This window comes from Marivita lacus (genome assembly GCF_014637725.1).
Lineage (GTDB): Bacteria > Pseudomonadota > Alphaproteobacteria > Rhodobacterales > Rhodobacteraceae > Marivita > Marivita lacus.
In genome coordinates this window covers 1-55,841 of record NZ_BMFC01000006.1, presented here as the reverse complement: position 1 = coordinate 55,841, position 55,841 = coordinate 1, and the positions used below count along the sequence as shown (strand labels likewise).

Below are 55,841 nucleotides of genomic sequence, written 5' to 3'. Positions count from 1 at the left end.
GTGGCGATCTGGCGGTGGATGGATTGGTCGTGGACGACGCCGCGCTTGACCAAGCCATCACGGCGCGCCTTGTCACAACATCCGACACGCTGGTCCGGATCAACGCGCATCGCGACACGGAACTGCGCCACGTGCTGCCGCTCGTGAGCCGGATCGAGACGCTGGGTGCGCGGGATGTCGTGCTGGTCGTCACGCCCGAAACCGCACCGCCCGCCCGATGATACGCCCGGCGCTGACATGGGCCCTCGCCCTTGGCGCGTCGGTCAGCGCACATGGTGCCGGGGCCGTTGCGATCTACCTCGCCACCCGTCCAGGTGACATTCCCGACCAGCCCGTTCCCGAAACCCGGCTTGAACTGACCGCCTATCAGGTCGACCGCAGCACGGCGCGGGAAACGGCGCCCGAGCCAGATCAGGCCTTGGCCGGAGACACAAGCGGCTCGGCACTGGGTCAGGGCCAGATCGCCACGTCCCGCGCCACAGCCCTCCGGACCGACGGCATCGATACCTCGACGCGTGCGCCAGAAGGCGAGAGCATCGCGGCCGCGTCACCGCAAGGGTCAGAGGCTACGCTCGTCACGGAGAGCGCAGACGCGCTGCAAGCCGTCACCGCGCCGCAGAGCAGCGCCGCAGTCGCACAACCCGTGGCCGACGCCGCACCGCAAGCGGCGATTGCGGCGCAACCCATCGCAGCGGCATCCCTGCTTGCGGAAGTAACCCAGGCCCGGATCGCTCTGCCAACCACGGCGCTCGGGATCGCCCCGACCGACCAGATCACCACGGTCACCCCTGCCGCTCTGCCCATATCGACCACGCTCGACGCGGAACAACCGACCATGCTGCGCCAGACCGAGACCCGGCCCGCAACACCAACAGCGCAAACACTTGCACCGATGAGCGACGTGGCATCCCCGACAACCCCCGAGACCCTGAGCATCGCCCAGAGGCCGCTCGGCACGGAAACGACACCCCCCCTTCAGCCCAAGGCAGACCGCGCCAAGGCCGCGCTCGCTTTCGAAGGATCGGGCGACGGGTCCATCGACCCGGTATCGCTGTCCGCCTTTCAAAGCTTCATGGAACCGGGCGACCTTGGCGGCGCGGCGGCAGACGTGCGCGATGGCATCACCGGCGCCCTCAGCGCCATTCCCTGCGCGCGCCTGCAGGTTGCGTTCGACCCGACCGACAACACTCTGCAGGTCTCCGGCCACGTGCCGGAACCCGAACTGCGCGCTGATGTCGTTGCGGCCATGCAGGCAAAGATGGGCGCGGATATCCTGGTCCGCGACACCCTTCTGATCCTGCCACGCCCGCAATGCGGCGCGCTGACCGGCATCGCCAATGTCGGCCTGCCGCAATCGACGGACCAGATCACCAATCCTCTGCTCTTGGGCGAAAGCACCCATGCGCGCGAGTTTCGGTACACTGCGGGAAACCCGCTGGTCATGGAGCTGCAAGGCGCGGATTACGACGCCTATGTCTATGTCGATTACTTCGATGCGGACGGCAATGTGGTGCACCTCTTGCCCAACGAATTCACGCCCCTGACGCTGACACCTGCCGAATCTGCGCTGCAGATCGGCTCTGAAACGGCACTGCCTGCGGGCGAGCCCGGCCTTTATATCGAGATCGGGCCGCCGTTCGGTCAGGAGATCGCGGTTGCCTTTGCGTCCTCTGTGCCGCTCTATGACGGTGTGCGCCCCTTGGTCGAACCCGCCGGTCCCTACCTCGACTGGCTGCGGGACCGGGTCAGTGACGCCCGCGCCCGTGATCCCGCATTCAAAGGCGAATGGGTCTACTTCTTCGTGACGACAGCCGCCGAGTGACGCCACGCAGAGCGACCCTCCAAAGCCAAACTTGCTTTGCGACCGATCCCGTCTTACCGTTGCGTCACGTACGATGCCGGGTGCAGGTCGCATATCGAACGGAGACTGCATCCCTGTTTTTCGCCGTTGTTCGAGTTGTCTCAGTATTTTTTCACAGCCCGTTTCCACCAAACCGAAAGTCAGGATCATGATTTCAAGCAAACCCGCCGCCCAGATTATCGGTCTTCCCGTGCTTCTCGGATTGTTGTCGACCCCGATCCACGCCTCGACGCCGGATGTCGGGAGCGCAGACCTCAACACGAACATGACGGTCCGCTCCGTCGAACTGATCTTTCCCCAATATGCTCAGGTCGGCGGGGACAATATCAGCGGCGGGGACAATGAATCATCGGACAGCAATCGCGTGTCGGGAATACCAAGTGGTCCGCCGGTTGCCGCATCAACGCAGCAGACGAACCTGTTCGTGCGCCGTTTGAACGAGAGCGAACAGATCTGCGACGTCATGGACGAGGAATACCGGATTGCCTGTTTTGCCGTCACCTACCGCGAACTGGCCAAAGAGATGCCGGCGAACGGAGATTACGAAGAGGCGCGCGACGTGCTTCTGGATACGGCGCGCAAGCTCGATGATATCGTGCGCAGCAATATCGACCGCCAGAAACCTGCCCTGACCGCCCGGATCAGAAACAACACCGGACAGTCCCAACCGACGCCGCCCATGCGCGCCGTTCAGGCCCCCCGCGTCGCCGAGTTGAACCGTCAAGCCAGTGATGTCCTTGCCGAGGCCGAAACCGTTTTGTTGCGCTCGGCCAGTTCCGACGCGACACGGGCAATCCACTACCAGCGCATCGCCGCCGCTGTCGGATCGAACAAGGTTCTGCTCCGGTCGGCCTGAGCGTTATTCCAGACCATAGGCGGCCCGGATACCCCGCTTGGTACCGGGGCCGATATCACCGTCGATGGACCCGTCGTAGAAGTTGAAGGCCTGCAACTGCGCCTGCAATTCGCGGCGGGTTTCCTCGGCGAACATGGTCGGCCTTTCCAGCAGCAGGTTCAGCACATCCTGGCTGCCGCTGCGCAAGGCCGCGTAGAGATACGACGCCGCATCCTTGGGCCCCTTGTCGGGGATCAGCCCGTCGTCGATCAGGGCGGCAAAGTTGAACTGCGCTTCGGGATGGCGCAGGTCTGCCGCCTGCTCGAACAGCTCCAGCGCCTTTTCGGGATTGGGCCGAAGACCCAGACCGCCCTGGTAGTGCAGGAAGCCCAGATCGTTGATCGCATCCGCGAACCCCTGATCTGCCGCCGCCTGGTACAGCTCGAGAGCACGGGCCTCGTTGACGTCCACGCCGATGCCCTGCTCGTAAAGCTTGGCCAATTCCATCTGCGCTTCGGGTGATCCGCGTTCGACGGCACGTTCCAGAAAGCTGACCGCCTGTGCGGGATCAAAGCGGCTGTCCTCGGGGTTCAGGCGGATATAGGCAAGGCCAAGCATCGACCGCGTGTCGCCCAGATTGGCCAGCGCCAGAAGTTGCGATTCCTGATCGGGGCGCAGCTTCGACCAAGACTTCGTTGGTTCCGACACATCGGCCTCTGCGACACCTTCGGGTGGCCCGGACAGGTAGAACGGCTGGCCGGTCAGGGACCCATAGGTATAAGGCTCCTGCAGGTTCTGCGTTTCGGCCAGAACTGCGTCGCGCACCTGCCGGAACATCAGACTGATCTCGAGCCCGGGCTTGGACATCTTGTCCATCAACGCCCGCGCATAGGGGCTGTTGCCCCGCGTCCCGTCCAGCGCCACCTGCCCGTCCTTGGCGGCAAAGGCCACAAGCGTGCCGCGATCCGGATTGGCCGGCGCAAGACCACCTACCCCGCGCGTCGCCTGATCCGTTGCCTCCAGCGCCGATTGCACCACGGCGTTCGTGTCGATGCTGCCACCCAGCGGATTGTCCCGGCAACTGTCCAGAATGACGATCCGCATGACGCGCGCTTTTTCCACCACGGCCAGCAATTCCTTGAGCGACACCGACTGGTTCTGCACATCGACATTCGACCGCGGCCGCGCGTCCACCGGCAGGAGAAAGTTCTCGCCCTGCACTTCGATCCCGTGACCGGCAAAGTAGATCAGCGCGAGATCCGCCGTTTCCGACCGGAAGGAAAAATCCTTCATGACCGCCCGCAACTCGGCAAGGCTCACGTCGATGACGCGGGTCACGTCGAAGCCGATTTCGGTCAGCGTCTCCGCCAGCGCCTCGGCATCGTTGCGGGTGTTGGTCAGGGGCGTTACGGCCTCGTACTCCGCCATTCCGATGACCAGCGCCACCCGGTCGGGGCTGGCCATGGCAAATGTGACGGTGGACAAGACCAGAAAGACCGGCAGGACAAACAGTCGGACGAGGCAGCTCATGGCTTGGATCCTTTCGCTGAAATTTGCGAGGCTTGCCCCAGCATAGGATCTATAGGCCCGGATTTCACTCAAATCTTTGCGAACTCTGCTGTGTCAGGGTGAGAGCCTACCGCAACGGCAGCACACGGAAACGCTGCGATTAAATGCATCGCATCCCGTCGCGCCTTTGGCTTTGTTCGTTCAGGTCATGCCATGCTTGACTTAAGGTAAGTTTGGGCCGAACACTGACGTATCAGGATGGGCATCATTGCTCCATCGCCGCAAGTCTTGGATCGAGTTTTTAGGCAGTGTGGGGTCTTCTAGTTCTGCTGAGCTTTTTCAGGTCCCGCCCTTCGTTTTCAATCGGCTTTTCAACAGCCTGAATTTTAGCAGACGGATGAAGCGACCATGGAAGAAGATCCAGATTATGCCGGTTTTTTCGAGCCCGGCGCGAATTACGGCGACGCCACTGCGGGAATTCCGTCTCTGGGCGGCTTGGGTTCCTTTGGCGACGATATAGACTGGTTTCAAGTCAACCTTATCGCCGGACATCAGTACGAAATTCAGCTTCGTGGTTCGGAAACTGGCGATGGGACGCTCTTCGATCCTCTGTTTAGAGGTGTCTACGACGACGAAGGCATTTTGTATGAAGGGAGCGGTGATGACGATGGCGGGCAAGGCCTCAATAGTCAGGCGCTTTTTACTGCCGAGTACACTGGCGTTCATTACTTCTCAGTAGGCGACGCGTTTAGTCAGAGTTCCGGCGGTGGTACCTATACGCTTGAATACTTTGACCTCAGCCTACCCGAGGTTTTGAACGAAGGCGACGACATCACGCTGTCGATCTCCACAGAGATTCCTCCAGAAATCTCCAGTATACTGAGCGAGTTGGGTTCAATCGACGATTACACCCTAACCCCGCAGATTTCCGTCTTGGTGACCTCGCAGAATGCCATCGAGGGTGAGGACTTCACGGTCTCTTATTCCTTTGGCGCGACACAATCGTTGAATTTCGCCGCTTTGCTGGATGAGCTTGTCGAAGACGACGAGTCCGTTTCGGTCAACATCCAAGGCACCGTCACTTGGAGCGGCCCGGGCTTGGAAGAGCCGCTGATAGATCCGATCAACTTCACCCGAAACTTCACCATCAACTCAGCCCCTTTCGGTGTTCCCGACCCGATCATCGACTACACGTTCACCGGCCCGGAAATCATCGGCAATGTCCTGACGAACTTCGCAGATGGCAGCGAAGAGACGTTCACCGCGATCCCGTTTTCCTTTGAAAGCCCGACCGTCATCGGCGAATTGCTTGAAAACGGCGACATCTCGATCACGGATTCGACCGCGACTCCGGGTCAGACCGTCATCGTCCGGTTCAGCGTCATCGACGAACGCGGCGCGACCACCGCTTCGGAACAGGAAATCCGGTTCGGCGCACTCGCCGACGACTACCTGCCGGGCGAAACCGCGCTGGAACTTGGCAGCATCTCCATCGGCTTTCCGGAAATCGGCAGCGTCGAACGGGCCGAGGACCGCGACCGGTTTCTTGTCACGCTCGAGGCGGGACAGTTGTATTCGATCGGACTGGCCTCGGCATCGAATGCCAGCGGCACTCTGGCCGATCCCGAGATTTTCGGGATTTACGACAGCCTCAACGTCGCCTTGCCCGGGTCATCCGACAACGACAGCGGGACCGGACGCAATGCCCTGATCGATCCCTTCCTTGTCGAGACAAGCGGCGTATACGAGATCGAGGTCGGCAGCCACACGCCCTTTGGAACCGGAGGCTACGAACTGAGCGTGCTGTCTCTCGGGGCAGCGGATGACTTCTTGCCTGGGCCGTTTGCCGATGACTTCGGCGCAGCCGTCGTGGATGTACCCGCTCTCGGCAGCATCGAACGCGCGGGCGACCGGGACCGTTTCGACATCACGCTGCTGGCCGGGGCGGAATACGACATCTCGCTCGAGGGGCTTCCGACCGGTGGCGGGTCCAACCCGAACCCGGAGATCATCGGTGTCTTCTCAAGCGCCGGGATACTGGTCCCCGGCAGCGCGGACAACAACAGCGGTCTCGACACCAACGCTCTGGTCACGGGCCTGACCGTTCCGACCGATGGCATCTACCAGATCGAAGTTGCAGGCGCGCAGGATCTGAGCATTGGCGATTACACCCTGACCGCGACGTTCACCGGTTTCGTCGATGATTTCCTGCCGGGCATCGCCGCAGGCGTCGGCAACGTGTCCGTTGGCGGTCGAACACCTGGCGAGATCGAAACCATCGGCGACATCGATGCGTTCCGCGTGTCGCTGCAGTCGAACACCACCTACCAGATCAACATCCTCGGGCAGGCGTCGAACAATGGCACGCTCCTTGATCCATCGCTGCTCGGCGTCTTTTCCTCCAGCGCCCTGACCGGCGCGCCGATCAGCTCGGTCCAGACGCTGAACACCCAGTTGATCCAGGATGACAGCATTTCCTATTTCACCCCGCAATCTGCGGGCGACTTCTTCATCGCGGTGCAGGACGGGTTCGACGGCCTTGGCACCTACGCGGTCGAGGTCATCGACATCGGGATACGGGACGATTTTGCGTCCGACATCGACACCACCGGCACCATCGCGCCCGGAAGTACCGCGACGGGCCGTATTGACTTTGCGCAGGATCAGGATTGGTTCGAGGTCAGCCTCGCCGCCAACCGGCTTTACGAAATCAGCCTGGTGCCAGTGGACGGTGACAACGCCTTGGCCGATCCGTTTTTCAACGGGGTCTACGATGCCAACGGCGTGTTGATCCAGAACACCGCGAATGACGATGGCGGACCCGGCACCAGCAGCGCATTGCAATTCGTCACCGACGTTGGCGGCACCTTCTACCTGTCGGCTGGCGGCTTTGCCAACGCCACGGGTCAGTACCGGGTTGAACTGAACGATCTGGGGCCGCTTGATGACGGCCGGTTCGACATCACCGTCGAGTTCACCTCCGACGATATCCCGAACGCCTATGTGTCCGCTTTCGAGGACGCGGTCGAACGCTGGGAAGAGATCATCACCGGCGATCTGCCCTATGCCTTTGTCGAAGGCTACGGCTATGTCGATGACATCCTGATCGAGGTGTCCGTGCAGGACATCGATCTGAGCTTTGAAGGCGTGGAACAGACGATCCTCGCAATCTCCAGCGTTCTCGATCAGCGCGATGGCGCGTCTGCGCTGCCGAGCTATTCGCGCATCGTGATCAATTCCGAAGAGGTCGGTACCCTTCTCAACCTCGATGAATTCGTGGCCAACACCATCGGGCGCGCCCTGGGCTTCGGCGCGCTTTGGGAAGAGTTCGGACTGGTTCGCCTGATCGACGGGGTCGCGACCTATACGGGGCCGAACGGTCTGCGGGAAATCGAGGAGCTCTCGGACGATCTGAACGGTGTGAACGTGCTCGAGACCGGTGCTGACGGCGGTCTTGCCGCCCAATACTGGAGCGAAGCCGTCCTCGACGAGGAACTCATGACATCGCGCGTCGAATTGCGCAGGCTCGAAGCCGGACCACCCAATTTCGGCGTTCCCGACAACCCGATCAGCGCGCTGACCATCGCGGCAATGCAGGACCTTGGGTACCAGGTGGACTATGATGCCGCCGATGGTTTCCGGCTCGACCCGGGTGCATTGTCGCGGCACACAAGCAACCCTGCCGAAAACGGACCCGCCCCGGTTCTTGCGCAAAGCACCGCGCAGAACCGTCTGCTGGTTGACCTGGCCGATACGAGCGGTATCCCCGGCGGCGCGGCCTATATCTACACACGCCCGAATATCCTGTCCGAAAACCCCGGCAGCTTTGCCCTCAATGACGCGAATACCGAACTTGTCGTTATCGCCAACGGTACAAACGTTGTCCTTCTTGAAGGCGTCACCGGGACCAATCTGAACATCGAGCTTACCGGAACCTTCGCGAAGAACGCACCAACCGAGATTTCCCAATTGTCCGGCACGGTCGACGCCATGGAAGTATCGTCACTGGACGGGCAATTGCTGTTCAGCGTCGACTACACGCAGGAGCCAGCCACAATTGCCGAGATCGCGGCGCAATGGCCGAATTACCCGATCGATGGCGAGAACATCATCATCATCGATACGCTGCCGGACACGGTTGCGCGGGTGAACCCGAATGGCGGCGGAGCCACGGACAGCCGTATTTTCACCGGGGCGAGCGACGATTTCGTGCGCGGCGGCGATCAGGCGGAACTGATCAACGGTGGGGCGGACAATGACACGCTCCAAGGTCAGGGCGGCAACGACTCGCTTGTCGGTGAAGGCGGCAATGACGTTCTCGAAGGTGGACGCGGCAACGACCTCGTGAATGGCGGGGCCGGCATCGACACGGCGGTCTACTCGGGGGCGCAAAGCGCCTACACGCTGACTCTGTCCGCAGGTTCCACCGTGATCGAGGATCGGCGCGCCGACGGCAATGGTCTGGACACGCTGATCGGGATCGAACTGCTTGATTTCGATACGGACTTCTTTGAGGGAACCCCGTTCAACCTCCAGCAATTCGGCGGGCCGACCGGTCTGTCGGCATCCGATTTCGAAAGCTTCATCGAGCTTTACATCGCCTATTTCAACCGGGCACCGGACGCGGTGGGCCTCAATTTCTGGGGTACCGCTTTTGCGAATGGCGTGAGCCTTGCGGATTCGGCCAGACTGTTCGTCGATCAGGTTGAAACACGTGCCACATACCCTTCCGACCTCAGTAATTCGGAATTGGTGGCGACGATTTACGACAACGTTCTGGGTCGCATTCCCGATCAGGCCGGGTTCGATTTCTGGGTCAACGCGTTGGACACGGGCGGTATCGGCAGGGACATTGCGATCCTCGGCATACTGGGTGGCGCCAAGGCGGACCCGCCTGCAGATGCGACTCAGGACTTCATCGACCAGCAATTGGCCGACCGTGCCTACCTTGCCACCAAGACCGATATCGGGGCCTATTTCGCGGTTCACAAGGGCATGTCCGATGTCGACAACGCAGCAAATGCGATGGCAGTTTTCAATGGTTCTGCCGAAAGCGTGACGGCCGCCCTCGCGCAAATCGACAGCTTCTACGACGCCGCCTTGAACCCCACATCCGGAGAGTTCCTGATGCCACTTGTCGGGGTGCTGGACGATCCGTTTGCCTGAAATCGGCATCGCACAAAGCGAAAAGGGCACCTGTTTCGCAGGTGCCCTTTATGTTTGTCTGAACGATCCGGCTTTCGCCGACCGGCCTATTCCACCAGCACGGTAAATTCGATCCGGCGGTTGCGCGCGCGGTTCTCCGGCGTATCGTTGTCCACGATCGGCCGCGCCTCGCCATATCCCACCGAAGTCAGGCGATCGCGCGGAATGCCCTTGTCAGTGAGCCAGCTGACCACCGACGCCGCGCGGCGTTCACTGATGCTCTGGTTCTGCTGATCACTGCCGATGGAATCCGTGTGGCCCGCGATTTCAAGACGGAAAGACGGGCAGCGATTCACGATGTCGTAGATGTTTTCCAGAAGCGGCAGGCTCTGGTCGTCCAGCCGCGTGCTGCCGGACGGAAAGAAGATATTGCCGGTCTTGGACAGGATCTCGAAACGACCCAGACAGGCTTCTTCGGTCATGATGCCCTTGTCCTCGAGCGCCACGGCCGCCGGTGTGAACACGGCCTCAGGTAAATCCGGCGGTGTTCCCTGCTGCGCCCGGTCAAACACGAAGTTGAAGCTGACGATACCGACGGGCGTGATGTCGACATTGGCCGCCTCTTCGAGCTTCTTGCGCCCCTCTTCGAGATCAAGCTCTTCGAGCGTAAAGGCAATCGGCGTGATCGACGACACGACCACGCGGTCGTTGTCGATCAGTGTCACCGACACATCGGTCGACCGTTCCAGCGTCACACCGCGCAGGGTGAAGGTGTAGGGCAGGTCGATTTCCTTGCGGCGGGTCAGATGCAGATCGGTCAGCAGTTCCGGCGACAGTTCGGTCGTGATCACCGCTTCGGGGAACCGAAAGGTTTCGAAAAACAGAAAGCGCATCCGCACGTTGCGCAGATCGACCTTTGTATCGACCGAGTCCAGAAGCACCCGCACCTGCGCCTGACCGTCTTCGGTGATCAGGCCGGAAAGCGTTGCAAAAGAGCTTGTTTCGGCAATCTTTGACTTCTTGACTGACAAAAACCTCAATTCGGACGCGTCAGCATCCAGATTCCAACCATACTCGAACGGGTCGGAGCTTTGGGCGGATGCCATCCCGATGGGCAAAAGAACCACAAGGGCGACGGCATGGAATAAATGTTTAAGAATTGGTCTCATGATGGCCTCGCAGATGAATTGCGTACACAGGTGAAGAGATTCAAACTTTATAAAAAGAGAGTTTAGCATAAACCTTGCATGCTTGCCTAGGACACGCGATACATTGTGGACATTGAGCTCAGAAAAACCATTTCAGATTGTACCGACCGGCTACGGCAGGAGGAAACTTTGACCGACTGGCTAAGACGACTGGGAAAATTCCTTGCACATTCAACATTTGCCGCGCTTGTTCTGGCGGCTGGCAGCGTGCCTGCGATGGCACAGGACCGCATCGCGCTGGTGATCGGCAATTCCACCTACGAGACCGTGTCCGCCCTCGACAATCCGACCCGCGACGCGGAACTGATCGCGGCGACGCTGGAACAGATCGATTTTCAGGTCACTCTTCTCATCGACGCCACGCAGACCGAGATGAAGCAGGCGCTGTCGGATTTCGGTCGCAACCTGCGCGATGGCGGGGCTGACACGACGGGTCTCTTCTACTATGCGGGCCACGGCGTTCAAAGCTTCGGCAACAACTACCTTCTGCCCGTCGACGTGGCTCTGAATGACGCGGCCGACCTGGACCTGGAAGGCGTCGAGGCGCAGTCGGTGCTTCGCCAGATGGCATCAGCGCGCAATCGGACGAATTTCGTGATTCTCGATGCCTGCCGCAACAACCCGTTCGAAAGCATGGCCGAATTCGACTCGCCCGGTCTGGCCGAGATGAAGGCGCCCACCGGCACCTTCCTGTCCTACGCCACCTCTCCGGGGGCCGTCGCGCTGGACGGTATTGGACAGAACAGCCCCTTCACCACCGCGCTGGCCCGCGAAATGACGAAACCCGGCGTTCCGGTAGAACAGATGTTCAAGCAGGTCCGCGTGTCGGTGCTCGAAAAGACAAACGGCCAGCAGACCCCTTGGGACACGTCCTCGCTGACCAATGATTTCACCTTCGTGACTGCGCCGATTGAAGACCCCGAAGACCTTGCTGCCCGCCAATTGTGGGAGTCGGTGCAGGCCACCAAGGACCCGGTGCAGATCATGCTCTTCCTGCGCGGCTATCCTGACAGCGCCTATGCTGACGAGGCCCGCGCCCTGCTGTCCGCAGCGATCGAGGCGGAACTGACAAACGGCACGGTTGCGGTCGAACGTCCTGCCCCTGCCGGGCCTTCAGCAGACGAACAGGCGATGTTCGAGGCGGCGCAAGCCAACCCCACCATTGACGCCTATCGCCAATATCTTGACGCCTTCCCGGATGGCACCTTCTCCGAATTCGCCCGCGGCGAGATTGAGGCGCTTCAGGCAGATGCCAGCGTCGATCCTGTCGGTGAAGGCGTGACACAAGTGACCGAAGAGACCGAACTGGCACTGGCCGCCATCGAACAGGAACGATCGAGCGTTCCCAATGTGGTCAAGTTCGATCTGCCACTGGTCGCGCCGGGTTCGGTGATCGACGGGATTGTGCTGTCCGAGATCACGAACCTTTCGCCGCTTTTTCCACCCGTCGAAGGGCTGCCAGACGAGTTCTGGAAAGCAGAGACCTGCACCAACTGCCACGAGTGGAACAAGGAACGGCTTTGCGATCAGGCCAATGTATACCTGACGCTCAGTGGTCAGAAATCACTGGAAAAACCGCATCCGTTCGGTGGCATCTTCAAACGCAACCTGCGTCAATGGGCGGTCGGCGGCTGCGAATGACGCAGACGGAAGACTAGCTCCGCGCCAGCATCTCCAGCCGTCCCGCGGCTTCCTGCACCTGCGGCACCATCGCGATGAGGCTGTCCAGATCATAGCGCTGGCGTGGCGCATGGATCGACAAGGTGGTCAACAGGCGTCCCTCACTGTCCCGAATGGGCACGGCAACCGCCACCATGTTTTCCATGAATTCGCCGTTGTCGGTGGAAAACCCGCGGTTCCGCGTGATCGCAAGTTCCTCAAGCAATTCCGCGACCCCCGTGATGGACCTTTCGGTACTGGGCTCCAGTTCAAGCCATGTCAGCACCCGCTTGAGCTTGTCGATACGGAGCGAAGACAGGTACATCTTGCCGCTTGCCGTGCAATGGAACGGCACCTGCGTTCCCACCGGCAGCTGGATGCGCAGCGGCCAATGCGTTTCGACCCGGTCGAGGTACACCATCCCGTGACGCCCCGGCGCAGCAAGGTTGCAGGTCTCGCCCACCTCGCTTTCGAGGGCCTGCATGATGGTCAACCGTTCGGTGCGCAGCCGTTGCGAGGACAGGGCATTGCCCGCCAGTTTGCGCAGCCGCCTGCCCGGTCCATAGGACCGCCCGTCGATATCGCGCTGCAGAAACCCCTCTTCCTCGGCGGTGGCCAGCAGGCGGTGGATGGTCGGTTTCGGCAGACCCAGCGCATCGGCCAAGGTGGACGGGGCAACCGGCACCCCTGCCCGTGCGACTTCTTCCAGGATCAGAAGAAGCCGCAGATTTGTCGGGATCTGCCCTTTGGTCTCAGAAGCAGAAGCGTCGGGCATGCATTGATCTCACCTGTTCGGCAGTAGGGACAACGCCAGCTGAGGCGTTAGGGCGACAAGAACCCAAACACTGATCAAAGCGACAAGATAGGGCACCGTGTACTTGAGCAGACGGAAATACGGAACACCCGTCACCCCCGACGCCACGTAAAGGTTAAGCCCGTAAGGCGGCGTGATGAACCCGATCGACGCTCCCACCAGGAAGACCACCGAGAAATGGATCGGATCGACACCGACGGTTGCGGCAATCGGCGCAAGAATGGGCGCGAGGATGATCGTCACCGGCAGCGATTCAAGCACCATGCCCGACACGAAGACGATGATCATTGCCGTGAACAGCACCGCGTAATACCCCCCCATCGCGGTCACGAAATCTCCGATCACCTGCTGCGCCCCCAAGAGCGACAGGATCTGCTGCATCACAACGGAAATCGCGATCAGCGGCGCAAGGATGCCGGTGATCTCGGCCGACCGCATGGTGATGCCGGGGATCTGCCACAGGGTGAACCCTTCGACGACCAGCATCTCGCCATAGCTCTTGTCCTCCCAGGTCTTGGCCGGGTCCTGACGCATCAGGCGGCTGACGACCCAGGACACAAGCCCCGCGATGATGCAGAAGCCCACCGTGACCCCCGCCGCCTCGGTCGGGGAAAACTTGCCGGTGTAGATGCCCCAAAGCACCAGCCCGATGGCGAAAAAGCCAAGCCATGCGCCAAATGCGGTTTTCAGAACCCGGTTCAGTTGCAGCGGGATTAGGTAGCCCCAACCGTTCAAACGGCAGATGATCCAGCAGGCGAATTGCATCCCGATCACCATCAGCGCGCCGGGGATGATTCCCGCCACGAAAAGATCGGAGATCGGCAGGTTCATCAGGAACCCGTAGACGATAAAGATGATCGACGGCGGAATGATGATCCCCACCGTGCCGCCCGCCGCCGCGGTCGCTGCCGAGAAGCGTTCGTCATACCCGCCCTTGACCATCTCGGGGTGCAGCATCGACCCGATGGTGGCCGTTGTGGCCGAGTTGGAGCCCGAAATGGCCGCGAACAATCCGCAGGCACCGAGCGACGCCATCGCCAGCCCGCCCCGCATCCAGCCCAGGCAGGCATAGGCGAAATCCGACAATCGTCGTGCGATGCCCGATTTGTTGATCAGGTCGCCCGTCAGAATGAACAGCGGCATCGCCAAGAGGGCAAAGCCCTTGTTGAACACGTTGAGGAGTTCCGCCCCCATGTTGTCGAGCGTCAGCCCCAGCACGAAGGAACACCCGATGACCCAATACGCGATGACCAGAAGGACCGGCACGCCCAGCATGAACAGGAACGTCACGCCCAAGGAGATCAGTGTGATGATGGTTCCGTCGGTCATTATGTGTCTCCCCCGATGACGCCCTGCCGGATCAGTGGTTCGCCCGACCGGAAATTCTTCATGTCATCCTGAATGTTCTCGATGGCACGCGCGGCCATCAGCGTCGCAGCAAAGGGCGCGCTCAGAAGGAACCACCACTGCATTGTGTCGTCGGTTCCCAGAACGATCTGGAAGTTCGAGGCAGACAGGGCAACCACGCGCATCGTGGTCACAAGGAAGATCAGCGCAAACCCGTACCACAGGACAAAATCGAGCCAGAGGCACGCCAGTTGGCCCCCGCGCGGCATGCGGCTGCGGAACTCCGAAAAGCTCAGATGGGTGCGGACGCGAATGTTGTAGGCCGCGCCGAACCACGCCATCACCATGAACAGGAAGGGCGGAATGGTTGTCGACCAGGGTTGTTGGTTGGAAAAGACGAACCGGTCGATCACCCCCCAAAAGATGATCCCGGCGGTTCCGAGATAGCAGATGATCATCACTGAGCGTTCAAAGTACCGCTCGACTATCGGCACGCTGTGATAGACCCAGGACAGGGCCAATCCCGCCAGAAGCAGAAAAATTGCGCTGAACACATACACCGAATTCGGTGCCAAAGCCTGCCGGATCGTCCAGGAATCCTGACTGGCTAGCGCGCTGACCAGTGCGCTGAAATCGGACCAGAGTTCCATCTGTCCCTTCCTCCCAAGTGAAGACTGTGCCGGATTGATCCGGTCTGTGCGTCTTTAGGTGAAACAGCCCCGTCGATGCGGGGCTGTTTCGGTCTCATCCGGCCATGCGGATCAGGTTCTCCACCAACGACGCGGTTCGACGTTTTCGGCCAGCGTGTGCGGGTTGTTGCGCACTTCGGTGTAGATGTCCTGATACGTGTCGATGCCATCGGCCCAGCCGTTGATCCGCTCGCGCCACTGCTCCCAAAGCTGGGGATGGAACTCCGGCGAACACATCTCTTCGGCCTTGCGAATTTCTGCTTCGGGCAGTTTCGCCACGCGCACGTTGTTTTCCGCAAAGATCGTGCCGGGCATCGGTGGATCGGTGAACCCGACGGTGTTGACCAGCGCTGCTTCGTTGGCGGCCTGCACATGCACCTGCGTCAGATACGAGGATTCCATCACCGCGTCCTGCAACTCGCCCGACAGCCCGTCAAAGGTCTCGGACCGCATGGCGGTGTGCTCGGTGCCGCAGAAGAAGCGCAGATCGACGCTCTGGCTGACGACGGGCGACATGTTGGCATAAGCCACGGCGGATGCCCATGTTTCCGCACCGTCGATCAGGCCCTGCTTCAGACCGTCCAGCGTTTCCTCCCAGGCGATCGGAACCGGGTTCAGGTTCAGCGCTTCCATCGCGATCCGGCCAAGCTGCGTGCCCGTCACACGGTTCTTGGTGCCCATCATCTCTTCAAGCGTCGTCACGGTCGGCTTGTCGGCAAAGCTCTGGCCCAACTGGATGCCGCGCAGTTCCGCATGGGTGAAGAGGAACTTCAGACCGTGACGCTTTTCGAACGGATCGCGCAGGATGCGCTGCGATTCAGGCGAATACATGAAGTAATACTGGTCCGCGCGGCTGCGGAACATGTACGCGTAATCCAGAACGTTCAGATAGGGCGCGCCGCCAGCAGAGTTCTGCGTGGACGCCGCGTAGATGTCGATGATGCCCTGCTGGGTTTTCTCGACGCAGGACAGCTGGCTGCAGATCTGGTTGTTGCCGATGAACTCGATGCGGATCTCGCCATCCGTGCGCTCTTCGAGATCGCGCGCGAACTCGAGACAGCCGGCCCGTTCGATCAGCAGGTTCTGCGGGTTGAAACCCGCTGCGCCGAATTTCAGCGTGTGCTTGGCTTCCTTGCCAAAGCGCTTGTTGTAGGTTGATTCCGCCGCTTTTGCGAGGCTGGCTGCGGTCATGACGCCGCCGAATGTGCCCGCCGCCAGAAGCGTTGAACTCATCCCGTAAGTTCCCGCAATTCTGAAGAAATCCCGACGCGAGACTCCCTTGATACGATCTCCGATCTTCATTGCTTATCCTCCCGTTTTAGCAATTATTGAGACTTATGCTTTCAAAAAAGGCTAGACTGGTATTTTCGTTTTGCATAGAGTTTTTTGATCACCTCAAGGAAACCGTCGTGGAAGCAGATTATGTAATCGTTGGCGGAGGCTCGGCCGGATGCGTTCTGGCAAACCGCCTCAGCGCCCGGCCGGACGTCAAGGTGATCCTGCTCGAAGCCGGTGGGCGCGACTGGAATCCGTGGATTCACATCCCCGTCGGCTACTTCAAGACGATGCACAATCCGTCGGTGGACTGGTGTTACCGCACCGAACCCGACCCCGGTCTGAACGGGCGGCAGCTCGACTGGCCGCGCGGCAAGGTTCTGGGGGGATCGTCCTCGCTCAACGGTCTGCTCTACGTGCGCGGACAGCCGCAGGATTACGACCGCTGGGCGCAGATGGGCAATCCGGGCTGGGCTTGGGACGATGTTTTGCCGCTGTTCAAACGCTCGGAAAACCAGGAACGCGGGGCCGATGAGTTTCACGGCGACCAAGGCCCGCTTTCCGTGTCCAACATGCGCCTGCAACGTCCCATTTGCGACGCCTGGGTCGCTGCCGCGCAAGAGGCCGGATACCCGTTCAACCCCGATTACAATGGCGCCTCGCAGGAAGGCGTCGGTTATTTCCAACTGACCACCCGCAACGGGCGGCGATGCTCCAGCGCGGTGGCGTTCCTCAATCCCGCGCGGTCCCGCCCGAACCTCACCATCGTCACACGGGCCGCGGCCAGCCGCATCCTCTTTGACGGCAAACGCGCCACAGGTGTGGCCTATCGCGACGCCGGCGGCATCGAGCACACGGTCAAGGCCCGCGCCGAGGTGATCCTGTCCTCGGGCGCCATCGGATCTCCGCAACTGCTCATGGTCTCGGGCATCGGAGAGGCGGACCACCTGCGCGATCACGGCATCACCGTGCGCCACGATCTGCGCGGTGTTGGCCGGAACATGCAGGACCATCTGCAGGCGCGGCTTGTCTTCAAATGCAAGGACCCAACCCTGAACGACGAGGTGCGCAGCATCGTCGATCAGGCCCGCATCGCGGTGAAATACGCGCTGTTCCGCACCGGGCCGATGGCGATGGCGGCCAGCCTTGCCACGGGCTTCATGCGCAGCGGCGACCATGTCGACACGCCCGACATCCAGTTCCATGTGCAACCGTGGTCCGCCGACAGCCCTGGCGCGGGCGTTCACCCGTTTTCGGCCTTCACCATGTCGGTCTGCCAGTTGCGTCCCGAAAGCCGCGGCACCATCCGGCTCGCCTCATCCGACGCGGCGGTCTATCCGAAAATCCACCCGAATTACCTCTCCACGGACACCGATTGCCGCACGATTGTCGAAGGCATCAGGATTGCTCGCCGCATCGCGCGTCACGCGCCGCTGACACACAAGATCTCCGAGGAATACCGCCCCGACAGCACCCTTGCCCTAGACGACTACGACGGCACGCTGAACTGGGCGCGCAACAATTCGACAACGATCTACCACCCCACGGGCACCTGCAAGATGGGCCCGGGCGGCGATGCCGTGGTCGATGCGCGCCTGCGAGTGCACGGCATCGCCGGGCTGCGGGTGGTCGATTGTTCGATCATGCCGGAAATCGTGTCGGGCAACACCAACGCACCCGCCATCATGATCGGAGAGAAAGCCTCCGACATGATCCTCGAAGACCTCAAGGCGGGCGTCTACGACCGGATCGCGTGACGGCTGGCCTGTAGCCTCAGGCCGGCGCTCGCGCCTGTTCGCGCAGGGCGAATTTCTGGATCTTGCCCGTCGATGTGCGCGGGATCTCGGCAAAGACGAACCGCCCCGGCACCTTGTAATGCGCCAGATGCTCCCGGCACCAATCGCGCAGCGCATCCGCATCCGCCTGCTGGCCCGAGGCCAGCTCGACAAAGGCACAGGGCGTTTCGCCCCAGCGGTCATGCGGCATGGCAACCACCGCCACCACCGCAACAGCGTCATGCCGATACAGCACCTCTTCCACCTCGATAGACGAGATGTTCTCGCCGCCCGAGATGATGATGTCCTTGGACCGATCCTTGAGCTGGATATATCCATCCGGGTGCCGCACCCCCAGATCGCCAGAATGGAACCAGCCCCCGGCAAACGCCTCCTCGGTGGCCTTGGTGTTGCGGAAATACCCCTTCATCACGACGTTGCCGCGAAACATCACCTCGCCCATCGTGCTGCCATCGCGAGGCACCGGTTGCATGGTTTCGGGGTCCAGTACATCGAGCCCTTCGAGTGGCAGATACCGCACACCCTGCCGCGACTTCAGCCGGGCCTGTTCGGCGAGCGGCAGATCGGACCAATCGGCGTGCCAGTCGTTCACAACGGCCGGACCATAGGTTTCGGTCAGCCCGTAGAGATGCGTCACGTCGAACCCTGCGGTTTTCATGTCCGCCAACAGCTTTTCGGGCGGCGGTGCTGCGGCGGTGAAGAACTGTACTGTCTGGTCGAGGTCGCGTTTCACTTCGCCCGGTGCCGAGATCATCAGCGACATCACGATGGGCGCGCCGCACAGATGGGTCACACCCTCGTCCGCCAGTGCCGCCCAGATCGGCTCGGCCCGCACCTGCCGCAGGCAGACATGGGTGCCGATGATCGCCGACAGCGTCCAGGGGAAACACCAGCCGTTGCAATGGAACATCGGCAGCGTCCACAGGTAGACCGCGTGTTTGCGCATCGACGTGGTCAGCGCGTTGCCCTGCGCCAAAAGGTACGCGCCCCGGTGATGCGAGACCACACCCTTGGGATCACCGGTGGTGCCGGAAGTGTAGTTGATCGAGATCGCGTCCCATTCGTCCTCGGGCATCAGCCATGCGAAATCAGGATCGCCCCCGGCGACAAAGGCGTCATAGTCGATGACCTCGCACGCGGGCGTCGGATCGGTGAATTCAGGATCGTCATACTGGATCACCAGCGGTTCCACCGTCGCCAGCGCCAGCGCCTCCTGCATCAGCGGCATGAACTCGCGGTCCACGATGACGATCCTGGCCAGCGCGTGATCCAGCTGGAACGCGATGATCGCAGCGTCCAGACGGGTGTTGATCGAATGCAACACACCGCCGGTCATGGGGACGCCATAGTGACATTCCAGCATCGCGGGTGTGTTGGGCAACATGGCCGACACGGTATCCCCCCGCCCGATCCCGCGTTCCGCCAGTGCCGAGGCCAACTGCCGCGACCGGCTGTAGAACTCGGCATAGTTGCGCCGCAACGCGCCATGCACCATCGCGATGTGGTCGGGAAACACCGTCGCCGCACGTTCGAGAAAGGTCAGCGGGGTCAGCGGCTGATAATTCGCGGGGTTGCGATCAAGACCGGTGTTGTAGGGGTTCTGTTGCGTCAATTCAGGCATCCTGCCATTGGGGCGCGCGCTTTTCGATGAAGGCGCCTATGCCCTCTTCTGCGTCACGCGCCAGCATGTTGTCCACCATCACCTGGCTGGCATAGGCATAAGCCTCGGCCAGCGGCATCTCGCGCTGAGCGTAGAACGCCCGCTTGCCGGTGGCCAGTGTCATGCTGGATTTCGACGCGATCTTTCGGGCCATCTCCATCACCGCATCGCGCAGGTCATCTGTCCCGACGGTGCGGTTGACCAGCCCGATCTCTGCGGCGCGGTCGGCGGGCGTCATGTCACCCGTCAGCAACATCTCCATCGCGTGCTTGTTCGCCACGTTGCGCGACAGCGCCACCATCGGGGTCGAACAGAAGAGCCCGATATGAACCCCCGGCGTGCTGAACCGTGCGGTGTCGGCGGCAATCGCCAGATCGCAGCTTGCCACCAGCTGACACCCCGCCGCCGTGGCCACGCCCGTCACTTCGGCGATCACCGGCTTGGGGCAATTCACGATGCCCTGCATCACGCCGGAACATTGCGTCATGATGCGCGTGAAATAGGCCCACCCGCCGTCTGGCCCGTCGCGACCGGCGGTCATTTCCTTGAGGTCGTGCCCCGCGCAATACGCCGGGCCATTGGCGGCCAGCACGATCACCCGCACCAACGGATCGCGACCCGCCTCGGTAAAGGCCCCGCCCAGCGCGGTCAGCATCGCCTCTGACAAGGCATTGCGCCGCCCCACGTCGTTGAGCGTCAGGCGCAGGATGCCGCTGTCATCAAGCTCCCGCAAAAGGATGTCGCTTTGGGTCATCGGAAAGGCTCCGTCAGGTCAGAGGATGTTGATCTCGACGCTGTCGGCCAGCGTGTTGGCGATGAAGCAATAGCGGTGCGCGCGGTGCTGCATCTTGTCCATTTCACCTTCGTCGGGGGCAAACCCGGTGTCGAACCGCACCACCGGGTGCAGGTCGATGCGCGTGACCGACATCTGGCCCTTGGCGTTCTTGCCCAGATGCGCGACGGCGCGATCGCTATAGCCCACCACCGGCCAACCGGCCTTTGCCGCAAGTGCGAGGAAGGTCATCATGTGGCAGGATGACAGCGCCGAGGCGAGGGCCTGTTCGGGGTTGGTGTTGGACGGATCGCCGCCCCAATCGGGGGCGGCGTCCACGGTCACGTCATACGTATCGTTGAACTGCACTTTATGTGCGTTGGAATACTTGCCGGTCAGCAAGACGGGTTCGGCGCGCTGCCAGTGCAGCTCGATCGACAGGTCGGACATGGGTCAGGTCTTTCTTCGGGCCAGCGTGCTCAGGCAGCGGCAAGCTTTTTCTTGGGATCGTAGAACGGACGTTCGACAACGGTCGCGCGGGTCGGGCCGGAAGGGGTCACAACCTCGACCTCTGCACCGATCACGGCGCAGTCCACCGCCACCATCGCCAGCGCGATGTTGCATTCCAGCCGAGGCGAATAGACCGCCGATGTGACCTTGCCCACATTGGTGCCGTCCTTGTTGATCGCCCAGAAGGTCGTGTTAGGCCCCTTCATCGGGTCACAATCGATGATCAGACCGACCTGCTTGCGGGTGACACCCTCGTCCTTGATCCGGCGCAATGCCGCCTTGCCGATGAATTCGGCGTCCATGTCAAGGTTCACCAGCCGATCAAGGCCCAGCTCGTAGGGGTTGGTGTTGATATCCGCATCCGCATGGTAGGACAGCATGCTACCTTCGATCCGCCGGATCGACGAGGTGTGCCCGGGCTTGAGACCGTAGGCCATGCCGGTCGCCATGATCCGTTCCCACAACACATCGCCCTGTGATCCGTCGCGCAGGTAAAGCTCGTAGCCCAGTTCGCTTGACCAGCCGGTGCGCGACACGATGAGCGGGATCCCGTCCAGATCGACCTCGCGCAGCCAGTAGTATTTCAGGTCCATGATGTCGTCGCCAAACAGCGCGCGCATGATCTCGCCCGATTTCGGACCCTGCAACTGGAGCGGGGAGACGTCGGGTTCGCAGATCGTGACATCCATGCCCGAATGCACGGCGACGCCTTGGGTCCAGAGCAGAATGTCGCTGTCCGCCAGCGAGATCCAGAAATGGTTTTCCGCCAGCCGCAGCAGGATCGGGTCGTTCAGGATGCCACCCTCGGCATTGGTGATGAGCACGTATTTGCACTGGCCGACCGCCATCGTCGACAGATCGCGCGGGGTCAACATCTGCACGAACGCCGCCGCGTCCGGCCCGGTGATTTCCACCTGGCGCTCGACCGCCACGTCACACAGGATGGCGTCATTCACGAGGGTCCAGAAGTTCTGTTCCGGATCGCCGAAATCACGCGGAATATACATGTGGTTGTAGACCGAAAATCCCTTGGCGCCCCAACGCACGGTTGCATCGAAATAAGGTGATTTGCGGATCTGTGTGCCAAAGCCGAAGTCATCTGAGTGCATCGTAATCTCCCCTTTACGCCCCCCGTCGCATCGCGTCCGGATGGATTGAACCTGGCGCTTATCTAGACGCGGAACGTGCAGGTGCGCGGACCAAAAAATATCGTCTGGGAGGTCTGAACAGCCCGATTTTTCGATCCCGCCCGGACCGTTCGGACCGACAGCGCTAACGCACCGATGCGGCGAGCAGCTTGGAGATATTTGGGCGAGTCGATTTGATGCTGCGCGTGACGATATAGGTCATGTAGCGATCGACCCCCAGTTCGGCATCGAGCATCTTCTGCATCAACTCCTGGAACTGGGTCAGGTTCGGGCAGACTGCCTTCAAGACGTAATCCATCCCACCGCCCGTGGCGATGCAGTCGATGATCTCGTCCTGATCGCGGACGAATGTCTCGAACCGGTCGAAATCGGCCTTGCGGTGATGGGTCAGCGACACGGTGACGACCACCTGCGTGAAATCGCAGACCCGTTCCAGCGCAATATCGGCGTGAAAGCTGCGAATGAACCCCGCTGCCTTGAGCCGGTCCAGCCGCACCCAGCAGGGTGTGGCAGAGATGTTGACGATCTCGGCGAGCCGCGTCTTGCTGAGTTGGCCATGCTGCTGCACCGCGCTGAGAATGCGGATATCCGCCGCATCGAGGCCTATCCGTCTCATGCCATTGCCCCCTCGCCTGAACAGATCGCGGGCGGCCAGACACAAACCGCCCCAAAGTCTAGATAGCGTGGATGTGGCGGAAAAAGCGCTGGTTTTGCGACCAGTTCTTGGGCATCGGCGGCAAAAGCGCCGCATTGCTGCGCAGGTCAGGAGGCGATCAGGCGGGATCGGCCTCGGGCGGGATCTGTTCCCAATGCTCGCCAATGGCGACGATGCAGGACCGGCCATCTGCGTAGTTCTGAACCAGCGTCCAGTCGCCGCTGGACGGCGCGATCCACATTTCCAGAAGCGTATTTGGCCCGCGCATCCCGTAGCCCTGCTTCTGCGCACCGTGGATTGTCAAAAGCTGTCGCTCCAGCCGCGCGCTGTCATCGCAGAACAGATCGGAAATCGTCGACGCCTGAGCCTGCGGAGCTAAGGCAAGAGTGCATAAAGCAAGGGCAAGAGCTTGTTTCATGGCTCAAATGTAGCACGCAATTTTCAAATGTAACGGTTTCATGACACATTGTGGATAACTTTTGATGAAGGTGTGTGTCCCCTGCCGCAATCCGGCGTAGCCGCCAGCAAGACGCTTCCTGTTACAAAACAGATTCCTGAACTTCGCAAATCAGATTCAAAACTGTCGTGATGGCGTCGCAGTGACCCCGTATCCGCCCCCTCAAAGAGCACTGGGGGTTACGATGCTTGAGCTGAAGTCACTGACAAAACGGTTTGGCGACAAGACTGCTGTTGATGCCGCGACGTTCACCGTGGACCGGCCCATGATGATCGGGATCATCGGTCGGTCTGGTGCGGGCAAATCAACCCTTCTGCGTATGCTCAACCGCCTCAGCGATGCCAGCGAAGGCGAAATCCTGTTCGAAGGGCGCGAAATCTCGTCCCTCAAGGGTGCCGCGCGCCGGGAATGGCAATCGCGCTGCGCGATGATCTTCCAGCAGTTCAACCTTGTTCCGCGCATGGACGTGGTGTCGAACGTGCTGCACGGCACGCTGAACCGTCGCTCCACCTTCGCGACGATGTTCAACCTCTATCCGCAGGATGACATCCACAAGGCGATCGAGATCCTCGACCGTCTGGGCATTGCCGAACAGGCCCCAAAACGCGCCGAGGCGCTTTCGGGTGGCCAGCAGCAGCGCGTCGCCATTGCGCGCGCACTGATGCAGGACCCCAGCATCATCCTTGCCGATGAACCGATTGCCAGCCTTGACCCGATGAACGCCCAGATCGTGATGGACGCGCTGCGCCGCATCCACGAGGAAGACGGGCGCATGGTCATCGCCAACCTGCACACGCTCGACACCGCGCGCCGCTATTGCGACCGGGTGATCGGCATGCGCGACGGTCGCATCGTCTTTGACGGAAGCCCCGAGCAACTGACAACCGGAGTGGCCCGCGACATCTACGGCGCGGGCGCGGATTTCTCCGAAGCCGCCACCTCCACCGCCATCGAAACACTGGACAGGACCACCGCACAGCCTGTTCCGGCCTGAGCCAGTTTCCACCCCGCTCTTGCGGGCCCTTTCCCTCATCGTATCCAATGGAGAGACAGATGAAAAAGACCATCGCACTTGCGCTTGCCGCATCCACAGCCCTTAGCAGCGCAGCTTTTGCGCAGGAAATCACCGAATTTCGCATCGGCATCCTTGGTGGAGAAAACGCCCAGGACCGTCTGAACTCGAACGAATGCGTGCGCGCCTATGTCGAAGACCTGCTTGGCGTAGAAACCAAGATCTTCACCCCGGCCGATTATGACGGCGTGATCCAGGGCCTGCTGGGCGGCACCATCGACATGGCGTGGCTGGGTGCATCGGCCTATGCCAAGACCTACATGACCGACCCCGAAGCGGTTGACGTGGTTCTGGTCAAGACCAACCTCGACGGCTCCTACGGCTATCACTCCATCGGTTTTGCCCGCGCAGACAGCGGCATCGCCTCGCTCGACGACATGAAGGGCAAGGTCTTTGCCTTCGGTGATCCGAACTCCACATCCGGCTACCTGATTCCGTCCGTCGAAATCCCGACGGCGATCGGTGCCACGATGGAGTCGGGCGACTACTTCGGTGAAGTCCGCTTTGTCGGCGGTCACGAGCAGACCATCGTCGCAGTGGCCAACGGTGATGTGGATGCCGGCGTGACATGGGCCGACGGTCAGGGCGAATGGCTGGACGGCTACAACTCCGGCGCGCTGCGCAAGGCGTCCGACTCGGGCCTCGTCGACATGAACGACCTGGTCGAGATCTGGAAATCCGAAGTGATCCCGGAAGGCCCGATCGTTCTGCGCCGCGCCCTGCCCGAGCAGGTCAAGGCAGACGTGACCCAGTTCCTCAACGAGCTGCACGGCAAGGACGAACAGTGCGCCTACAACATGGCCGCTGGCGAAACCTCGGGTTTCATGCCGATCACCCATGACGCCTACAAGGGCATCATCGCAGTGCGTCAGGCCGTTCAGGGCAACTGATCGACACGAACACGGACCGGGGCAGCGCATACCGCTGCCCCGTCTTTTTTGGAGTGACCCATGACCGATGCCACGCTTTCAGGACCGACCCGCCGCGAGGTCGACCGCATTCAGGACAGCTACATGGCGCAGGTGCGCCGCCGCCGGATGTATGGCGGGCTGACGCTTGCGATCTTCGTCCTTCTGATGGTGTCGGGGTTCATGGTTGCCGACGGGCGCAATGCCGGCGGCTTCTGGGACGGCTGGCGGCAGATGCTGGATTTCCCGGCAGATGTTTTGTCAGAAGCATGGGAAAAGCGGGCCAACCTGCCCGGTCTGCTGCTCAAGTACTTTCCCGCCCTGATGGAGACGATCAACATTGCCGCCGTCTCGACCCTGATCGGGGCCATGGTCGGCCTGATCCTGTCGCTGCTGTCGACGCGCGGGCTGGCGCGCTGGCCGCGCCTGATCCCGGTGTTCCGCCGCTTGATGGACATCCTGCGCGCGGTGCCGGAAATCGTGATCGCGCTGGTGCTGATCTTCATTCTGGGCGGCGGGCCGGTGCCCGCGATGATCGCCATCGCGCTGCACACGGCGGGCGCGCTTGGCAAGCTGTATTCAGAGGTGGCGGAAAACGCCGATCTCAAGCCGGTCGAGGGGTTGGCCTCCACAGGCGCCAACTGGACCCAGCGCATGTGGCTGGGCGTTCTGCCGCAGGTCGCGCCGAACTTCCTGAGCTACACGCTGCTGCGCTTTGAAATCAACATCCGCGCATCGGCGATCCTTGGCTTTGTCGGCGCGGGCGGGATCGGATTCGAGCTGCGCAATGCCATGGCCTGGGGGCCGGGGCGTTTTGACGAGGCGGCGGCGATCTTTGTCCTGCTGTTCGGCACCATTGTGTTCTTCGACCAGATCTCGAGCCGCTACCGCAACAAACTGACCGAGGGACAGTGACCATGACCGACGCAACCGCTTCCCTTGGATCAGCCAAGACCTCGGCCGACGCGCTGTTCCAGCGCAAGCGCATCACCGCCTTTGCCGTTCCGGCGATCATCGTGGCATATCTGGCCTATATCGCCATCGCCTTTGACGTGGCTGGACTGGCCCAGCGGGCGAGCACGGAAAACGCGGTGATCCTTGCCTCGGACAGCTGGTCCTACAAGACCCACGTGACCCGCGACAACCGCCGGGGCGGTACAACCTACGCCATCGAGGGCGAACGCAAGGGCGCCTATGCCGAAGGCACGCGCCCCGCATGGGTCAGCGGCGACGAAGAGACCGCACTGGTGATCGACCTCGAAGACGGTCACGAGGTGCGCTTTCTGCCGGACAACGCCGTGGCCTATGACGTGCCCGGCTTCGGCACCATCGAGGCGCAACTTGTCGATGGCAGCCTGATCACCAACCTGTCCGACCCGGTTCCCGACTGGATCAACCTGTCGGACCAGCGCATGACCGTCACCACCGACGCGGGCCGCCTGACGATGACCCGCACCCGCACCGAGGTGTTCCGCTATTTCCCCGGCTGGGAGCTGTTCTGGTTCACGCTCGACAGCCCCTATCACAACCGCAGCTTTACCGAGATCGCCCTTGGCGACCGCATCGACCCGGGCCGCCCCAATATCTCGGGCGCGGTGTCGGATTTCTGGAACAACGGCATGTGGCGGCACAAGGACGTCGCCTGGGCCATCGGCGAGACGATCCTGATGGCGTTCCTCGGCACCTTCGGGGCCGCAATGCTGGCGCTTCCGCTGGCCTTTGTCGCAGCCAAGCGGTTTTCGCCCTTCGGCGCGCTGCGCTTTGGCATGCGGCGCATCTTCGATTTCGTGCGCGGCGTGGATGCCCTGATCTGGACGGTCGTCCTGGCCCGTGCCTTTGGCCCCGGCCCGCTGACCGGCGCGCTGGCGATCCTCATCACCGACAGCGGCACCTTCGGCAAGATCTTCTCGGAAGCGCTCGAAAACGTGGATGAAAAGCAGATCGAGGGCGTCGCCTCCACCGGGGCCAAGCCGCTGCAACGCTACCGCTTTGGCGTGATCCCGCAGATCGTGCCGATCCTGCTCAGTCAGGTCCTCTATTTCCTCGAATCCAACACCCGGTCCGCCACCATCATCGGCGCGATCACCGGCGGCGGCATTGGCCTGATGCTGACACAGGCGATCCAGACCCAGAAGGACTGGGAAGAGGTGTCATACTACATCCTGCTCATCGTCATCATGGTGATGGTCATGGACAGCTTCTCGGGCTGGTTGCGCGGCAAGCTGATCGGCCGCAAGGACTGACATGACCCGATTGACCCATGACGCACCCTTCGTTCACGAGGGGTGCTCCCTGACCGACAGCACCTTTGGCGCCTATACCGAGATCGGCATGGGCAGCCGCATCGCCCACAGCCATATCGGCGATTACAGCTATTGCGACCGCTACGGCGACATTGCCAATGCGGATGTAGGCAAGTTCGCCAATATCGCCAGCTTCGTGCGGATCGGTGCCACGGACCACCCGCTGGACACGGCGGCCTGTCACCATTTCCTGTACCGGTCGCAGGATTACTGGGACGATGCCCGCCCGGACGAGGATTTCCTGAACCACCGCAAGACCCGCCGCGCGGTGATCGGCCATGACACGTGGATCGGCCACGGCGCGATGATCAAACCCGAGGTCACGCTGGGCCACGGGGCTGTGGTTGCCAGCGGCTCGGTCGTGACCAAGGATGTCGCCCCCTACACCATCGTCGCCGGCACGCCCGCCCGCCCCCTGCGCGACCGCCAGCCGCCCGAGATCGCCGAACGCCTCATCGACCTCGCGTGGTGGAACTGGCCGCACGACGCGCTGCGCATGGCGCTGGACGACTTTCGGTCGCTCAGCGCCGAGGAATTTCTGGAACGGTTCGGAGGCTAGACCTCCAGCGTCAACGTAACCCGATCCCCGGCGAACCACGTCCGCCCGTATTCCACCGGCTGACCCGTCGCGTCGACATTGACGCTCGTGGAGCGCAAGAGCGGATCGCCTTCGCGCAGATGCAGGTGCAGCGCCTGCGTGACATCCGCCAGAACCGCCGTCAGCCGGGTCGAGGCACGGGTATAGTCGGCGACGCCGGCGCGCGCCAATGCCTCGGTCACGCTGCTGGTCTCGGTCAGGTGGCGGTCGATTCCCTCCAGCCGGTCCAGCGGAAAGACGCTTTCGAACAACGCGATCGGCGCCCCGTCCGCCAGCGACAGCCCATGATAGGCGCAGACCGGCACACCCTCGTCGATCTCCAAAGCCCGCGCCTCGCCCGACGTTGCTGCCCGACAGTCTACGTCAAGCACACGCTTCTCCGGCCTGCGCCCGGCGGCAAGCAGGTTTTCGTGGAACCGCACACGTTCGCCGATCGGATAGTCGGTCGGCGTGGACGCGACAAAGGCCCCCGAACCGCGCCGGGTCCGCACCAGCCCGCCCTCCACCAGATGCGACAGCGCATGGCGCACCGTGTGCCGGTTGACACCGAACCGCGCCGCCAGTTGCACCTCGGTCGGCAACTGGTCTCCGGGCTGGTAGCGACCTTCGGATATATCGGCGCGCAGGGCCGTGGCGATGGCCTGCCAGACCGGGGTGCGCTTGCGGTTCATTGGGGCCATGTCACTCAAATTTCACAAATCTCCCCTGTCTCGTCCCGGCGAACCTGCTATGATATGTCTAGTTGTATAGGAAATCGCAAAGTTGTCGAGATGAAAGACACCACCGACCAGACCCCGGATCGCAAGGCCTGGATGAGCCTGATGGCCAAGGCCCGAGAGGGACGCGTCGCCGCCCTTCTGGATGCCGCCCTGACGCGCCCCACTTTCACATGGCTGCGCGCGCCCGAGATCGGCAGCGTCATGGTGCGCGGTCGTGCGGGCGGCACCGGCGCGCCGTTCAACCTCGGCGAAATGACCGTCACGCGCTGCGCACTGACACTGACAACCGGCGAAGTCGGGCATGCCTATATCCAGGGCCGAAGCAAGCCTGACGCCGAAGCGGCGGCACTGGTCGATGCGCTGATGTTCACCGATGCCGCCGCCACCCTGCGCGCAAGGGTGCTGGAGCCTCTGGAGCAGGAGCAGACCGCACGACGCACCACGCGCGCACAAAAGGCCGCCGCCACCAAGGTGGATTTCTTTACCATGGTCCGGGGGGAAGACTGATGCAGGCGCAAACGCTTGAAGGCGGATTCACAAGCCCCGCCACCGATGCCGCACACGCGTTTCGCGGCGTGATGGAGGCGATGGCTCGCCCCGGCACGATTCACGCACTCAAGGGCGCAAAGCCCCCCGCGCCGCTCTCCGTCGCCGCAGGCGTTGCGCTTTTGACACTCTGTGACACGGAAACCCCGGTGTACCTCGCGGGCAACGCTGATTGCGACGCCGTGCGCGCGTGGGTCGCGTTCCACACCGGCGCGCCGCTCACAGGGCCTGCGACCTGCATGTTCGCGCTTGGCACATGGGACGCGCTGAACCCGCTTTCCGTCTATCCCGTCGGGACATCGGAATACCCGGATCGGTCGGCGACGTTGATCGTGGAAAGCGCCGATCTTGCTCAAAGCGGCACCACCCTGACTGGCCCCGGCATCCGCGACACCGCCGCGCTGTCCCTACCCGAGACACAGGCGTTTCAGGATAACGCAGCCCTCTTCCCGCTCGGTCTGGATTTCTTCTTCACAAGCGGTGACCGCATCGCGGCGCTGCCCCGCTCAACCAAGGTCTCATAATGTACGTTGCAGTCAAAGGCGGCGAACGCGCCATCCAGAACGCCCACGCCTGGCTGGCCGAAGAACGGCGCGGCGACGCTTCGGTTGCCGAGCTGTCCATCGCGCAGATCCGCGAACAGCTCAGCCTTGCCGTCAACCGCGTGATGGCCGAAGGCTCGCTCTACGATCCGGATTTGGCGGCACTGGCGATCAAGCAGGCGCGCGGCGACCTGATCGAGGCGATCTTCCTCATCCGCGCCTATCGCACCACCCTGCCCCGTTTCGGTGCGTCCTCCCCGGTCGATACGGGCGACATGGCCTGTGACCGGCGCATCTCGGCCACGTTCAAGGATCTGCCCGGCGGGCAGGTGCTTGGCCCGACTTTCGACTACACGCACCGCCTTCTGGATTTCAAGCTCGCTGCCGACGGCGAGGTGCCGCAAGCGCCCATGCGCGAGGCCGATCCCGCCCCGGTGCCGCATGTGACCGGGTTCCTGAACCGCGAAGGCCTGATCGAAGAAGCCCAGCCAGACGACACACCGCCGCCGGATCTCACACGCGAACCGCTGGAAATGCCCGCCGACCGCGCGTTGCGCTTGCAAGCCCTCACCCGCGCCGACGAAGGCTTTACACTGTCGATGGCCTATTCCACGCAGCGCGGCTATGGCCGCAACCATGCCTTCGTCGGCGAATTGCGCATAGGCACCGTACCCGTAGAGATGGACATCCCCGAGCTGGGCTTTGCCATCGAAATCGGCGAGATCACCCTGACCGAATGCGAAACAGTCAACCAGTTCAAAGGGTCGAAAACCGAGCCGCCGCAATTCACGCGCGGCTACGGGCTGGTCTTTGGCCAGACCGAACGCAAGGCGATCTCGATGGCGCTGGTCGACCGGGCGCTGCGTTGGGAGGAGTTGGGCGAGGACAATGTCGGCGCACCGGCGCAGGACGCGGAATTCGTGCTGTACCATGCCGACAACATTCAGGCGACAGGCTTCCTCGAACATATCAAGCTGCCGCATTACGTCGATTTCCAGTCCGAACTGGAACTGGTGCGCAAGCTGCGCCGTTCAGTCGAGAAAAGCCAGCATCAGGAGGCTGCGGAATGACCCTAGTCGCCGCCATCCCCGCCGTCACATCCGCCGTCGCCGTCGCTGTCGGACGATCCTTCCAGGGTCGAATTCAGCCAACTGCTCTCAAAGCAGATGCCGACGAAGGTCCGACCGGCCAGCAGGGCTGCAAAGCCCAACGCAATCAGGATCACAGTCCAGTCCATAGCACCTCGCACATCTTTCGCGGGGCGTGTGTAGCGCAGAATTACGGCCCACTTGTGGCGTCTCGGACAGGGAGTCTCGCATGACCACGAAACACGTCGTCTTCGACATCGGCGGTGTGCTGGTGGACTGGCAACCGCATCTGGCATGGCTTGACCGGTTCGGCTCGGCCGAGGCATCGCAGGCCTTTATCGACCGGATCGACTTCAGGGCGCTGAACCTGCGGGCCGATGGCGGCGAACGCTTTGCCGATCTGTCGCTCGAAATCGAAGACCCGGACGACCGCGCGCATTTCGTCGATTACGTGGCGCTCTATACCCGCACCGTGGCCGATCCGATCCATGGCACATGGGCGATTCTGGACCGGCTCAAGGCGCAGGGCACGCCCGTGCATGCGATCACCAACTGGTCGGCGGAAACCTGGCCCGAGGGGCTCAAGGTGCATCCCCGTCTGGCAGAGGTGTTCGAGGCGCTGGTGGTGTCAGGCGAGGAAGGCATGATCAAACCCGACCCGCGCATCTTTCGCCTGCTCTGCGACCGCGCCGGTGTTGCGCCCGGCGATTGCATCTTCATCGACGACGGGCTGCACAATGTCGAAGGTGCCCGCGCTGTCGGGATGGATGGCATCCACTTCACATCGCCCGAAGCGCTGGACGCTGCCCTGACAGACCGGTCCGTGCTATGATCGGTGCAGCAAAAGCTTCAGCCGCGACGGCGCTTGAGCGGCAGGTCGAAAATGCCGCTCTGGTTGGTCGTGTCGGCGAACCAGCCATCCGGCCCGATGATGTCGCTGGGCAACAGACGTTCGAGACGCGGCAGCAGGCGGAACAGCACGGGTTCCAGCGCAAGCCACGCCACGAGGGCAACGCCCACCCACCAAAGAAAAGTAATCATCAACGCGACCATAACACCCCCGGGTTTTCGGACAGCGACTCGTTTCGTCGCATTAACCACAGCAGTGAGACAGTCTTGTGACACCCTCCTCGGAATACAATTTTGCCTATCTGGACGAGCAAACAAAGCGCATGATCCGCCGTGCGATCCTCAAGGGTCTGGCGATCCCCGGCTACCAGGTGCCCTTTGCCAGCCGCGAGATGCCCATGCCGTACGGTTGGGGTACTGGCGGCGTCCAGGTCTCCGCCGCCGTGCTCACACCCGAGGACCGGTTCAAGGTCATCGATCAGGGCGCGGATGACACCACCAACGCCGTGTCGATCCGCAGCTTCTTTGAACGCACCGCAGGCGTCGCCACCACCACCATCACAACCGAAGCGACGGTGATCCAGACGCGCCACCGCATCCCCGAAGTGCCGCTGAGCGAGGGTCAGATCCTCGTCTACCAGGTGCCGATCCCGGAACCTCTGCGCTTTCTCGAACCGCGCGAAAGCGAGACCCGCAAGATGCACAGCCTCGAGGAATACGGGCTGATGCATGTGAAGCTGTACGAGGACATCAGCCGCCACGGTCATATTGCCACCTCCTATGCCTACCCGGTCAAGGTCGAGGCGCGCTACGTCATGGACCCGTCCCCGATCCCGAAATTCGACAATCCCAAGCTGGGCGATTGCCCTGCGATCCAGCTTTTCGGTGCGGGCCGCGAACAGCGCATCTATGCCCTGCCACCCTACACGCAGGTGGTCAGCCTCGATTTCGAGGATCACCCGTTCGAGGCCACCAAGGCCGATCACCCCTGCGGCATGTGCGGCGCGACCGACAGCTATCTTGACGAGGTGATTATCGATGACGCGGGCGGGCGGATGTTCGTCTGTTCCGACACCGATTACTGCGAGGCGCGGCAAACCGCAGGACATCGCGGAAAGGATGCAGCGTGACCGGCACGATCTATCTGCACGGTGCCGGGCTGAACGCGCAAAGCTGGGAGGACATTCCCGGTCACCCGCTGAACCTGCCCGGCCATGGCGACCGTCCAAGGGCGGCGCGCCCGCGCGTGGCCGCCATGGCCGATGCGTTGGCACCCGAGATCCCGGCAAACGCGGCGCTTGTGGGCCACAGCCTTGGCGGCATGGTCGCGATGGATCTGGCCGCGCGCCCGTCCTTGAACATCAGGGCGCTGGTTCTGGTCGACACTCCGCTCACCATCCGGGCATTGGGGGTGAAGACCCTCGGTCCGAAACTCGCGCCGTGGATCGTGCGCGCGCTTGGTCCCCGAACGATCGGCAAGCTGGTGTCCTACCGGGTCGAGACCGTGGCCAAACGGCGGGAGTTCCAGCACTGGATCGCGGCGAACGATCCCGCATCCCTGAGCGACGCCATGGTTGCAGCGGCGCTCTTTGACGGCGAGGACCTCATGCACCGGATCAGCGGGGCAAAGATTCCCGTGCTGGCGATTTTCGGAAAGACAAGCTTCCTGACACGCCCGCCCAGCTGCGCCGACATGAAAGCCGCCTGCCCGCAGCTCGACTGTGTGACCTTCGACACCGGCCACATGATCCCGCAGGACCGACCGGTCGAAATGCAGGTCGCAATCAACCGTTTTCTGGAGTCCCATTCATGACCCCTCTGCTGTCCGTTCAGGGCCTGAGCAAACATTACGGCGCGCATATCGGCTGTGCCGACGTGTCCTTCGATCTTTATCCCGGCGAAGTCATGGGCATCGTCGGCGAGTCTGGCTCCGGCAAATCCACGCTGCTCAATTGCATGGCGGGGCATCTGCCCCCCGATGCGGGCGCGGTGGTGTTCGACACGCGGGGCCATGGCCCCCGCGACACGGTCACCATGAGCGAACCCGAACGACGGATGCTGAGCCGCACCGACTGGGCCTTTGTCCACCAGCACGCGCGCGACGGGCTGCGCATGGGTGTATCGGCGGGGGGCAATGTGGGCGAACGGCTGATGGCCGTGGGCGCGCGGCATTACGGCGACATTCGCGGCAAGGCAGTGGATTGGCTGGACCGGGTCGAGATCGACGCGGGCCGTGTCGATGATCGCCCCACCACATTTTCCGGCGGCATGCAGCAGCGCCTCCAGATCGCGCGCAATCTGGTCACCGGGCCACGGCTGGTCTTCATGGACGAACCCACCGGCGGGCTCGACGTGTCGGTGCAGGCGCGGCTTCTCGATCTTCTGCGCGGTCTGGTGCGCGACATGGGGCTGTCGGCGATCATCGTCACCCATGATCTTGCCGTCGTCCGGCTTCTGGCCGACCGGCTTATGGTGATGAAGGACGGCCATGTGGTCGAGGCGGGCCTGACCGATCAGGTGCTGGACGATCCGCAGCACGCCTATACCCAGCTGCTTGTCAGCTCTGTCCTGCAGGTGTGACGGATGCTCTTTGCCTACCAGATCGACGGCCGGACCCTGCGGCAGCGCGCGCCTGAAGACGACCTCGCGGACGCCCAGTGGATCGACCTCTACCGCCCGCAACCGGCGCAGGTCGACCGGGTGACCGCGCTTGGAATCGATGTGCCGACGCTCGAGGACATGGAAGAGATCGAACTCTCGAACCGGCTCTATCGTGCGGGTGAGACCGAGGTTCTGACCGTCACCCTGCCGGGTCTGGACGTGGAAAAGCGCCGCAGCACAGGACCGGTCGCCTTTATCCTGACGCCGCAGCGGATGGTCACGGTGCGCTATCACACGCCGCGTCCCTTCGAGACCTTCGCCAGCCATGCTGCCGCCAGCACCGCAGGGTGCAGCACGCATCTGCATCTCTTCCTTGGGCTGGTCGAAGAGATCATCGCGCGACTGGCCGACCTTCTGGAGGCCGATGGCCGGGCGCTCGATGCGGCGTCGCACGCGCTTTTCGAAGGCGACGGCCTGCGCGGACGGGCGCTGGAACAGCGGCTGCGCGACATCGGGCAACGCGGCGAGGCGATTGGCCAGTTCCGGCTGTCACTTCTGACGCTGGGGCGCGCGCTCACCAGTTTCTCGCTGGGCCGGGAAAAGCACCGCCTGCAACCGCTGGTCAAGGCGCGCAACCGGGACATCCAGTCGCTTCTGGTACATGCCGATTTCCTGTCCAGCCGCGTCGCACAGCTGACCGATGTGGCGCTGGGGTTCGTGACGCTGGAGCAGACCTCGGCCAGCCGGGTGCTGTCGGTGGTGGCGATCCTGTTTCTGCCACCAACGCTTGTTGCCTCGGTCTACGGCATGAACTTCGCCTACGTGCCGGGGCTCGCGCATCCGCACGGCTACCTGATCGCCACCGCCCTGATGGCGGGCAGCGCGCTTGCGACATATCTCTTCTGCAAATGGAAAGGCTGGCTATGACCGCCATGATCGAACTGGACCGCCTGCACAAGACCTTCACCCTGCACAACCAGGGCGGTGTGGTGATCGACGTGCTCAGCGATGTCAGCCTGACAGTCGCACCCGGCGAATGCGTGGCCCTGACCGGCGCATCGGGGGCGGGCAAATCCACGCTGATGCGGATGATCTACGGCAATTACCGGGCGCAATCCGGCGCGATCCTGATCGGCGGTGTCGATCTGGTACAGGCCGAGCCGCGCGAGATCATCCGTCTGCGCCGCGAGGTGCTGGGCTATGTCAGCCAGTTCCTGCGCGTTGTACCGCGTGTGCCGACGCTCGACGTGGTGGCTGAGCCTTTGCGCGCCGTGGGTGTCGGCAGCGATGAGGCCCGGACACGGGCCAAAGAGCTTCTGGCGCAGCTCAACATCCCCGAACGGCTCTGGTCGCTGTCGCCCACGACTTTCTCGGGTGGCGAACAGCAGCGCGTCAACATCGCGCGCGGCTTTGCCCATCCCTACCCGGCGATGCTGCTGGATGAACCCACCGCCAGCCTCGATGCCGCCAACCGCGAAGTGGTCCTGTCGCTGATCGAAGACGCCAAGGCGCGCGGAGCGGCGATCATCGGCATCTTCCACGACGAGGCCGCCCGCGCCCGCGTTTGCGACCGCGAAATCGACGTGAGCCGTTTTACCCCGGCGCGCGCGGCATGAGCATGAACTTGAACATGAACAGAGGTCGCCTCATCGCCGTGGTCGGCCCGTCCGGTGTCGGCAAGGACAGCGTCATGGCGGGTCTGATCGCGGCGCGTCCCGACATGCGCCTTGTGCGCCGCACCATCACCCGCGCGGCCGATCTGGGCGGCGAAGACTACGACGCCGTGACGCCTGACGCCTTCGCCGAGGCCGCCCGGAACGGCGCGTTCTGCGTCCACTGGTCGGCGCATGGCCTGTCCTATGGCATCCCGGCGGATGTGCTCCGCGACGTGCAGACCGGCACCGATTGCCTCGCCAACTTCTCACGCAGCGCACTGGCGCAGGCGTCGGGGATTTTCCCGACCCTGACCGTGCTCAACATCACCGCCTCGCCCGCCACGCTGGCCCGCCGTCTTGCCGGGCGGGGACGCGAAACCGAAGCCGAGATCGCGGCCCGGCTGGCGCAGGCCGACAAGTGCCTGCCCAGTGGACTGAATGTCGTGACAATCGCCAATGACGGCGCGCTCGAGGACACCATCGCACAGGCGCTCGACGCGCTTCAGCCAGCGAGGGCGTAGCGTTGGATCAGTTCGAACCGCCCGTCCTGCCGCTCTCCGACCAGCGCCACCTCGTCCATCACGAAGGGGCTGGGCAAGGGTGGCAGATGCGCGCGGGCGATGTCGGACCAATGGTCGATCTCCTCGACCGACAGAGGCCCTGTCAGGGTCATGTGAAAGCGGAACTCCTCCATAACGTAGGGATAGCCCCAGCGTTGCAGCAGCGCCTCCTGCCGGTCCGACAGTCTCGCCTTGCGCCGGCGTTCAAGCTCTGCCTCATCCGGCGGGGCGCGAAACACGTCCAGTGCCTCGACGCAGGTGGCAGCGACGCGGGCAATGCCGGAGGTGTCGCCAACCGGCGTCAACGCAAGGAACCGGCCCAGCGCGGTCAGCGTCAACGCGTCGCTTTGCGCAGCGGGGCAGACCTGCGCCATCTGGGCCACGGCCTGCCGCAGACCCTCGGCATCGGACCCCTCGGCCAGCCGGAAGGGGGGCTTCAACGTGCCGTGGAACCCGTATTTGCGCGGTGTCATCGTCACGTCATCAAGACCGGGCACATGGGGCGGAATCGAGTCGCGCCCCGCGACACAGTCCCATCCCAGCCACCCGGCCCCGAAATCAGCCAAAGCGCCCTCGGGCGGCAGGTAATAAATCGCAAAGCGAGCGTATGACATGAACTCTCCTTTCCTTTCGACCCATCTGGCACAGGCACATGACGGCTCCATGTCAGAGGTGCTGCATCTTGCCAATGCCCGCCTCGTTTTGTCCGACCGGGTGATGACGGGCCAGATCGTCATCATCGACGGGCAGATCGACCGGATCGAAGAAGGCGACGCCGTGCCGCGCGGTGCGGTGAACTGTCAGGGCGACTATGTCATGCCCGGTCTGGTGGAACTGCACACCGACAACCTCGAACGCCATATCGAACCCAGACCCGACGTGAACTGGCCGCATCTTCCGGCCCTTCTCGCGCATGACGCCGAACTGGCCTCGACCGGCATCACCACGGTGTTCGACGCGTTGCGCGTGGGGTCGATCCACAGTTCGAAAACCGGTTACGGTGAATATGCCCGCAAGCTGGCGGACGAATTGCTGGCCACCCGTGCCGAAGGATTGTTCAAGATCAGCCATTTCCTGCACCTGCGCGCCGAGATCTGTTCGGAAACCCTGCTCGAGGAAATGGCCGCCTTCGGCCCCGAGGATCGCGTCGGCATCGTCAGCCTGATGGATCACACCCCCGGTGAGCGCCAGTTCCGCGACCTTACCTCGCTCAAGGCCTATGTCACGAAAAAGCGCGGCATGAACGATGCCGACTTTGCCGAACACGTGGCCAACCTCAAGCAGATGCAGGCAAAATACGGCGCGGCGCATGAAGCAGGTGCCGTGGCCGAAGCCCGTCGCTACGGCGCGGTGCTGGCCAGCCATGACGACACCACCGCCGATCAGGTCGACAAATCCGCGCTCAACGGCGTGGGCTTTGCCGAATTTCCCACGACCCGCGAAGCGGCGGCGGCCTGCCGCGCACATGGCATCGCGGTGATGATGGGCGCGCCCAACCTCGTGCGGGGTGGGTCGCATTCGGGCAACGTGGCGGCGCGCGAACTGGCCGAAGCGGAGATGCTCAACATCATCTCGTCGGATTACGTGCCCGCCGCGCTTCTCTTGTCGGCGTTCCAACTGGCCGATCTCTGGGACAACCTGCCCGCCGCCATCGCCTGCGTCACCCACAATTCCGCCAAGGCGGCGGGACTGAGCGATCGCGGGCGTCTGGCCGCAGGTCTGCGCGGTGACGTGATCCGGGTCAGAACGGCGGGCAGCACACCGCTGGTCCGCGGCGTCTGGAGCCGGGGAGAGCGCGTCGCCTGACCTTTCCTGCATCGCGGGACGCGGCATCGGGACAATCACTTGACTGCAATGGGAACTCGAATGACCGCCACCACCTTTGAAGGCGCTTGCGTCTACCTGCCGGACGGCATGCACCACACCAGCGTCACGGTTGAACAGGGCCGGATCGTCGAGATCGGAGGCCCGGCGCAGGGCGATGTGATCGACGCGCGCGGCCTGATCCTCGCACCGGCGCTGATCGACGTGCATGGCGATGCGTTCGAGCGTCAGGTCATGCCGCGCCCCGGTGTGTTCTTTCCCATCGAAACGGCGGTGATCGACACCGACCGCCAGCTTGCCTCGAACGGCATCGCCACCGCCTATCACGCGCTGACCCTCGGGTGGGAGCCGGGTCTGCGCGACGTCGCACGCGGGCGCACCCTGATGCAGGCGATCCGCGATCTGGCGCCACGGTTGCTGGTCGAGAATCGCATCCAGCTGCGCTGGGAAACCTTTGCCTTCGAGGCGCTGGACATCATCGAATGGGCGCTCGACGCACCGCTGCTGCCCTCGGTCGCTTTCAACGATCACACTTCGATGACCATGCGGGGGTTCGACATTCCGATTCAGGATCGCGTGTTCGAATTCAGCCCCGACTTCGTTGTCGGTGACATCAACGATGCCCGCATGCGCAAGCGCAACGAGTCGAACATGCGCCGCTCGGGCCTGCCCGAAGGTGAGTACATGGCGCTGCTGGCAGAGGTCTGGGCGCGCCGCGGCGATGTGCCCGCCGCCATCGACCGGGTCGCCGCACAGGCCCGCGCCAAGGGGGCACCGATGCTGAGCCATGACGATACGCGCGCCGAGACACGGACATGGTTCCGCGACCGGGGTGCAAAGGTGGCCGAGTTTCCAATGGTCCTCGAAGCGGTCGAGGCAGCGCGCGCGCATGGCGACACGATCATCTTCGGCGCTCCGAACGCGACGCGGGGCGGCAGCCATATCGGATCGCTTGGCGCGGGCGACATGGTCGAGGCCGGACTGTGTGACGCACTCGCGTCGGATTACTTCTACCCGGCCATGCTCGCCGCCATCGCCCGGCTGGATGCAGAACGGCGCGCGGACCGCCTGCGCCTGTGGGCGCTGGTGTCGTCGGGACCGGCGCAGGCCATGAACCTGTCCGATCGCGGAGAGATCGCCGTCGGCAAACGCGCCGATCTGGTGCTGGTCGACTGGCCCGACGGGCAACCGCCCGCGATCTGCGGCACATGGGTCGCGGGTCGCCCTGCCTATCGCGCGCAGCCCGCCGGATGATCACCCGCGACCACTGGCCTGCCATCGGTCTGGGGATCAGCCAGATCGTCGGTTACGGCACGCTGATGTACGCCTACGCGATCCTGTTGCCACACATGGCCGAGGATCTGGGCCTGAGCCTGTCCGGAGTGTTCGGCATCCTGTCGCTGGGTCTTTTCTTTGGCGGCATGCTGTCGCCGGTCGCGGGCAAGCTGGTGGACCGGTTCGGCGGCAGGTGGGTCATGACGCTGGGGTCGGTCGTGGCGGCCGGATCGGTGATGTCGCTGGGCCATGTCCAGACCACCACCGGGCTGCTGATCGCCATCCTGCTGGCCGAGGGCGCGGGCATGTTCGTGCTCTACAACGTGGCCTTTGCGTCGGTGGCGCGGCTCGATTTGAGCCTGCCGCCGCAAACGTCGATCTCGATCATCACCCTCTTTGGCGGTGTGGCCTCGACCATCTTCTGGCCGCTGACCCTCGCACTTTATACTGCGATGGGCTGGCAGAGCACGTGGACGGTGCTGGGTATCGCCCTCCTGCTGATCTGCACGCCGATCCATTTCTTCACGCTGCGGGGTGCCGAGACCCTGCCCGGAAGCCCGCCGAAAAGCCCACGCCCGAACTGGCCGGAACTGACCGGCGCGATGCGACGGCAGGGAATGCTGTGGATGGTGATTTCGTTCGTCTGCTCGGGCTACATCATGGGCGCGGTCATGACGCTCTGGGTCACCAACGTGCAGGATATCGGCCATTCCGCTGCAATGGCAGCGCTTGCCGGTGCGGTGATCGGACCGTTCAAGACCGTGGGCCGGTTCTTCGAGATGCTGGTCAGCCGCAACATGTATCCGCGCGTCACCTATGCACTCAGCCTCGGGCTGATGCTCGCGGGCTTCGCAGTGCTGCTGGTCGTGGGCTTCACCCTGCCCGGCCTGATGCTGGCGGCGGCCCTTTACGGAATGGGGGACGGGATCAAGACCATCGCGCGGGGGACCCTGCCACTGGCGCTGTTCGGGGCCAAGGGATACGGCACGCGGCTTGGCTGGATTTCCTTTGTCCAGATGGGGATCAATGCGTCCGCCCCCTTTGCCTTTGCGTGGATCACGCAGAGCTTTGGCGGCTGGTGGTCCTTCATGGTCATGGCCCTGTGCCTCTGTGGCGCAATTGCCACGTTCCGGCTGATCCCCGACCCGAGACTAGAGGCTGCTGCCACGCCGGACCAATCGCCTGCGCTTTAGGACCGGAGCGCCGACGTCGGTTCGGGATAGGCAACTGCCTCAAGCGGTGCTGCGGGCGGTTGCGCGGGCTTAGTCTGGTCTGGGGTCCGTGCGAAATACGCAGCGGAGAGACCGCCCGCCAAAAGTGCAACCTGTGCCAGCGCGATGCAGATCTGCTTTGTCATGACGCGCGGGCAACGATCAATCCTTGTGCCCGGTCCCACTCACCCAAGATGAGACGTCGGGCTGTTCGGCGTTGCCCCCAGACAAAGAGAGACGGCGGGTTCCGCCGCGCATTCGTGCCGTGTCTGGAATGTGCCTGCCCTGATCTGGGCGCACCTTCTTTCTGAAGTCGGCGCCGAAAAACGCGCATTCTCCTCAGCCGTAAACAAGCCCGCCGTCGACGATCAGGTTTTGCCCCGTCACTGCGCGCGCCCAGGGGCTGGCGAAAAACAGCACCGCATCCGCGGCCTCTTCGGGTGTGGTGACGGATCGCAGCGGGGTATTATCCGCGATCAGGTCAAATACCGCGTCGGGCGTGCCTGCGCTGGCATCGGTGGTGCGCAACAGACCACCCGACACCATGTTGACGGTGATCCCCTTGGGCCCAAGCTCTGCGGCAGATGTGCGGGTCAGGGCCAGAAGGGCCGCCTTTGCGGAGGTGTAGTCGTGATAGGGCACAACCGGGTTCTGAAACAGGTTCGTGCCGATTGTCACGATCCGTCCGAACCCCTCGGCCTCCATTGCGGGGATCGTGGCCTGAAACACGTTGAGCGCGCCCAGCACGGCGGTGGCATGCTGCGCCACCAGATCAGCCGCCGGGATGCGATCAAGCGTGTGCCGCGCGTCGCCGTTGAAGCTGTAATCGGCCAGCGCATTGTGCACGACGGTGGTGATTGGCCCCATGCGCTCTGTCGCGGTCTCGATCATCGACGCAACGGCCTGCGCCTCCAGCACATCGGCCTGCACCGCGATGGCCCGGTCGCCCAGCGCATGCGCAAGCGCCTCTGCCGACGCCTTGCTCTTGCGGTAGTTGATCACCACCTGCGCGCCCTCGCGGGCAAAGGCCGTTGCGATGGCAGCGCCCAGTCCACGACCCGCGCCGGTCACCAGCACCGTCTGGTCCTTCAGGGATTTCGTCATTTCAATCTCTCCAGTAGTCGTGAAAATGGTGCACCGGCCCGTGACCGTGGCCGACCGACAGGGCGTCCGCCGCCGCGATCGCACCGGCGACAAAGCGTTTGGCAGCCTGCGCGGCCTCAAGTGGCGACACGCCCCTGGCCAGATGCGCAGCCAGTGCAGAGGACAGCGTGCAGCCTGTCCCATGGGTGTTCCGGGTGACCGTGCGCGGGGCTTCCAACCAATGCAGCGTGCCGCCCGCACACAGCACATCCGGGCTGTCGGGCTGATCAAGATGCCCGCCTTTCACCAGCGCGGCCTTTGGGCCAAGCGCCGTCAAGGCCCGAGCCTGATTTGTCATAGCCTCGCGATCCCGCGCCTCGGGCAGATCGAGAAGCCGTCCCGCCTCGGGCAGGTTGGGGGTCACAACCGTCGCCAGCGGCACCAGCACCGTGCGCAGCGCCTCCATCGCATCATCCGCCAGCAAGGACGCGCCGCCCTTGGCCACCATCACCGGGTCGAGGACAATCGGGACATCGGGGTGATCCGACAACACTTCGGCCACGGCCATGGCGATCTCCGCCGTTGCAATCATGCCGATCTTGACCGCGTCCACGCGGACATCTGCAAAAACCGCCGCGATCTGCGCCCGCACAAAGGCGGGTGGCACCAGTTCGACACCGGTGACTCCTTGGGTGTTCTGGGCCGTGAGCGCCGTCAACGCGGCCATGCCGTAGGTGCCATTGGCCGCAAAGGTTTTCAGGTCGGCTTGGATGCCCGCACCGCCAGAGGGGTCGGAGCCTGCAATCGTCAGGACGTTTCTGATCATCATGTGTCTCCTCTGGCCGCGTCAAGCGCGCTGCGCAGAGCGCGTGCTGCGGTCTCCGGGTCCGGCTGGCCGCAGATGGCCGACACGACCGCCATGCCATCGCATCCGGTCGCCATCACATCCACCGCGTGGTCCCGCTTCAGACCGCCGATGGCGACGCTCGGCAAGGCAGAGGCTTTGACCAGCTCCGCCAATCCGGAAAACCCGATGGCCGGTTTGTGATCCGCTTTCGTGGCTGTCGGAAACACCGTTCCCAGCCCGAGATAATCCACCAGCGCCGGGTCCGCGCCCTGCACCTGCGCCACCGTTTCGCACGACAGGCCGATGATCTTGTCGCGACCAAGCCGCGCCCGCGCCTCGGCAGCTGTTATGTCATTCTGACCAAGATGCACCCCGTCCACATCCGCAGCGATAGCCGCGTCCAGATCATCGTTGATGACCAAGGGCACGCTGCTGCCAGCCAGTGCCGCCTTCACCGCAAGCGCCGTCTTGATCAACTCATCGGTCGAGGCGGTCTTGTCGCGCAGCTGAACAAAGCTGACTCCGCCGCGCACCGCGTCACGGACCAGTCCGACGATGCCCGCACCCGGGCACAGCACCGGGTCGGTGACAAGATAGAGCCGCAGGCTGTCCCGGATCACTGCCATGTCAGATGGCTCTCACCCAGATCGTCCGGCTGGACCAGGTACAGCTGATCGAGGAACCGGACAGAAAAGCTCCCCGGCCCGTCAGACATGAGTGCCGCCCGTTCCCCGGCGACCGCAAAGTGCAGCAAGGCCGCAACAGTGGCATCCAGCGCCGGGGCAACAGCCGCATAAGCGCCCACAAGGGCCGTCAACGAACAGCCCAGCGCCGTGACCTTCGGCATGATCGCAGCCCCGCCATGAATGGTGACATGCCGCGTCCCGTCGGTGACGAAATCCGTTTCGCCCGTGACCGCAACGACACATCCCATGCGTTTTGCAAGGTCGATTGCGGCGGACTGGGCGTCGGTCACGCTGTCCCCGCTATCCGCCCCCTTTCCCGCGCCTCCGCCACCGGCCAGTGCAATGATCTCGGAGGCATTACCGCGCAGGATGGTCGGCTTCAGCGCCAGAAGATCCTGGGCTGCTTTCGCACGGTACGGGGTCGCAAAATGCGCCACCGGGTCCAGCACCCAAGGCACCGACTGTGCCGTCGCGGTCTTGGCGGCAAGGCGCATGCCCTCGACCCATGGCTCTGACAGGGTTCCGATATTGATCGTCAACGCCCCGGCGACCGGGGTGAAATCGGCAACCTCCTGCGGAGCGTGGATCATCGCGGGCGAGGCACCCGCCGCGAGGGTCACATTGGCCGCGATGTTCATGGCAACGTAATTCGTGATGCAATGCACCAGCGGTGCCTGCGCGCGCAGCGCCTCAAGAGCAGCTTTGGGCGTCATTCGGTCTCTCCTATCCTGTGCGAGGACGGAGAGACGCACCAAACCACCAGGGTCCGATCCTGCCTCCCTCCGCCAGCATTATCTGGTTCAGGTTCAAAGGGTGCATCTCAGCCTTGCGGCGCCCCCGGCGTGGTCATGACCGTCTCGCAAAGCGCAGACGGTGTCAATCAGATCGTGGGAGGTGTGTCTTTCACAGACAACGGGACTGGACAGAGATGAGTGACGCGACCTGTATGCAAGCCCATCGAAGGCTGTCCAGCATGGCAGCCATCTGCATGCAGGAATGACGGGCTATCGAACAAAAGCTGCGCTCAGGCCAACAGGATCCACCGGTGTTTGTATGAAATGGCGGAGGGGATGCGTATGACTTCGAACTTTTTCCACCTTGGAAAGCTCCTCACAGAGCGAAGTGAAGGAGACCTTTCACAAGTAAAATCAAAACTTTATTCAAAGTCGTCCTTGTAGCGCTCGATCTGATGCATCCGCTCGTGCAGGATGGTGACGATCCCGATGTCGCCATCGGCAAGGCGTTTCCAGTACACGAAATGGCGCTCGTCGCGGAAGAAGTACCCGTCCACCCCGAACTCGGCCGGCACGGGCCTCGACATCACGCCGCGTGTTTCAATGCGCTCGAACGCGGCGAAGAGGCCGACGACGTAGGTTTCGGCCCGCGCCTCGCCCCACCGGTCGCGGGTGTAGCGGTAGATCTCGTCGAGGCGGACCGAGGCCGCCTCCTGGACCCGGATTGCCATGGGCTCAGGCCCGGTTCCGGGAGATCACCTCAACGGCAGTCAGGGGCTTGTAGCTTTCCTCGGGCGCGGCGAAGGCACGGTTCAATTCGGCCTTCAAGCGATCGAAGGCTTCGCGCTCGGCACGCTCCTTGTCGCGGCGGATGAGATCGCGGATGTATTCGCTGACGTTCTCGTAAGCGCCGCCCTCGCCGACATTGGTCGCAACGAACTCGCTCAGGGTACCGCTGACGCGGACGGTCATGGTCGTTGTGCGGGACATGGCAGGCGTCTCCTCTTGGCTCCAGTGTCTTCAAGATAACCAAAAAAGAAGACGGATCAAGCCATGCACGGTCCGTTCCCTGCGTCCCATTACGCGTTTCCCAAGTTATCGCCTTCACGCGCCTTCATCTTCTACCACATGGCGTCCCGCAAGCGCGAGAAGCACGAACAGCATGGGATCGGAGTTCCTCAGCCCATTCTCGGAGTATGAATACTTCTTTACGTCATCACTGTATTTGTCTTCCTTTTCATCGACGCAGTCATGTTGACCCTCGTGATGAAACCTCACTTCACCCGCCATTTGGGCGACATGATGCGTGATACTCTTTTGCTGGCACCGGCGGGCCTGTTTTATCTGGCATACATCGCCGGGCTCGTTTACCTCGACTCGGCTCCCGCGCTGCACGATGCTGCTCCAGAGCGGGCAGCGCTGCAGAGGGCCATCATCGGCGCGATGGCATATGGCACATATGAGTTCACGTCGATGTCGATCATGAGGAACTGGTCCTGGACGATGGTCGTCACAGACACCACGTGGGGCGCGGTGCTGACGGGATTTTCTGCTTGGGCCGGTGTCATGATCATGATGCGCTTGCAGGGCTGATCCGCCAGGTTGGTCGCGATCTCGCCGTGTCTTGCTGCAGCGGTGTCTCACGCGTTCGGTTCAGCTTGGCGGCGCCATCGTGAACGGCAATCCGACGATGTCGCTCTGTCCCTTGTTCAGATCGCGCATCTCGATGTCGAGCTAATAGGTTCCGGCAGGAAGACCCTCGAGATCGACGCTGGCCATGAACATGATCTCCCGGTTCCTGACACGGCTCTCGAGCGCGATCGCCCCGAAATCGTATTGCTCGAAGACAAGCTCGCCCGCCGCGTCAAAGATGAACAGGTCCAGGGCCACGTCGACGGTCCAGTAATCGCCTTTGTCGCCATAGCCAAAAGCGCGCGGTTCGAGATAGACCAGAAGCGTCTCGCCGGAGACGAACACGTCGTTGTCGCGGGGTGTATGCCCCTTTCATGAGCGCCCCAAGATCGCAGTCTGGGGCGCGTACAGGGCGTCTGCGGGGCATTCAAGACAGTTTTGCACCAACCCTTCTGCAACAAAGTGAGCGCGGTCGCTGTGTCAGGCCCGGATTGCGATCAGGCGATCTGGCCCGCTGTGACGTTTCCTCCTGCCCATCCTCTCGCAAGGCCATCACTCATTCCTCCCGCAGAATGCGTACCTGCTTCATGCAGATGTTCCTTTTCTTAGCTCCTTCGTGCCGGTACCTCGGGTTGAAATAACCGGTTCTGAGTCAGAGCTGCCCAAGCGATCCACGCCAGTCTGTTGGCCAGCGCGACCACGACCATGTTCGGATTCGCCCGCGTCAAAAGACCCGAGAGCAATCGACCGAGATTTGTCTGGCTGCGCGCCAGGACCGGAAGCGGCGCCCGCGCGCCATGAACCAGATTTTTGCGTAGATATTTGTTTCCGCGTCGCGTGATCCCGCCAAGCCTTGGTTTTCCGCCGGTCGTAGTCTGTCTCGGAACCAATCCGACCCATGCGACAAGGGTGCGGGGATGCGGCCCGTCTTCTTTGCGCAACAGAGCCCCGTCACAGGAGCAACGGTTCAATAATCAGCCGCAAAGCGTGACTGTGGACCTGCTGGATGATCTCCAGTTTGTTTGATGTCGCACTCATCAATCCGGGTCGTCCCAACCGCCAAAACAGCTTGTCCGCAAACCGCGTTTTCAGGTCAGGATTCGGAGATTAAAGATTTTCTGGCGGGCTGGTTTTTGCACATTCACCAAATGGCATGCCAAAATTACATGCAAACAGACAGACGCGCGTTCACGAAAGGAAAAATACCTGGCTGCTGGCGATTTGCGTAAATATCCCTCGGCCATCATAACAAAGATGGAAAAGTTGTGAACCAGCCGCTGCCAGTAGACCAAGGTGCGAACGCGGCCATACAACGGCGTTCTGTCGGTGAACCACTCACGCTGGATGGCATCACGCACAGTTACGGAGACGGGCTGGCCGTTGATGACGTCACACTGCAAGTCGCGGGCGGTGAATTGGTGGCGCTGCTGGGGCCATCAGGCTGTGGCAAGTCGACCTTGCTTCGGATCGTCGCTGGGTTCCTCAACCAATCGCAGGGTCACGTCAAGATTGGCGAACGCTTCGTTGACTCTCTGCCCCCGAACCGCCGCGAGGTGGGGATCGTCTTTCAAAACTACGCGCTGTTTCCTCATATGACCGTTGCCGACAACATCGCCTACGGGCTCGATGCGCGTGGCGATTCAAGATCGGACCAGCGGTTCCGCGTCGAGAAAATGCTCAAGACCGTGCGGATGGAGGACTTCGGGGATCGCAAGCCCGGGCAGCTTTCAGGCGGGCAGCAGCAGCGGGTCGCGCTTGCGCGTGCTCTCGCGGTACAGCCCCGCATTCTTTTGCTGGATGAACCCTTTGCCGCTCTTGACAAGAATCTCCGTCTCGATATGCAAATCGAGATTAAGCGGCTGCAGAGGCAGTTTGCCTTGACGGCCATCCTTGTGACCCATGATCAGGAAGAGGCAATGGCGATTGCGGACCGCATCGCCGTCATGCGCAAGGGCAGGATCGAGCAATTGGGCACCCCGGTCGAAATCTACGACCAGCCCGAGACGCTGTTCGTCAACGATTTTATAGGATCTTCCAACCGTTTTGAGGGTGAAGTGCTCGGCCGTGAGGCGGATCGCTATGTCATCCGTCTCGACAATGGCGCGATCTGGCATATCGCAACCTCGAAAACCTTCTCCACCGGAGATGCGGTCCTGGTGACCGCGCGGCCCGAGCAATTGGTCTTGGTGGATCAGCCGTATGACGGCGCGTTTGCGGTAGAGCGTACGCTGAGCCTGCCTTTGGGAGGCACACTAATCCACGATGTTGAAACGCCAAAGGGCGCTACGATCAAAGTTGCCGCGCCGCGCCGCGTAGGGGAGGCCGCACCGCCCCTTGGCCCGACCCACTGCGCGCTGACCGAAAATGCCGCACCAATCCTGTTTCCAAAGTCGGCAGGCTGAACCTGCCAAAATTCAACCTAAAAAAATCAACAAGGAAAAGACCATGCCTGAGATCTCCCGTCGTAAACTCCTGCAAGGTGCTGCCGCACTCGGCGCAGCATCTGCCCTTCCGGCCTCAATGGCCAGGGCGTCCGGTTCTCTGGCTGCGGCCATCTATCCCGGCACTTGGGATGAAGCCTATCGCTCAGTCGTCGCGCCCCTGCTTGCTGAAAACTACGGTGTCGATGTGGACTTCGATCCGCTCTGGGCCGTTGATCAGGTGACCAAGGCACGCGCCGGTCGCGGGATTGCTCCGTTCGACTGTTTCGTTCTGGACCCTGGCCCCACGGCTGCGGCGCGCGAGGCCGATCTGTTCGATCCCATCGACGCCTCCATGCTGTCGAACGCAGGAAACTTACCTGATGGCATGATTTCCGCAGACGCCGCTACCGTGAACGTGCAGGTCGTTGGCCTGTGCTATAACCCGACCGCATTCCCAGAACCCCCGACCCGCTGGGAGCAATTGTTCGAATCTCCCTACGTGGAGCGGCTTGGCCTGACCGGCTTCCAGACCACTTTCGGCACCGTCTCCCTGATCGAAATGGCAAAGGTGTTCGGTGGATCGGACACGGACATGGAGCCGATCTTCGCAAAGCTCCAGGAGGCGCTGCCCAAAGTGGCTGCAGTCACGGGGCCCGCAGGCTTGCCGGGTCTGTTCCAACAGGGTCAGATCGACTTGATGTACACGAACACCAACAATGTCGCGACGCTGAAGAAGCAAGGCGTGGACATCGAGTTCATGGCACCGGAAACCGGTGCAATCACCTTCTCGACCTCCCTTCACATCGTAAAGGGTTCCGAGAACGTGGAGGCCGCCCACCAGTACATCGACACCGCGATCTCGGCCGCGGCTCAATCGCAACTGATGATGCCCCCCTACAACATGATCCCGGTGAACAAGCAGGTCGAGCTGGTCGATACCCTCTACATCGACTCGATCGATGATCTGGCTGACATGGTTGTCCATGACTGGAACGTGATCAATCCGCAGCGCGCGGCTTGGATTGAGCGCTTCAACAAAGAGATCACCAAGTAATATGGCTGGCGCGGCAAAAAATGAACCCGGACGTGTGGACTGGCGGCTCGCAGCGCCACTCGGTTTTACCTATCTGGCGTTCTTTGCCGCGCCCCTTCTCATCCTGCTGGCAATGTCCTTCGCGGCGGATGACCGCTTCGCATCCTTCTCCATGGACAGCTGGGTGAAATTCTGGGGCGATCCGTTCTATCGAGGCGTTGTCTATGATACCGTCAGGCTCGGTATGGTCGCCGTACTGGCAACGTCGGCCCTGTCATACCCGATTGCGCTCCTGTTCATCGCGAGCGGACCACTCGTTCGCAAGCTCCTGATATTCATCATTCTTCTGCCGCTGCTGACGTCCGTCGTCATTCGCACCTTCGCCTGGATAGTGATCTTGGCGCGCGAGGGTGTCGTCAACCAGACCCTGCTGGCACTCGGACTGACCTCTGCGCCGCTGAACCTGCTACAAACTGAATTGGGCCTTGTGATTGCGCTGACGCAGATCGAGATGCCCCTGATGCTCCTGCCGCTCGTCACGGTCATGCAGCAGATCAATCCGAGCTTGTCGGATGCCTCCCGTGCGCTCGGCGGGTCCAAATGGCGCACATTTTTCCGAGTAATCCTGCCGCTCTCGCTGCCTGGCTGGATCGCGGGTGCGACACTGGTCTTTGCGTCGGCCACGACCGCCTTCATTTCGCAGACCGTCATCGGCGGCGCGCGGCTTGTCTATTTGCCGTCACTGATCTGGCAACAATCCATGGTCGTCTTCGACTGGCCTTTTGCCGCGGTGGCCTCTGTCACCTTGCTGGTCGCGGTCCTGTCGGGCGTGATGCTCTTTTCACTCCTTGGTCGCTTTGCGAGGACAACCTGATGACGCATCGCAACACGATTTCCGATCAGTCGTACTCGGTCGTCATGGGGGGGCTTGCGACGCTCAGCGTCGCGATCCTGGTTGGACCCGTGATCATCGTGCTGCTCACCTCGTTCACGTCCTCACGGGTGCTGACGTTTCCACCGCCCGGGTTCTCTATCGAGTGGTATCGTGACCTGTTCGACCCGGTCAGGTCCGGTCATATCCACTCGGCGCTGGCCAATTCGGTTTGGGTGGCCGCAATCGCGACGGCGCTCGCGGTGGTCGTCGCGACCGCTGCAGCCCTCGCCATGGCCCGCAGCAACAGGGCATCCGCCCGCGCACTCGAAGCCAGCTTCATGTCGCCGCTGATCCTGCCCGGACTATCCTATGGTCTGGCCGCGTTGATGTTCTTCTCGATCCTGGGCTTCCGACCCTCGATCAACCATCTGATTGCCGGGCACCTCGTAGTGATCGCGCCATTCATCTTCCGCACGACGCTGGCCAGCCTTACTCAGTTCAACCCGGCGCTTTTGGAAAGCTCGGCGAGCCTTGGGGCGGGGCGGCTTTATGCGTTCCGGCGCATCACTCTCCCGATCATCACGCCGGGCATTGTGGCAGGTGCGTTCCTGGCCTTTGTGGCGTCGATGGACAACGTGCCCGTGTCGCTCTTCCTGTCCAATGCACGCACCAACATGTTGCCGATCCGCATGTGGGGCATGATGGAAACCACCCTTGATGTCCGCATTGCCGCGATTTCCGGTGTCATCATCGTCGCCGTTCTAGTTGCAATGGTCGTGATGGATCGTTTGACCGGTCTGACACGCCGGATGAGTATGTGAGGCCCCAATGACCTATCCCCGCGACCTAATCGGCTACGGCGCAAACCCGCCCGATCCCAAATGGCCAAACGGCGCCCGCATCGCGATAAATTTCGTGATGAATTACGAAGAAGGCTCGGAGCCTTCCGTGCAGGACGGCGAAGGGTTCACCGAAGTGGCGCTCACCGACGCTCACGGGCTTGGCCAAGGGGTCGATGGCCGCGATCTGGCAGGCGAAGGGCTCTTTGCCTATGGCAGCCGGGTCGGGTTCTGGCGGTTGATGCGGCTGTTTCAGAACCGTGGGCTTCCGATGACGATCTTTGGCTGCGCGCTCGCGCTGGAGCGGAACCGGGAAGCCGCGCAAACCATTCGAGAAAGCGGTTTCGATTGCTGCTGCCACGGCTGGCGCTGGATCAAGCATTTCGAGCTGAGCGAAGCCGAGGAGCGGGATCACATCCAGCGCGCAATCGCCTCGTTGAAGGAGACTTTAGGCGAACGGCCCCTTGGCTGGTATTGCCGCTACGGCCCTAGCGTCAACACGCGCAAACTCGTCGTCGAAGAGGGAGGGTTCCTGTACGACTCCGATGCCTACGACGACGAATTGCCCTATTGGACAGAGGTCGATCAGAAAGCGCACCTCGTAGTGCCCTATTCGCTGACGAACAATGACACAAAATTTTGCGGGTCTTTTGCGACATCCAATGATTACTTCGAATGGCACAAGGACGCCTTCGATATGCTTTATCGTGAGGGCGCAACAGCGCCCAAGATGATGTCGGTGGGCCTGCACATGAGGTTGATCGGCCATCCCGCACGGGCCGCAGGGCTGGAGCGGTTTCTCGATTACGTCATGGGCCACGAGGACGTCTGGATCACGCGACGTATCGATATCGCGCGCCACTGGACCGAGACGCACCCCTATTCCGGCCCGCTCGCATGAGCGGATCACGCCACCAGGTTGTCGTGGCCCTGGGCGACACGCGCTATCGTATTGATCGCCCTTTTGGCAGCTGGCCACAGTACGCCGGGAAGGTGTCGGATGTTGTTGTAACGCCTGACGGGCGCATCCTCGTGCTGCTGCGCAGCGACCCTTACGTGGACCCCGATAATCCGTGCGTGATCGTGCTCTCCCCTGATGGCGACTTTCTGGGGGCGTGGGGTGATCTCGAGATTGCGGACGCGCATCTGTTGACGCCCGCGCCTGACGGGCGGATATTCGTCGTTGACCGCGACATGCATGAAATCATCATCTTTTCTGCCGATGGACAGCGCATCGGCGGGATCGGCACACGCGGAGGTCCGGGCGCGCCGTTCAATCACCCGACCGATGTCACGATTGCCCCCGGCGGCGATATCTACGTGTCCGACGGCTATGCCGGGTGGCATGTCCACCGATTTGCCGCCGATGGCACACATCTGGGCACCTGGGGCACGTTCGGCGACGGGCCCGGCGCGTTCCGTGAACCGCATTCTCTTTGGTGTCTGCCGGATGGGCGGGTCGTGGTTGTGGATCGGTGCAATCACCGGCTCCAGGTGTTCGACGCTGAGGGCACGTTCCTTGATGAGTGGACCGGTTTCCGTCGGCCCGTGGGCATCTGGGGCAATGCCGCAGGTGATGTCTTCGTCAGCGATGAAGTGCCAAGCCTTCATCGCATGTCACAGGATGGAACGCGCTTGGGGCGCGCTCGGCCGATGTTGAACGGAGCCCACGGGATTTTCGGAACGCCGGATGGCACACTGTACCTTGCGGAAGCCAATCCAAGCAGGGTGTCTCGTCTTACCCCCATCTGACGGAGACTTCCCCTGCATGACACACGCATTGTTCGCCAAAGGCCCCGCGATAATCGCGGCCCTGCATCTGCCGCAACCCGAAGAAGGACGCTCGCTCTCATGGCTTGAGGATTATGCGATTGCCAATTCCCGCGTCTTTGCCGCGGCAGGGATGCCCTGGGTAAAGGTGCAGGACCAGACGCGCACCGACCGACCGGCGGCCAGCCACACGATCGCCACGATGGCAGCTTTCGGGCCGCGTCATGCGCTTGCCCCGCAGGCGGAGGCGCACCGTGCCCGGATCGGCAGGACCGACATCGCGATTCTGGCGGATGTCCACGATCGCACCAGCGTGCCCCTTTCGGGAGAGACGCAGCCCGTTGCCGCGGGCTGGGCCGACAAAGCCGGGGCCGACGGTCTCGTGATCACGGGCAACAGCCTTGACGATACCCTGGCGCGGACAGAGGCGGTGCGTGCTGCGGGTGTTCGGCTGCTGATCCTTGTGGGCGGCGGGGTCACAACGGAAAATTTCGGTACGGCACTGGATGCTACACAGGGCGTCGTTGTCGGTTCGGCCTTGATGCGCGGTGGCGCTGACGATCTGGTCCGCTGGGACGCGGATGCCTGCGCAGGTTTCATGGACGTTGCGCGCGCGTATCCTGGCATGACCGAACGCGATTTTGTCGACTATCGTGACGGAACGCCGGATGTCCGATGGCCAGGCGGTGCTGGTCTGGCCGTATCGATTGTCGTCAATATCGAGGAAGGGGCGGAACTGTCCCTTGGCGATGGCGACGAAAGCAACGAGAGCATCTACGAGGCGGTCGAGCGTGTGGACGGCCTGTGCGATCTCTGCATGGAAAGCCATTTCGAATATGGCCCCCGCGCTGCTTGGCCACGGATCCGGGCGGCCCTGCGATCGCGACGGCTGGCGGCCACTCTCAACGCGTGTGGCCGTGCGCTGGAGCGCTCGCCTTGGATCGCCTCCGAGCCCTTCCCGGATGGCCAAGAGGTTGCGGCCCATAGATGGCGGTGGGAACGTCACGTCCACATGAGCGAAGCCCAAGAGCGCAGCGCTATCGCCCGCACCGTCGCAGCAATTTCCCGGACCGCAGGCACCCAGCCCATGGGCAGGCACACGCGTTCTGCGATATCTGAACGCACGCGCGACCTGCTAATCGAACAGGGCGGGTTCCTGTATGACAGCAATGCCTACACCGACGATGTGCCCTATGTGGTCGAAACCGGTGCCGGGCCGCATGTCGTCCTGCCCTATGCCTTTGACACCAACGACATGCGGTTCTTCAACCGGGGCGGTTTTGTCTCCGGCGCCGATTTTTGGAGCTATTGCATCGACGCCTTTGACCGGCTGCATCACGAAGCCGCTCAGGCATCGCGGATGCTATCGGTGGGCCTGCATCCCCGGATGATCGGGCGCCCGGCCCGGATCGGCGGGCTTGAGGCGTTTCTGGACCATGCGCTGTCACGGGGCGATGTCTGGTTCGCGACGCGGGCGCAGATTGCCACCCACTGGCGCGCGGCGGTCGGTCTTCCCGCATGGGAGCCGCGTGCCATTCCGCCCGGTTTCGGCGCATGACACGGGATCTGGTCGGATACGGTGGCAAATGGCCCGATGTCACCTGGCCGAACGGAGCGCGGCTTGCCGTATCCGTGGTGGTCAATGTCGAAGAAGGCGCCGAACAGCAGGTGATCGACGGCGACGCGACGAGCGAGCGGATGGGCGAAGTGATCTCGGTCGTGCCCGAGGGGCGGCCTGATCCAGGGCAGGCTCAGATCTTTGCCTACGGCACGCGGGCCGGGGCCTGGCGGATGGCCGATGCGCTGCGCCGGCACGATATCCGGGCGACGCTGTTCGCCTGTGGGCGCGCCGCCGAACGTTCGGCGCCTGTGCTGCGCATGCTCGCCGATGACGGGCATGAAGTGGCCTGCCATGGCTGGCTCTGGCGGCCCCATGCCGATTACGACACGCCCGAGGCCGAAGGGGTCGACCTAGACCGCGCTGCCGATGCCATCGCCACCACGGTGGGTCGGCGACCCGTTGGCTTTTTCTGTCGCGGCGCCGAAAGCCCCTGGACCCGCGCGCTGTTGTCCGAACGCGGATATCTTTATACATCCAACGGGTTCGACGACGACCTGCCCTATCGCGACGGCCCTCTTCTGGTCGTACCCTACGCGCTGGACAGCAATGACATGAAGTTCTTTCATCCCAACGGTTTCGTACGGGCACGCGACATGACCGACTATGTATCGGACGCGCTGGATGTGCTTGAGGCCGAAGCTGCACGGGGGCAGGCGCGCATGCTGAATATCGGCTTTCACCTGCGTATCGTCGGGCGTCCGGGGCGCTTCGGCGCATTCGACGGGGTGCTGGCCGATCTGGCGGCGCGGCGCGAGCGCATCTGGATCGCCACACGCGAGGACATCGCGCGCGCTTGGATCGCTGCCACGTGACTCTGGCTCTGGTCAATCCGAACGGCTTTGTTGATGGCGTGGATGCCCCTCCCAGCGGCATCCACGCCATCAACAAAGCCCCTGCCGCCATACAGTCCCGATGGTAACCCGCCCCTCTTTAACGGGGTGCATCCGTAGAGCTTACGTCGGTGTTCAGTCCCGGCATTTGGTGGGTCGGATTTAGGATGAATCGATCTGGTTCTGAAGTCCAGATCTTGCAGATGTATTCGTAAGGCGTAAGCCTCCGCTGATTCTGAAACCGCATGGAATGGCCTGCTGCCGATTTCGTGGACACAGGGTTAGGTTTGCATAGCTCGGTCCTCGAACGCCATGGGGCTTAGGTAGCCCAGTTTGGAATGGCGTCGCCTGGGATTGTAGAAGCGCTCGATGTAGTCG

At 62.5% G+C, this 55,841-nt stretch carries 58 protein-coding genes, 1 pseudogene and 1 riboswitch (1 of these 60 running past the window's edge); of the genes and pseudogenes, 33 read left to right on the top strand and 26 right to left on the bottom strand.

The features are described 5' to 3' along the window. The 3 genes from IEV82_RS12820 to IEV82_RS12810 all read left to right on the top strand — a co-directional run. Positions 1-221: the 3' portion of an ExbD/TolR family protein gene (locus IEV82_RS12820; protein WP_188482434.1), read on the top strand. It extends 196 nt beyond the left edge of the window; only the last 221 of its 417 coding nucleotides appear in the window; its start codon lies beyond the left edge, outside the window; it ends in the stop codon at positions 219-221. Further along, positions 218-1,822 carry a DUF4384 domain-containing protein gene (locus IEV82_RS12815; protein WP_188482433.1) on the top strand — a complete coding sequence of 535 codons (1,605 nt, stop codon included), beginning with the start codon at positions 218-220 and terminating at the stop codon, positions 1,820-1,822. The genes IEV82_RS12820 and IEV82_RS12815 overlap by 4 nt, the downstream gene beginning before the upstream one ends. 187 nt (positions 1,823-2,009) lie before the next feature. Further along, a complete protein-coding gene (locus tag IEV82_RS12810) occupies positions 2,010-2,717 on the top strand; it encodes a hypothetical protein (protein ID WP_188482432.1) in 708 nt (235 codons plus the stop codon). Positions 2,718-2,720: 3 nt separating this feature from the next. Here IEV82_RS12810 and IEV82_RS12805 read toward each other — a convergent pair whose 3' ends face one another. After that, the gene (locus IEV82_RS12805; protein ID WP_188482431.1) at positions 2,721-4,226 is read right to left on the bottom strand and encodes a caspase family protein; all 1,506 of its coding nucleotides are present in this window, start codon (positions 4,224-4,226) and stop codon (positions 2,721-2,723) included. A gap of 318 nt (positions 4,227-4,544) precedes the next feature. Beyond that, positions 4,545-4,931 (bottom strand): hypothetical protein, encoded by a 387-nt coding sequence (locus IEV82_RS12800; protein ID WP_188482430.1) that lies wholly within the window; start codon positions 4,929-4,931, stop codon positions 4,545-4,547. A 210-nt stretch (positions 4,932-5,141) separates the two neighbouring features. On the opposite strand from IEV82_RS12800, the gene IEV82_RS12795 reads away from it, so the two are divergent. After that, on the top strand, positions 5,142-9,371 hold the full coding sequence (locus IEV82_RS12795; RefSeq protein ID WP_229747788.1) for a DUF4214 domain-containing protein: 4,230 nt from the start codon (positions 5,142-5,144) through the stop codon (positions 9,369-9,371). A gap of 86 nt (positions 9,372-9,457) precedes the next feature. Here IEV82_RS12795 and IEV82_RS12790 read toward each other — a convergent pair whose 3' ends face one another. Next, positions 9,458-10,519 (bottom strand): OmpA family protein, encoded by a 1,062-nt coding sequence (locus tag IEV82_RS12790; protein WP_188482428.1) that lies wholly within the window; start codon positions 10,517-10,519, stop codon positions 9,458-9,460. 168 nt (positions 10,520-10,687) lie between these two features. Here IEV82_RS12790 and IEV82_RS12785 point away from each other — a divergent pair, with 168 nt between their 5' ends. Then, entirely contained in the window at positions 10,688-12,199 is a 1,512-nt protein-coding gene (locus IEV82_RS12785) for a caspase family protein (RefSeq protein ID WP_308420433.1), read from the top strand. 13 nt (positions 12,200-12,212) lie between these two features. On the opposite strand, the gene IEV82_RS12780 is transcribed toward IEV82_RS12785, so the two are convergent. The 4 genes from IEV82_RS12780 to IEV82_RS12765 form a co-directional block, all read right to left on the bottom strand. Next, the gene (locus IEV82_RS12780; RefSeq protein ID WP_188482427.1) at positions 12,213-12,992 is read right to left on the bottom strand and encodes an IclR family transcriptional regulator; all 780 of its coding nucleotides are present in this window, start codon (positions 12,990-12,992) and stop codon (positions 12,213-12,215) included. 9 nt (positions 12,993-13,001) lie between these two features. Further along, positions 13,002-14,360, bottom strand: a complete 1,359-nt coding sequence (locus IEV82_RS12775) for a TRAP transporter large permease (RefSeq protein WP_188482426.1) — start codon at positions 14,358-14,360, stop codon at positions 13,002-13,004. Next, complete coding sequence (locus IEV82_RS12770; RefSeq protein ID WP_188482425.1) at positions 14,360-15,028, bottom strand: TRAP transporter small permease; 669 nt, start codon at positions 15,026-15,028, stop codon at positions 14,360-14,362. The genes IEV82_RS12775 and IEV82_RS12770 overlap by 1 nt, the downstream gene beginning before the upstream one ends. Positions 15,029-15,139: 111 nt before the next feature. Beyond that, the gene (locus tag IEV82_RS12765; protein ID WP_188482424.1) at positions 15,140-16,369 is read right to left on the bottom strand and encodes a TRAP transporter substrate-binding protein; all 1,230 of its coding nucleotides are present in this window, start codon (positions 16,367-16,369) and stop codon (positions 15,140-15,142) included. Positions 16,370-16,476: 107 nt separating this feature from the next. Between IEV82_RS12765 and IEV82_RS12760 the strand changes: the two genes are divergently transcribed. Next, complete coding sequence (locus IEV82_RS12760; RefSeq protein WP_229747787.1) at positions 16,477-18,099, top strand: GMC family oxidoreductase; 1,623 nt, start codon at positions 16,477-16,479, stop codon at positions 18,097-18,099. A gap of 16 nt (positions 18,100-18,115) precedes the next feature. Here IEV82_RS12760 and IEV82_RS12755 read toward each other — a convergent pair whose 3' ends face one another. From IEV82_RS12755 to IEV82_RS12730, 6 genes are all read right to left on the bottom strand, one after another. Further along, positions 18,116-19,750 (bottom strand): acyl-CoA synthetase, encoded by a 1,635-nt coding sequence (locus IEV82_RS12755; protein ID WP_229747786.1) that lies wholly within the window; start codon positions 19,748-19,750, stop codon positions 18,116-18,118. A 1-nt stretch (position 19,751) separates the two neighbouring features. Further along, the gene (locus IEV82_RS12750) at positions 19,752-20,552 is read right to left on the bottom strand and encodes an enoyl-CoA hydratase (protein ID WP_188482421.1); all 801 of its coding nucleotides are present in this window, start codon (positions 20,550-20,552) and stop codon (positions 19,752-19,754) included. An 18-nt stretch (positions 20,553-20,570) separates the two neighbouring features. Beyond that, a complete protein-coding gene (locus tag IEV82_RS12745; RefSeq protein ID WP_188482420.1) occupies positions 20,571-21,020 on the bottom strand; it encodes an OsmC family protein in 450 nt (149 codons plus the stop codon). A 29-nt stretch (positions 21,021-21,049) separates the two neighbouring features. Continuing rightward, on the bottom strand, positions 21,050-22,189 hold the full coding sequence (locus IEV82_RS12740) for a glycine cleavage T C-terminal barrel domain-containing protein (RefSeq protein ID WP_188482419.1): 1,140 nt from the start codon (positions 22,187-22,189) through the stop codon (positions 21,050-21,052). 163 nt (positions 22,190-22,352) lie between these two features. Further along, positions 22,353-22,844: an Lrp/AsnC family transcriptional regulator gene (locus IEV82_RS12735; protein ID WP_188482418.1), complete on the bottom strand. Its 492-nt coding sequence runs from the start codon at positions 22,842-22,844 to the stop codon at positions 22,353-22,355. Positions 22,845-23,001: 157 nt separating this feature from the next. Then, positions 23,002-23,301 carry a hypothetical protein gene (locus IEV82_RS12730; protein WP_188482417.1) on the bottom strand — a complete coding sequence of 100 codons (300 nt, stop codon included), beginning with the start codon at positions 23,299-23,301 and terminating at the stop codon, positions 23,002-23,004. A 223-nt stretch (positions 23,302-23,524) separates the two neighbouring features. On the opposite strand from IEV82_RS12730, the gene phnC reads away from it, so the two are divergent. The 5 genes from phnC to IEV82_RS12705 are packed head-to-tail and all read left to right on the top strand — an operon-like array spanning position 23,525 to position 28,182. Further along, the gene (gene phnC / locus IEV82_RS12725) at positions 23,525-24,334 is read left to right on the top strand and encodes a phosphonate ABC transporter ATP-binding protein (protein ID WP_188482416.1); all 810 of its coding nucleotides are present in this window, start codon (positions 23,525-23,527) and stop codon (positions 24,332-24,334) included. A 59-nt stretch (positions 24,335-24,393) separates the two neighbouring features. Beyond that, positions 24,394-25,302 (top strand): phosphonate ABC transporter substrate-binding protein, encoded by a 909-nt coding sequence (gene phnD, locus IEV82_RS12720; protein WP_188482415.1) that lies wholly within the window; start codon positions 24,394-24,396, stop codon positions 25,300-25,302. 60 nt (positions 25,303-25,362) lie between these two features. Continuing rightward, complete coding sequence (gene phnE, locus IEV82_RS12715; protein ID WP_188482414.1) at positions 25,363-26,235, top strand: phosphonate ABC transporter, permease protein PhnE; 873 nt, start codon at positions 25,363-25,365, stop codon at positions 26,233-26,235. A gap of 2 nt (positions 26,236-26,237) precedes the next feature. Then, positions 26,238-27,563 (top strand): phosphonate ABC transporter, permease protein PhnE, encoded by a 1,326-nt coding sequence (phnE, locus tag IEV82_RS12710; RefSeq protein WP_188482413.1) that lies wholly within the window; start codon positions 26,238-26,240, stop codon positions 27,561-27,563. Between the two features lies 1 nt (position 27,564). Further along, positions 27,565-28,182 carry an LbetaH domain-containing protein gene (locus IEV82_RS12705; RefSeq protein ID WP_188482412.1) on the top strand — a complete coding sequence of 206 codons (618 nt, stop codon included), beginning with the start codon at positions 27,565-27,567 and terminating at the stop codon, positions 28,180-28,182. Here the strand turns inward: IEV82_RS12705 and phnF are convergent. Next, positions 28,179-28,892, bottom strand: a complete 714-nt coding sequence (phnF, locus tag IEV82_RS12700; protein ID WP_188482411.1) for a phosphonate metabolism transcriptional regulator PhnF — start codon at positions 28,890-28,892, stop codon at positions 28,179-28,181. The genes IEV82_RS12705 and phnF overlap by 4 nt on opposite strands. 99 nt (positions 28,893-28,991) lie before the next feature. On the opposite strand from phnF, the gene phnG reads away from it, so the two are divergent. The 3 genes from phnG to IEV82_RS12685 are packed head-to-tail and all read left to right on the top strand — an operon-like array spanning position 28,992 to position 31,098. After that, positions 28,992-29,447 (top strand): phosphonate C-P lyase system protein PhnG, encoded by a 456-nt coding sequence (gene phnG, locus IEV82_RS12695; RefSeq protein WP_188482410.1) that lies wholly within the window; start codon positions 28,992-28,994, stop codon positions 29,445-29,447. Beyond that, a complete protein-coding gene (gene phnH / locus IEV82_RS12690; protein ID WP_188482409.1) occupies positions 29,447-30,010 on the top strand; it encodes a phosphonate C-P lyase system protein PhnH in 564 nt (187 codons plus the stop codon). Before phnG ends, phnH begins: the two co-directional genes overlap by 1 nt. Beyond that, positions 30,010-31,098, top strand: coding sequence for a carbon-phosphorus lyase complex subunit (locus IEV82_RS12685; RefSeq protein WP_188482408.1), 1,089 nt, complete (start codon positions 30,010-30,012; stop codon positions 31,096-31,098). Before phnH ends, IEV82_RS12685 begins: the two co-directional genes overlap by 1 nt. A gap of 2 nt (positions 31,099-31,100) precedes the next feature. Here the strand turns inward: IEV82_RS12685 and IEV82_RS12680 are convergent, their stop codons facing one another. After that, positions 31,101-31,265, bottom strand: a complete 165-nt coding sequence (locus IEV82_RS12680) for a hypothetical protein (protein WP_188482407.1) — start codon at positions 31,263-31,265, stop codon at positions 31,101-31,103. 80 nt (positions 31,266-31,345) lie between these two features. Between IEV82_RS12680 and IEV82_RS12675 the strand changes: the two genes are divergently transcribed. Continuing rightward, positions 31,346-31,948, top strand: a complete 603-nt coding sequence (locus IEV82_RS12675; protein ID WP_188482406.1) for an HAD family hydrolase — start codon at positions 31,346-31,348, stop codon at positions 31,946-31,948. Positions 31,949-31,965: 17 nt separating this feature from the next. On the opposite strand, the gene IEV82_RS12670 is transcribed toward IEV82_RS12675, so the two are convergent. Continuing rightward, positions 31,966-32,157, bottom strand: a complete 192-nt coding sequence (locus tag IEV82_RS12670; RefSeq protein WP_188482405.1) for a hypothetical protein — start codon at positions 32,155-32,157, stop codon at positions 31,966-31,968. Between the two features lie 77 nt (positions 32,158-32,234). On the opposite strand from IEV82_RS12670, the gene IEV82_RS12665 reads away from it, so the two are divergent. From IEV82_RS12665 to phnN, 6 genes are read left to right on the top strand one after another with little or no spacing between them, the layout of a single operon-like run. Next, positions 32,235-33,095, top strand: a complete 861-nt coding sequence (locus IEV82_RS12665) for an alpha-D-ribose 1-methylphosphonate 5-phosphate C-P-lyase PhnJ (RefSeq protein ID WP_188482404.1) — start codon at positions 32,235-32,237, stop codon at positions 33,093-33,095. Continuing rightward, positions 33,092-33,778 carry an alpha/beta fold hydrolase gene (locus tag IEV82_RS12660; RefSeq protein ID WP_188482403.1) on the top strand — a complete coding sequence of 229 codons (687 nt, stop codon included), beginning with the start codon at positions 33,092-33,094 and terminating at the stop codon, positions 33,776-33,778. The genes IEV82_RS12665 and IEV82_RS12660 overlap by 4 nt, the downstream gene beginning before the upstream one ends. Beyond that, the gene (phnK, locus tag IEV82_RS12655; protein WP_188482402.1) at positions 33,775-34,545 is read left to right on the top strand and encodes a phosphonate C-P lyase system protein PhnK; all 771 of its coding nucleotides are present in this window, start codon (positions 33,775-33,777) and stop codon (positions 34,543-34,545) included. Before IEV82_RS12660 ends, phnK begins: the two co-directional genes overlap by 4 nt. A gap of 3 nt (positions 34,546-34,548) precedes the next feature. Beyond that, positions 34,549-35,493, top strand: a complete 945-nt coding sequence (locus tag IEV82_RS12650) for a CorA family divalent cation transporter (RefSeq protein WP_188482401.1) — start codon at positions 34,549-34,551, stop codon at positions 35,491-35,493. 5 nt (positions 35,494-35,498) lie between these two features. Continuing rightward, the gene (gene phnL / locus IEV82_RS12645; RefSeq protein ID WP_188482577.1) at positions 35,499-36,182 is read left to right on the top strand and encodes a phosphonate C-P lyase system protein PhnL; all 684 of its coding nucleotides are present in this window, start codon (positions 35,499-35,501) and stop codon (positions 36,180-36,182) included. A 14-nt stretch (positions 36,183-36,196) separates the two neighbouring features. Next, positions 36,197-36,742: a phosphonate metabolism protein/1,5-bisphosphokinase (PRPP-forming) PhnN gene (gene phnN / locus IEV82_RS12640; protein ID WP_229747785.1), complete on the top strand. Its 546-nt coding sequence runs from the start codon at positions 36,197-36,199 to the stop codon at positions 36,740-36,742. Here the strand turns inward: phnN and IEV82_RS12635 are convergent. Continuing rightward, positions 36,724-37,395 (bottom strand): DUF1045 domain-containing protein, encoded by a 672-nt coding sequence (locus tag IEV82_RS12635; protein WP_188482399.1) that lies wholly within the window; start codon positions 37,393-37,395, stop codon positions 36,724-36,726. The genes phnN and IEV82_RS12635 overlap by 19 nt on opposite strands. Here IEV82_RS12635 and IEV82_RS12630 point away from each other — a divergent pair. From IEV82_RS12630 to IEV82_RS12620, 3 genes are read left to right on the top strand one after another with little or no spacing between them, the layout of a single operon-like run. Beyond that, positions 37,394-38,587 carry an alpha-D-ribose 1-methylphosphonate 5-triphosphate diphosphatase gene (locus tag IEV82_RS12630; protein ID WP_373285218.1) on the top strand — a complete coding sequence of 398 codons (1,194 nt, stop codon included), beginning with the start codon at positions 37,394-37,396 and terminating at the stop codon, positions 38,585-38,587. The two genes, IEV82_RS12635 and IEV82_RS12630, sit on opposite strands and share 2 nt — an antisense overlap. Before the next feature lie 60 nt (positions 38,588-38,647). Continuing rightward, entirely contained in the window at positions 38,648-39,859 is a 1,212-nt protein-coding gene (locus IEV82_RS12625; RefSeq protein WP_188482398.1) for an alpha-D-ribose 1-methylphosphonate 5-triphosphate diphosphatase, read from the top strand. Then, positions 39,856-41,073: an MFS transporter gene (locus IEV82_RS12620; RefSeq protein ID WP_188482397.1), complete on the top strand. Its 1,218-nt coding sequence runs from the start codon at positions 39,856-39,858 to the stop codon at positions 41,071-41,073. Before IEV82_RS12625 ends, IEV82_RS12620 begins: the two co-directional genes overlap by 4 nt. Positions 41,074-41,430: 357 nt before the next feature. On the opposite strand, the gene IEV82_RS12615 is transcribed toward IEV82_RS12620, so the two are convergent. The 6 genes from IEV82_RS12615 to IEV82_RS12590 form a co-directional block, all read right to left on the bottom strand. After that, positions 41,431-42,195: a 3-oxoacyl-ACP reductase gene (locus tag IEV82_RS12615; protein ID WP_188482396.1), complete on the bottom strand. Its 765-nt coding sequence runs from the start codon at positions 42,193-42,195 to the stop codon at positions 41,431-41,433. Position 42,196: 1 nt separating this feature from the next. Next, complete coding sequence (thiD, locus tag IEV82_RS12610) at positions 42,197-43,000, bottom strand: bifunctional hydroxymethylpyrimidine kinase/phosphomethylpyrimidine kinase (protein ID WP_308420432.1); 804 nt, start codon at positions 42,998-43,000, stop codon at positions 42,197-42,199. Further along, positions 43,000-43,647, bottom strand: coding sequence for a thiamine phosphate synthase (gene thiE, locus IEV82_RS12605; RefSeq protein ID WP_188482394.1), 648 nt, complete (start codon positions 43,645-43,647; stop codon positions 43,000-43,002). The genes thiD and thiE overlap by 1 nt, the downstream gene beginning before the upstream one ends. Further along, the gene (gene thiM / locus IEV82_RS12600; protein ID WP_188482393.1) at positions 43,638-44,420 is read right to left on the bottom strand and encodes a hydroxyethylthiazole kinase; all 783 of its coding nucleotides are present in this window, start codon (positions 44,418-44,420) and stop codon (positions 43,638-43,640) included. The genes thiE and thiM overlap by 10 nt, the downstream gene beginning before the upstream one ends. A 47-nt stretch (positions 44,421-44,467) precedes the next feature. Continuing rightward, positions 44,468-44,556, bottom strand: a riboswitch (TPP riboswitch). A gap of 307 nt (positions 44,557-44,863) precedes the next feature. Then, complete coding sequence (locus IEV82_RS12595; RefSeq protein ID WP_188482392.1) at positions 44,864-45,172, bottom strand: type II toxin-antitoxin system RelE/ParE family toxin; 309 nt, start codon at positions 45,170-45,172, stop codon at positions 44,864-44,866. Between the two features lie 4 nt (positions 45,173-45,176). Continuing rightward, complete coding sequence (locus IEV82_RS12590; protein ID WP_188482391.1) at positions 45,177-45,431, bottom strand: ribbon-helix-helix domain-containing protein; 255 nt, start codon at positions 45,429-45,431, stop codon at positions 45,177-45,179. A 210-nt stretch (positions 45,432-45,641) separates the two neighbouring features. Between IEV82_RS12590 and IEV82_RS12585 the strand changes: the two genes are divergently transcribed. Continuing rightward, entirely contained in the window at positions 45,642-46,034 is a 393-nt protein-coding gene (locus IEV82_RS12585) for a DUF2177 family protein (protein WP_188482575.1), read from the top strand. A gap of 141 nt (positions 46,035-46,175) precedes the next feature. On the opposite strand, the gene IEV82_RS12580 is transcribed toward IEV82_RS12585, so the two are convergent. Beyond that, complete coding sequence (locus IEV82_RS12580; RefSeq protein ID WP_188482390.1) at positions 46,176-46,418, bottom strand: hypothetical protein; 243 nt, start codon at positions 46,416-46,418, stop codon at positions 46,176-46,178. Between the two features lie 430 nt (positions 46,419-46,848). Then, positions 46,849-46,987, bottom strand: a pseudogene (locus tag IEV82_RS24015) (transposase); the annotation flags it as partial. 351 nt (positions 46,988-47,338) lie between these two features. Here IEV82_RS24015 and IEV82_RS12570 point away from each other — a divergent pair. From IEV82_RS12570 to IEV82_RS12535, 8 genes are read left to right on the top strand one after another with little or no spacing between them, the layout of a single operon-like run. Then, positions 47,339-48,475: an ABC transporter ATP-binding protein gene (locus IEV82_RS12570; RefSeq protein ID WP_188482388.1), complete on the top strand. Its 1,137-nt coding sequence runs from the start codon at positions 47,339-47,341 to the stop codon at positions 48,473-48,475. Beyond that, positions 48,438-49,550, top strand: a complete 1,113-nt coding sequence (locus tag IEV82_RS12565; protein WP_229747783.1) for an extracellular solute-binding protein — start codon at positions 48,438-48,440, stop codon at positions 49,548-49,550. Before IEV82_RS12570 ends, IEV82_RS12565 begins: the two co-directional genes overlap by 38 nt. Before the next feature lie 34 nt (positions 49,551-49,584). Next, positions 49,585-50,403 carry an ABC transporter permease gene (locus IEV82_RS12560; RefSeq protein WP_229747782.1) on the top strand — a complete coding sequence of 273 codons (819 nt, stop codon included), beginning with the start codon at positions 49,585-49,587 and terminating at the stop codon, positions 50,401-50,403. Then, a complete protein-coding gene (locus tag IEV82_RS12555; RefSeq protein WP_188482386.1) occupies positions 50,403-51,224 on the top strand; it encodes an ABC transporter permease in 822 nt (273 codons plus the stop codon). Before IEV82_RS12560 ends, IEV82_RS12555 begins: the two co-directional genes overlap by 1 nt. A gap of 7 nt (positions 51,225-51,231) precedes the next feature. After that, the gene (locus IEV82_RS12550; protein ID WP_188482385.1) at positions 51,232-52,143 is read left to right on the top strand and encodes a polysaccharide deacetylase family protein; all 912 of its coding nucleotides are present in this window, start codon (positions 51,232-51,234) and stop codon (positions 52,141-52,143) included. Then, positions 52,140-52,994, top strand: coding sequence for an NHL repeat-containing protein (locus tag IEV82_RS12545; RefSeq protein WP_188482384.1), 855 nt, complete (start codon positions 52,140-52,142; stop codon positions 52,992-52,994). The genes IEV82_RS12550 and IEV82_RS12545 overlap by 4 nt, the downstream gene beginning before the upstream one ends. A gap of 16 nt (positions 52,995-53,010) precedes the next feature. Then, entirely contained in the window at positions 53,011-54,570 is a 1,560-nt protein-coding gene (locus IEV82_RS12540) for a BtpA/SgcQ family protein (protein WP_188482383.1), read from the top strand. After that, positions 54,567-55,445: a polysaccharide deacetylase family protein gene (locus tag IEV82_RS12535; protein WP_188482382.1), complete on the top strand. Its 879-nt coding sequence runs from the start codon at positions 54,567-54,569 to the stop codon at positions 55,443-55,445. Before IEV82_RS12540 ends, IEV82_RS12535 begins: the two co-directional genes overlap by 4 nt. A gap of 299 nt (positions 55,446-55,744) precedes the next feature. Here IEV82_RS12535 and IEV82_RS24010 read toward each other — a convergent pair. Continuing rightward, positions 55,745-55,841, bottom strand: a 97-nt coding sequence (locus IEV82_RS24010) for an IS3 family transposase (RefSeq protein WP_373285222.1), incomplete at its 5' end; no start/stop codon positions are given.

Excerpts from the sequence above, each read along its gene's own strand:
- IEV82_RS12815 (WP_188482433.1), top strand. The coding sequence starts at position 218 with ATGATACGCCCGGCGCTGACATGGGCCCTCGCCCTTGGCGCGTCGGTC.
- IEV82_RS12810 (WP_188482432.1), top strand. The coding sequence starts at position 2,010 with ATGATTTCAAGCAAACCCGCCGCCCAGATTATCGGTCTTCCCGTGCTT.
- IEV82_RS12805 (WP_188482431.1), bottom strand. The coding sequence starts at position 4,226 with ATGAGCTGCCTCGTCCGACTGTTTGTCCTGCCGGTCTTTCTGGTCTTG.
- IEV82_RS12800 (WP_188482430.1), bottom strand. The coding sequence starts at position 4,931 with ATGAACGCCAGTGTACTCGGCAGTAAAAAGCGCCTGACTATTGAGGCC.
- IEV82_RS12790 (WP_188482428.1), bottom strand. The coding sequence starts at position 10,519 with ATGAGACCAATTCTTAAACATTTATTCCATGCCGTCGCCCTTGTGGTT.
- IEV82_RS12780 (WP_188482427.1), bottom strand. The coding sequence starts at position 12,992 with ATGCCCGACGCTTCTGCTTCTGAGACCAAAGGGCAGATCCCGACAAAT.
- IEV82_RS12775 (WP_188482426.1), bottom strand. The coding sequence starts at position 14,360 with ATGACCGACGGAACCATCATCACACTGATCTCCTTGGGCGTGACGTTC.
- IEV82_RS12770 (WP_188482425.1), bottom strand. The coding sequence starts at position 15,028 with ATGGAACTCTGGTCCGATTTCAGCGCACTGGTCAGCGCGCTAGCCAGT.
- IEV82_RS12765 (WP_188482424.1), bottom strand. The coding sequence starts at position 16,369 with ATGAAGATCGGAGATCGTATCAAGGGAGTCTCGCGTCGGGATTTCTTC.
- IEV82_RS12750 (WP_188482421.1), bottom strand. The coding sequence starts at position 20,552 with ATGACCCAAAGCGACATCCTTTTGCGGGAGCTTGATGACAGCGGCATC.
- IEV82_RS12745 (WP_188482420.1), bottom strand. The coding sequence starts at position 21,020 with ATGTCCGACCTGTCGATCGAGCTGCACTGGCAGCGCGCCGAACCCGTC.
- IEV82_RS12740 (WP_188482419.1), bottom strand. The coding sequence starts at position 22,189 with ATGCACTCAGATGACTTCGGCTTTGGCACACAGATCCGCAAATCACCT.
- IEV82_RS12735 (WP_188482418.1), bottom strand. The coding sequence starts at position 22,844 with ATGAGACGGATAGGCCTCGATGCGGCGGATATCCGCATTCTCAGCGCG.
- IEV82_RS12730 (WP_188482417.1), bottom strand. The coding sequence starts at position 23,301 with ATGAAACAAGCTCTTGCCCTTGCTTTATGCACTCTTGCCTTAGCTCCG.
- phnC (WP_188482416.1), top strand. The coding sequence starts at position 23,525 with ATGCTTGAGCTGAAGTCACTGACAAAACGGTTTGGCGACAAGACTGCT.
- phnD (WP_188482415.1), top strand. The coding sequence starts at position 24,394 with ATGAAAAAGACCATCGCACTTGCGCTTGCCGCATCCACAGCCCTTAGC.
- phnE (WP_188482414.1), top strand. The coding sequence starts at position 25,363 with ATGACCGATGCCACGCTTTCAGGACCGACCCGCCGCGAGGTCGACCGC.
- phnE (WP_188482413.1), top strand. The coding sequence starts at position 26,238 with ATGACCGACGCAACCGCTTCCCTTGGATCAGCCAAGACCTCGGCCGAC.
- IEV82_RS12705 (WP_188482412.1), top strand. The coding sequence starts at position 27,565 with ATGACCCGATTGACCCATGACGCACCCTTCGTTCACGAGGGGTGCTCC.
- phnF (WP_188482411.1), bottom strand. The coding sequence starts at position 28,892 with ATGAACCGCAAGCGCACCCCGGTCTGGCAGGCCATCGCCACGGCCCTG.
- phnG (WP_188482410.1), top strand. The coding sequence starts at position 28,992 with ATGAAAGACACCACCGACCAGACCCCGGATCGCAAGGCCTGGATGAGC.
- phnH (WP_188482409.1), top strand. The coding sequence starts at position 29,447 with ATGCAGGCGCAAACGCTTGAAGGCGGATTCACAAGCCCCGCCACCGAT.
- IEV82_RS12685 (WP_188482408.1), top strand. The coding sequence starts at position 30,010 with ATGTACGTTGCAGTCAAAGGCGGCGAACGCGCCATCCAGAACGCCCAC.
- IEV82_RS12680 (WP_188482407.1), bottom strand. The coding sequence starts at position 31,265 with ATGGACTGGACTGTGATCCTGATTGCGTTGGGCTTTGCAGCCCTGCTG.
- IEV82_RS12675 (WP_188482406.1), top strand. The coding sequence starts at position 31,346 with ATGACCACGAAACACGTCGTCTTCGACATCGGCGGTGTGCTGGTGGAC.
- IEV82_RS12670 (WP_188482405.1), bottom strand. The coding sequence starts at position 32,157 with ATGATTACTTTTCTTTGGTGGGTGGGCGTTGCCCTCGTGGCGTGGCTT.
- phnK (WP_188482402.1), top strand. The coding sequence starts at position 33,775 with ATGACCCCTCTGCTGTCCGTTCAGGGCCTGAGCAAACATTACGGCGCG.
- IEV82_RS12650 (WP_188482401.1), top strand. The coding sequence starts at position 34,549 with ATGCTCTTTGCCTACCAGATCGACGGCCGGACCCTGCGGCAGCGCGCG.
- phnL (WP_188482577.1), top strand. The coding sequence starts at position 35,499 with ATGATCGAACTGGACCGCCTGCACAAGACCTTCACCCTGCACAACCAG.
- phnN (WP_229747785.1), top strand. The coding sequence starts at position 36,197 with ATGAACAGAGGTCGCCTCATCGCCGTGGTCGGCCCGTCCGGTGTCGGC.
- IEV82_RS12630 (WP_373285218.1), top strand. The coding sequence starts at position 37,394 with ATGAACTCTCCTTTCCTTTCGACCCATCTGGCACAGGCACATGACGGC.
- IEV82_RS12635 (WP_188482399.1), bottom strand. The coding sequence starts at position 37,395 with ATGTCATACGCTCGCTTTGCGATTTATTACCTGCCGCCCGAGGGCGCT.
- IEV82_RS12625 (WP_188482398.1), top strand. The coding sequence starts at position 38,648 with ATGACCGCCACCACCTTTGAAGGCGCTTGCGTCTACCTGCCGGACGGC.
- IEV82_RS12620 (WP_188482397.1), top strand. The coding sequence starts at position 39,856 with ATGATCACCCGCGACCACTGGCCTGCCATCGGTCTGGGGATCAGCCAG.
- IEV82_RS12615 (WP_188482396.1), bottom strand. The coding sequence starts at position 42,195 with ATGACGAAATCCCTGAAGGACCAGACGGTGCTGGTGACCGGCGCGGGT.
- thiD (WP_308420432.1), bottom strand. The coding sequence starts at position 43,000 with ATGATCAGAAACGTCCTGACGATTGCAGGCTCCGACCCCTCTGGCGGT.
- thiE (WP_188482394.1), bottom strand. The coding sequence starts at position 43,647 with ATGGCAGTGATCCGGGACAGCCTGCGGCTCTATCTTGTCACCGACCCG.
- thiM (WP_188482393.1), bottom strand. The coding sequence starts at position 44,420 with ATGACGCCCAAAGCTGCTCTTGAGGCGCTGCGCGCGCAGGCACCGCTG.
- IEV82_RS12595 (WP_188482392.1), bottom strand. The coding sequence starts at position 45,172 with ATGGCAATCCGGGTCCAGGAGGCGGCCTCGGTCCGCCTCGACGAGATC.
- IEV82_RS12590 (WP_188482391.1), bottom strand. The coding sequence starts at position 45,431 with ATGTCCCGCACAACGACCATGACCGTCCGCGTCAGCGGTACCCTGAGC.
- IEV82_RS12565 (WP_229747783.1), top strand. The coding sequence starts at position 48,438 with ATGCCGCACCAATCCTGTTTCCAAAGTCGGCAGGCTGAACCTGCCAAA.
- IEV82_RS12555 (WP_188482386.1), top strand. The coding sequence starts at position 50,403 with ATGACGCATCGCAACACGATTTCCGATCAGTCGTACTCGGTCGTCATG.
- IEV82_RS12550 (WP_188482385.1), top strand. The coding sequence starts at position 51,232 with ATGACCTATCCCCGCGACCTAATCGGCTACGGCGCAAACCCGCCCGAT.
- IEV82_RS12545 (WP_188482384.1), top strand. The coding sequence starts at position 52,140 with ATGAGCGGATCACGCCACCAGGTTGTCGTGGCCCTGGGCGACACGCGC.
- IEV82_RS12540 (WP_188482383.1), top strand. The coding sequence starts at position 53,011 with ATGACACACGCATTGTTCGCCAAAGGCCCCGCGATAATCGCGGCCCTG.
- IEV82_RS12535 (WP_188482382.1), top strand. The coding sequence starts at position 54,567 with ATGACACGGGATCTGGTCGGATACGGTGGCAAATGGCCCGATGTCACC.